This is a genomic window from Pseudonocardia sp. TRM90224 (genome assembly GCF_021245725.1).
Classification (GTDB): Bacteria; Actinomycetota; Actinomycetes; order Mycobacteriales; family Pseudonocardiaceae; genus Pseudonocardia.
Window position 1 is genome coordinate 1 of the sequence record NZ_JAJGSX010000018.1, and the last position, 57,184, is coordinate 57,184.

At 70.9% G+C, this 57,184-nt stretch carries 52 protein-coding genes (1 of these 52 cut by a window edge); 23 read left to right on the forward strand and 29 right to left on the reverse strand.

Going from position 1 to position 57,184, the window contains the following annotated elements:
- Positions 1 to 83: 83 nt before the first annotated feature.
- From LL648_RS23450 to LL648_RS23465, 4 genes are read right to left on the reverse strand one after another with little or no spacing between them, the layout of a single operon-like run.
- The gene (locus LL648_RS23450) at positions 84 to 965 is read right to left on the reverse strand and encodes an SAM-dependent methyltransferase (protein WP_232664845.1); all 882 of its coding nucleotides are present in this window, start codon (positions 963 to 965) and stop codon (positions 84 to 86) included.
- On the reverse strand, positions 938 to 2,014 hold the full coding sequence (locus tag LL648_RS23455; protein ID WP_374112094.1) for a glycosyltransferase family 4 protein: 1,077 nt from the start codon (positions 2,012 to 2,014) through the stop codon (positions 938 to 940). The genes LL648_RS23450 and LL648_RS23455 overlap by 28 nt, the downstream gene beginning before the upstream one ends.
- Positions 2,011 to 2,409 carry a 6-pyruvoyl trahydropterin synthase family protein gene (locus LL648_RS23460; protein ID WP_232664846.1) on the reverse strand — a complete coding sequence of 133 codons (399 nt, stop codon included), beginning with the start codon at positions 2,407 to 2,409 and terminating at the stop codon, positions 2,011 to 2,013. Before LL648_RS23460 ends, LL648_RS23455 begins: the two co-directional genes overlap by 4 nt.
- A gap of 29 nt (positions 2,410 to 2,438) precedes the next feature.
- A complete protein-coding gene (locus tag LL648_RS23465; protein WP_232664847.1) occupies positions 2,439 to 3,422 on the reverse strand; it encodes a zinc-dependent alcohol dehydrogenase in 984 nt (327 codons plus the stop codon).
- A gap of 68 nt (positions 3,423 to 3,490) precedes the next feature.
- Here LL648_RS23465 and LL648_RS23470 point away from each other — a divergent pair, with 68 nt between their 5' ends.
- Positions 3,491 to 4,219 carry a CDP-alcohol phosphatidyltransferase family protein gene (locus LL648_RS23470; RefSeq protein WP_232664848.1) on the forward strand — a complete coding sequence of 243 codons (729 nt, stop codon included), beginning with the start codon at positions 3,491 to 3,493 and terminating at the stop codon, positions 4,217 to 4,219.
- A 262-nt stretch (positions 4,220 to 4,481) separates the two neighbouring features.
- Positions 4,482 to 6,485 (forward strand): elongation factor G, encoded by a 2,004-nt coding sequence (locus LL648_RS23475; protein WP_232664849.1) that lies wholly within the window; start codon positions 4,482 to 4,484, stop codon positions 6,483 to 6,485.
- Between the two features lie 105 nt (positions 6,486 to 6,590).
- On the opposite strand, the gene LL648_RS23480 is transcribed toward LL648_RS23475, so the two are convergent.
- Positions 6,591 to 7,250 (reverse strand): GntR family transcriptional regulator, encoded by a 660-nt coding sequence (locus LL648_RS23480; protein ID WP_232664850.1) that lies wholly within the window; start codon positions 7,248 to 7,250, stop codon positions 6,591 to 6,593.
- Positions 7,251 to 7,352: 102 nt separating this feature from the next.
- Between LL648_RS23480 and LL648_RS23485 the strand changes: the two genes are divergently transcribed.
- The 3 genes from LL648_RS23485 (at position 7,353) to LL648_RS23495 (ending at position 11,019) form a co-directional block, all read left to right on the forward strand.
- A complete protein-coding gene (locus LL648_RS23485; protein WP_232664851.1) occupies positions 7,353 to 7,847 on the forward strand; it encodes a hypothetical protein in 495 nt (164 codons plus the stop codon).
- On the forward strand, positions 7,844 to 9,406 hold the full coding sequence (locus tag LL648_RS23490; protein ID WP_232664852.1) for a GMC family oxidoreductase: 1,563 nt from the start codon (positions 7,844 to 7,846) through the stop codon (positions 9,404 to 9,406). The genes LL648_RS23485 and LL648_RS23490 overlap by 4 nt, the downstream gene beginning before the upstream one ends.
- Before the next feature lie 251 nt (positions 9,407 to 9,657).
- Entirely contained in the window at positions 9,658 to 11,019 is a 1,362-nt protein-coding gene (locus LL648_RS23495; protein ID WP_232664853.1) for a right-handed parallel beta-helix repeat-containing protein, read from the forward strand.
- Positions 11,020 to 11,091: 72 nt separating this feature from the next.
- On the opposite strand, the gene LL648_RS23500 is transcribed toward LL648_RS23495, so the two are convergent.
- The 5 genes from LL648_RS23500 to LL648_RS23520 form a co-directional block, all read right to left on the reverse strand.
- Positions 11,092 to 12,501: a DHA2 family efflux MFS transporter permease subunit gene (locus LL648_RS23500; RefSeq protein WP_232664854.1), complete on the reverse strand. Its 1,410-nt coding sequence runs from the start codon at positions 12,499 to 12,501 to the stop codon at positions 11,092 to 11,094.
- A gap of 667 nt (positions 12,502 to 13,168) precedes the next feature.
- Positions 13,169 to 14,494 (reverse strand): sensor domain-containing diguanylate cyclase, encoded by a 1,326-nt coding sequence (locus LL648_RS23505; protein WP_232664855.1) that lies wholly within the window; start codon positions 14,492 to 14,494, stop codon positions 13,169 to 13,171.
- Between the two features lie 355 nt (positions 14,495 to 14,849).
- Positions 14,850 to 15,746, reverse strand: coding sequence for an SDR family oxidoreductase (locus tag LL648_RS23510; protein ID WP_232664856.1), 897 nt, complete (start codon positions 15,744 to 15,746; stop codon positions 14,850 to 14,852).
- A 4-nt stretch (positions 15,747 to 15,750) separates the two neighbouring features.
- A complete protein-coding gene (locus LL648_RS23515) occupies positions 15,751 to 16,365 on the reverse strand; it encodes a UdgX family uracil-DNA binding protein (protein ID WP_374112095.1) in 615 nt (204 codons plus the stop codon).
- A 56-nt stretch (positions 16,366 to 16,421) separates the two neighbouring features.
- Positions 16,422 to 17,417, reverse strand: a complete 996-nt coding sequence (locus LL648_RS23520; protein ID WP_232664857.1) for an Lrp/AsnC family transcriptional regulator — start codon at positions 17,415 to 17,417, stop codon at positions 16,422 to 16,424.
- 103 nt (positions 17,418 to 17,520) lie between these two features.
- Between LL648_RS23520 and LL648_RS23525 the strand changes: the two genes are divergently transcribed.
- Positions 17,521 to 18,933, forward strand: a complete 1,413-nt coding sequence (locus LL648_RS23525; RefSeq protein WP_232664858.1) for a serine hydrolase domain-containing protein — start codon at positions 17,521 to 17,523, stop codon at positions 18,931 to 18,933.
- A gap of 109 nt (positions 18,934 to 19,042) precedes the next feature.
- The gene (locus LL648_RS23530) at positions 19,043 to 19,600 is read left to right on the forward strand and encodes a TetR/AcrR family transcriptional regulator (RefSeq protein ID WP_232664859.1); all 558 of its coding nucleotides are present in this window, start codon (positions 19,043 to 19,045) and stop codon (positions 19,598 to 19,600) included.
- A 77-nt stretch (positions 19,601 to 19,677) separates the two neighbouring features.
- Here the strand turns inward: LL648_RS23530 and LL648_RS23535 are convergent, their stop codons facing one another.
- The 6 genes from LL648_RS23535 to LL648_RS23560 form a co-directional block, all read right to left on the reverse strand.
- Positions 19,678 to 20,634 carry an ABC transporter ATP-binding protein gene (locus LL648_RS23535; RefSeq protein WP_232664860.1) on the reverse strand — a complete coding sequence of 319 codons (957 nt, stop codon included), beginning with the start codon at positions 20,632 to 20,634 and terminating at the stop codon, positions 19,678 to 19,680.
- Complete coding sequence (locus tag LL648_RS23540; protein ID WP_232664861.1) at positions 20,631 to 21,428, reverse strand: ABC transporter ATP-binding protein; 798 nt, start codon at positions 21,426 to 21,428, stop codon at positions 20,631 to 20,633. Before LL648_RS23540 ends, LL648_RS23535 begins: the two co-directional genes overlap by 4 nt.
- 2 nt (positions 21,429 to 21,430) lie before the next feature.
- On the reverse strand, positions 21,431 to 22,330 hold the full coding sequence (locus tag LL648_RS23545; RefSeq protein WP_232664862.1) for an ABC transporter permease: 900 nt from the start codon (positions 22,328 to 22,330) through the stop codon (positions 21,431 to 21,433).
- Positions 22,327 to 23,469, reverse strand: coding sequence for an ABC transporter permease (locus LL648_RS23550; protein ID WP_232664863.1), 1,143 nt, complete (start codon positions 23,467 to 23,469; stop codon positions 22,327 to 22,329). The genes LL648_RS23545 and LL648_RS23550 overlap by 4 nt, the downstream gene beginning before the upstream one ends.
- Entirely contained in the window at positions 23,439 to 25,043 is a 1,605-nt protein-coding gene (locus LL648_RS23555) for an ABC transporter substrate-binding protein (RefSeq protein ID WP_232664864.1), read from the reverse strand. The genes LL648_RS23550 and LL648_RS23555 overlap by 31 nt, the downstream gene beginning before the upstream one ends.
- A 358-nt stretch (positions 25,044 to 25,401) precedes the next feature.
- Positions 25,402 to 26,292 carry a LysR family transcriptional regulator gene (locus tag LL648_RS23560; RefSeq protein WP_232664865.1) on the reverse strand — a complete coding sequence of 297 codons (891 nt, stop codon included), beginning with the start codon at positions 26,290 to 26,292 and terminating at the stop codon, positions 25,402 to 25,404.
- A gap of 72 nt (positions 26,293 to 26,364) precedes the next feature.
- Here LL648_RS23560 and LL648_RS23565 point away from each other — a divergent pair, with 72 nt between their 5' ends.
- The 13 genes from LL648_RS23565 to rnhA all read left to right on the forward strand — a co-directional run bounded on the left by LL648_RS23565 (position 26,365) and on the right by rnhA (position 40,635).
- On the forward strand, positions 26,365 to 27,342 hold the full coding sequence (locus LL648_RS23565) for a hydroxyacid dehydrogenase (RefSeq protein ID WP_232664866.1): 978 nt from the start codon (positions 26,365 to 26,367) through the stop codon (positions 27,340 to 27,342).
- A gap of 11 nt (positions 27,343 to 27,353) precedes the next feature.
- Positions 27,354 to 28,484, forward strand: a complete 1,131-nt coding sequence (locus LL648_RS23570) for a mandelate racemase/muconate lactonizing enzyme family protein (protein WP_232664867.1) — start codon at positions 27,354 to 27,356, stop codon at positions 28,482 to 28,484.
- Positions 28,485 to 28,512: 28 nt separating this feature from the next.
- Positions 28,513 to 29,817: an ABC transporter substrate-binding protein gene (locus LL648_RS23575; protein WP_232664868.1), complete on the forward strand. Its 1,305-nt coding sequence runs from the start codon at positions 28,513 to 28,515 to the stop codon at positions 29,815 to 29,817.
- A 30-nt stretch (positions 29,818 to 29,847) separates the two neighbouring features.
- Positions 29,848 to 30,792 (forward strand): carbohydrate ABC transporter permease, encoded by a 945-nt coding sequence (locus LL648_RS45340; protein WP_232664869.1) that lies wholly within the window; start codon positions 29,848 to 29,850, stop codon positions 30,790 to 30,792.
- A complete protein-coding gene (locus LL648_RS23585; protein WP_232664870.1) occupies positions 30,782 to 31,606 on the forward strand; it encodes a carbohydrate ABC transporter permease in 825 nt (274 codons plus the stop codon). The genes LL648_RS45340 and LL648_RS23585 overlap by 11 nt, the downstream gene beginning before the upstream one ends.
- A gap of 134 nt (positions 31,607 to 31,740) precedes the next feature.
- A complete protein-coding gene (locus LL648_RS23590; protein WP_232664871.1) occupies positions 31,741 to 32,715 on the forward strand; it encodes a LacI family DNA-binding transcriptional regulator in 975 nt (324 codons plus the stop codon).
- Positions 32,716 to 32,820: 105 nt separating this feature from the next.
- Entirely contained in the window at positions 32,821 to 34,089 is a 1,269-nt protein-coding gene (locus LL648_RS23595) for an ABC transporter substrate-binding protein (RefSeq protein ID WP_232664872.1), read from the forward strand.
- Positions 34,086 to 35,030, forward strand: coding sequence for a carbohydrate ABC transporter permease (locus tag LL648_RS23600; RefSeq protein ID WP_232664873.1), 945 nt, complete (start codon positions 34,086 to 34,088; stop codon positions 35,028 to 35,030). The genes LL648_RS23595 and LL648_RS23600 overlap by 4 nt, the downstream gene beginning before the upstream one ends.
- On the forward strand, positions 35,027 to 35,857 hold the full coding sequence (locus LL648_RS23605) for a carbohydrate ABC transporter permease (protein WP_232664874.1): 831 nt from the start codon (positions 35,027 to 35,029) through the stop codon (positions 35,855 to 35,857). The genes LL648_RS23600 and LL648_RS23605 overlap by 4 nt, the downstream gene beginning before the upstream one ends.
- 91 nt (positions 35,858 to 35,948) lie before the next feature.
- Complete coding sequence (locus tag LL648_RS23610) at positions 35,949 to 38,753, forward strand: glycoside hydrolase family 2 TIM barrel-domain containing protein (protein ID WP_232664875.1); 2,805 nt, start codon at positions 35,949 to 35,951, stop codon at positions 38,751 to 38,753.
- A 109-nt stretch (positions 38,754 to 38,862) separates the two neighbouring features.
- Entirely contained in the window at positions 38,863 to 39,624 is a 762-nt protein-coding gene (locus LL648_RS23615; protein WP_232664876.1) for a methyltransferase domain-containing protein, read from the forward strand.
- Positions 39,621 to 40,166, forward strand: a complete 546-nt coding sequence (locus LL648_RS23620; protein WP_232664877.1) for an NUDIX hydrolase — start codon at positions 39,621 to 39,623, stop codon at positions 40,164 to 40,166. Before LL648_RS23615 ends, LL648_RS23620 begins: the two co-directional genes overlap by 4 nt.
- Positions 40,167 to 40,176: 10 nt before the next feature.
- Entirely contained in the window at positions 40,177 to 40,635 is a 459-nt protein-coding gene (rnhA, locus tag LL648_RS23625; RefSeq protein ID WP_232664878.1) for a ribonuclease HI, read from the forward strand.
- Between the two features lie 71 nt (positions 40,636 to 40,706).
- Here rnhA and LL648_RS23630 read toward each other — a convergent pair whose 3' ends face one another.
- Genes LL648_RS23630 through LL648_RS23640 form a run of 3 tightly spaced genes read right to left on the reverse strand, consistent with a single transcriptional unit; the run spans position 40,707 to position 43,647 of the window.
- The gene (locus tag LL648_RS23630; RefSeq protein WP_232664879.1) at positions 40,707 to 41,552 is read right to left on the reverse strand and encodes a carbohydrate ABC transporter permease; all 846 of its coding nucleotides are present in this window, start codon (positions 41,550 to 41,552) and stop codon (positions 40,707 to 40,709) included.
- Entirely contained in the window at positions 41,549 to 42,439 is an 891-nt protein-coding gene (locus LL648_RS23635; protein ID WP_232664880.1) for a carbohydrate ABC transporter permease, read from the reverse strand. Before LL648_RS23635 ends, LL648_RS23630 begins: the two co-directional genes overlap by 4 nt.
- On the reverse strand, positions 42,421 to 43,647 hold the full coding sequence (locus LL648_RS23640) for an extracellular solute-binding protein (protein WP_308190389.1): 1,227 nt from the start codon (positions 43,645 to 43,647) through the stop codon (positions 42,421 to 42,423). The genes LL648_RS23635 and LL648_RS23640 overlap by 19 nt, the downstream gene beginning before the upstream one ends.
- On the opposite strand from LL648_RS23640, the gene LL648_RS45345 reads away from it, so the two are divergent.
- Positions 43,568 to 43,753, forward strand: coding sequence for a hypothetical protein (locus LL648_RS45345; protein WP_232664882.1), 186 nt, complete (start codon positions 43,568 to 43,570; stop codon positions 43,751 to 43,753). The genes LL648_RS23640 and LL648_RS45345 overlap by 80 nt on opposite strands.
- A gap of 97 nt (positions 43,754 to 43,850) precedes the next feature.
- On the opposite strand, the gene LL648_RS23650 is transcribed toward LL648_RS45345, so the two are convergent.
- From LL648_RS23650 to LL648_RS23665, 4 genes are all read right to left on the reverse strand, one after another.
- Complete coding sequence (locus tag LL648_RS23650) at positions 43,851 to 44,309, reverse strand: S26 family signal peptidase (RefSeq protein ID WP_232664883.1); 459 nt, start codon at positions 44,307 to 44,309, stop codon at positions 43,851 to 43,853.
- Between the two features lie 27 nt (positions 44,310 to 44,336).
- Positions 44,337 to 44,957, reverse strand: a complete 621-nt coding sequence (locus LL648_RS23655; protein ID WP_232664884.1) for a TetR/AcrR family transcriptional regulator — start codon at positions 44,955 to 44,957, stop codon at positions 44,337 to 44,339.
- A gap of 90 nt (positions 44,958 to 45,047) precedes the next feature.
- On the reverse strand, positions 45,048 to 45,689 hold the full coding sequence (locus LL648_RS23660) for a TetR/AcrR family transcriptional regulator (RefSeq protein ID WP_232664885.1): 642 nt from the start codon (positions 45,687 to 45,689) through the stop codon (positions 45,048 to 45,050).
- A 134-nt stretch (positions 45,690 to 45,823) separates the two neighbouring features.
- On the reverse strand, positions 45,824 to 47,197 hold the full coding sequence (locus LL648_RS23665) for an FAD-binding oxidoreductase (protein WP_232664886.1): 1,374 nt from the start codon (positions 47,195 to 47,197) through the stop codon (positions 45,824 to 45,826).
- A gap of 123 nt (positions 47,198 to 47,320) precedes the next feature.
- Here LL648_RS23665 and LL648_RS23670 point away from each other — a divergent pair, with 123 nt between their 5' ends.
- Positions 47,321 to 49,003, forward strand: a complete 1,683-nt coding sequence (locus LL648_RS23670; protein WP_305080794.1) for a beta-N-acetylhexosaminidase — start codon at positions 47,321 to 47,323, stop codon at positions 49,001 to 49,003.
- A gap of 64 nt (positions 49,004 to 49,067) precedes the next feature.
- Here the strand turns inward: LL648_RS23670 and LL648_RS23680 are convergent, their stop codons facing one another.
- Positions 49,068 to 49,916 (reverse strand): alpha/beta fold hydrolase, encoded by an 849-nt coding sequence (locus LL648_RS23680; RefSeq protein ID WP_232664887.1) that lies wholly within the window; start codon positions 49,914 to 49,916, stop codon positions 49,068 to 49,070.
- A 107-nt stretch (positions 49,917 to 50,023) separates the two neighbouring features.
- Between LL648_RS23680 and LL648_RS23685 the strand changes: the two genes are divergently transcribed.
- Positions 50,024 to 51,115, forward strand: a complete 1,092-nt coding sequence (locus LL648_RS23685) for a PIN domain-containing protein (protein WP_232664888.1) — start codon at positions 50,024 to 50,026, stop codon at positions 51,113 to 51,115.
- Between the two features lie 173 nt (positions 51,116 to 51,288).
- Here LL648_RS23685 and LL648_RS23690 read toward each other — a convergent pair whose 3' ends face one another.
- The 5 genes in view from LL648_RS23690 to LL648_RS23710 are tightly spaced (at most 47 nt apart) and all read right to left on the reverse strand, a layout consistent with a single transcriptional unit that may run on beyond the window.
- A complete protein-coding gene (locus LL648_RS23690; RefSeq protein WP_232664889.1) occupies positions 51,289 to 52,176 on the reverse strand; it encodes a hypothetical protein in 888 nt (295 codons plus the stop codon).
- A gap of 47 nt (positions 52,177 to 52,223) precedes the next feature.
- Positions 52,224 to 53,045 (reverse strand): formate dehydrogenase accessory sulfurtransferase FdhD, encoded by an 822-nt coding sequence (fdhD, locus tag LL648_RS23695; RefSeq protein WP_232664890.1) that lies wholly within the window; start codon positions 53,043 to 53,045, stop codon positions 52,224 to 52,226.
- Positions 53,045 to 53,266, reverse strand: a complete 222-nt coding sequence (locus tag LL648_RS23700) for a formate dehydrogenase subunit delta (RefSeq protein ID WP_232664891.1) — start codon at positions 53,264 to 53,266, stop codon at positions 53,045 to 53,047. Before LL648_RS23700 ends, fdhD begins: the two co-directional genes overlap by 1 nt.
- Positions 53,263 to 56,076: a formate dehydrogenase subunit alpha gene (gene fdhF, locus LL648_RS23705; RefSeq protein WP_232664892.1), complete on the reverse strand. Its 2,814-nt coding sequence runs from the start codon at positions 56,074 to 56,076 to the stop codon at positions 53,263 to 53,265. The genes LL648_RS23700 and fdhF overlap by 4 nt, the downstream gene beginning before the upstream one ends.
- Positions 56,073 to 57,184 carry the 3' portion of a formate dehydrogenase beta subunit gene (locus LL648_RS23710; protein ID WP_232664893.1) on the reverse strand. Its footprint extends 400 nt past the window's final position, so only the last 1,112 of its 1,512 coding nucleotides appear in the window; its start codon lies off the right edge, out of view; it ends in the stop codon at positions 56,073 to 56,075. Before LL648_RS23710 ends, fdhF begins: the two co-directional genes overlap by 4 nt.

Below are 57,184 nucleotides of genomic sequence, written 5' to 3' on the forward strand. Positions count from 1 at the left end.
AGCGCCCTTCATCGCAGCGCCCTTCATCGCAGCGCCCTTCATCGCAGCGCCCTTCATCGCAGCGCCCTTCATCGCAGCGCCCTTCATCGCAGGGCTCCCGGCAGTGCGAGCAGATCGGTGTGCCCGACGGTCGCCCGCAGCCCACCTTCCGCGTGGGTGGCGAGCTTGCGCTGCAGGTACGCGCCCGCATAGGGGGCGAGCACCGGCCGCTGCTCGCAGGCGGCGTCGATCCATCCACGCAGCCACTCCTCCAGCAGCGCCGGGTTGGCCCGCCCGAGCGTCCAGGGGCTCGACGCGGCGTGCAGCCGCATACCGCGCGAGCGGAACGCCGTCGCCGCGAACTCCGGCGCGTCCGGGCCGAGCAGGCGTCGCCCGTCGACGGTCCGGCGCTGGTGCTCGTCGAACGCCGAAGCGAACTCGGCGTCGAGCGCGTCACCCGGCGCGAACGCGACCCGGCCGGCGACCGACAGCGTCAGCAGCGCGGGCGTCCCGGTCTCGGCGCAGATCGACGCGAGCGCGTCGACCTCCTCGCCGGTGAGGATGTCCAGCAGCGCCGACGCCGTCACCAGCGACGTCCCGGCGAGGTCGGTCGTGGAGAGGCCGCCGAGGTCACCGGCGTGCGTGGTCGCGCCGACCGGCCGCCCGTCCGCCCCGACGGCCGGCATGTTCGCCGCAGCGAGCGCCAGCAGGTCGGTGTCGCGGTCGTGCAGCACCCACTCCTGCGGACCGTCGAGCTGCGGGGCGAGCCAGCGCCCCATCGAGCCGGTCCCGCAACCGAGGTCGCGGACGGTGAGCGGGCCACCGCCGAGGTGCTCGCGCAGGACGTCGACCAGCTGCGTCGCGCGCGCCGCGGCGTCGGCGGGCTCACGCAGCGCGAGCCACTCGGGCGCGCAGATCGGGGAGCCGGGGACGCTGTGGCGGGCCGCCCACTCCGGCGTCACGGGGTCAGGACTCTGGCCAGGCATCGGGAGGTCACCTCCCAGCCGGTGACGGTGGCGCGCCGCGCGCGGGCGGCGTTGCGCAGGGAGCGGCGCAGGTCGCGCTGGGTGAGCCAGCGGCGCAGGCCCTCGGCGAGCGCGGTGACGTCGGAGGGCCGCACGACGATTCCGGGCACCTGGCCGTCAGGGGTGTGGCCGAGCGCGTCCGGCACGCCGTCGACGTCGGCGGCGAGCACCGGGAGGCCGCGCGCGAGCGCCTCGATCACCACCATCCCGTACGACTCCGCGCGCGACGGGACGACCAGCAGGTCGGCAGCGGCGAACGTGCTCGCGAGCCGCTCGCCGACCAGCGGGCCCGCAAGCAGCACGCGCTCGCCCAGGCCGTGCGCGTCGATGAGCCGCTGCACGGTCTCGACGTGCGCCGGGTCGCGCCGCAGCGGCCCGACGAGCAGGCAGCTCCATTCGAGGTCGGCCACCGCCGCGAGCGCCTCGACGAGCAGGTCCTGGCCCTTCGTCGGGGTGACCGACCCGACGCACAGCAGCCGCGTCGAGCCCGCCGCGCTCGCGAGTGGCGCGGGATCGGCGCCGGGGGTCACGACGTGCACGCGGTCGGCGGGGATGTCGTGCACCTCGGCCAGGCGGCGGGCCGCCCACGGGCTGGTCGTCACGATCGCAGCGGCCGAGGTCAGCGTCGCCTTCTCGGCCGCCGCGAGCTCGGCGGCGAGCGCCGGCGCGAGCCCACGCTCGTCGGCGAGCGGCAGGTGCACCAGCACGACCAGCCGCAGCCGCTCGGCGTGCGGGGTGATGACGTCGGGGACCCCGCAGGCGACCAGCCCGTCGAGGAGCACGACCGCGCCGTCGGGGAGCGCCGCGAGCCGGTCGCCCAGCTCGGTGCGCGCCGCGGTGTCGGGCCGCGGCCACGCGCCGTCGACGGGGATCCGGCGCACCGGACGTCCCGCTGCGGGCAGCCCGAGGCAGATCCGGCGGTCGTAGACGTTGCCGCCGCTGGGCAGCTCCGGGTCGTCGATGTCACCGGGGACGACGACGTGCACCGGCGGCGTCGTCGGCAGGGTCACAGCTCACGCTCGTACGCGGCCCAGGCGACGTGCGACTCGTGCAGCGTCACGGTGATGCCGGCGAGCCCGTGGGCGCCTTCGCCGAGCGCGCCGGCGTGCACCCGGTCGGCCAGCTGGTCGGCGATCACCTTCGCGAGGAACTCCGTGGAGGTGTTGATGCCGGCGAACGCGGGCTCGTCGTCGAGGTTGCGGTAGTTGAGGTCCGCGAGAACCTCCCCGAGCTGCGTGGTCGCCAGCCCGATGTCGACGACGATGTTGTCGGCGTCGAGCTCGGCCCTGCGGAAGCTCGCGTCCACCACGAACGTCGCTCCGTGCAGCTTCTGCGCAGGTCCGAAGACCTCGCCGCGGAAGCTGTGCGCGACCATCACGTGGTCGCGGACGGTGATGGTGAACAAGTCGGGCCTCCGCTGGGATTGCCGGGCGATCACGGTCCTTCTTCGTACGTGACACGGACGCACAGCGCGGTCGGTTCACCCGTTGCGAGTGTGTGCAGGAGCACAGGGAGGTCGTCGAAGGCGCACTCGCCCGTGACCAGGGCGTCGAACCGGTCGTCGGCGAGCAGGCGCAGCGCGACCGCCATCCGATCGGAGTAGGAGCGACGGGCGCGGCGCGCGGGCGAGACCATCCCGACCTGGCTGCTGCGGATCACCAGCCGCCGGGAGTGGAAGGCCTCACCGAGCGGGATGCTGACCCGCCGGTCGCCGTACCAGCTCAGCTCGAGGATCTCGCCCTCGACGCCGACCAGTTCCAGCGACCGCGCGAGCCCCGCTTCAGTGGCGCTCGCGTGCACGACGAGGTCGCAGTCGCCGTCGGCCGCTTCCGGTGTCACGTGGGTGACGCCGAGCGCAGCGGCCACGGCCGCCCGGCTCGGGTCCGGGTCGACCAGCTGGACCCGCGCGCCTGGGATGCCCGCGGCCACGGCGGCGACGCTGCAGCCCACCATGCCGCCGCCGACCACGGCGATGCGGTCGCCGACCAGCGGCGCGGCGTCCCACAAAGCGTTCACGGCCGTCTCCACTGTGCCCGCAAGCACAGCGCGCGCGGGAGTGACGTCGGCCGGCAACGGCGTCACGGCGGACGCCGGGACCACATACTCGGTCTGGTGCGGGTAGAGGCAGAACACGGTGCGTCCGGCGAGCTCGCCGGGCCCCTGTTCGACGACGCCCACGTTCAGGTACCCGTACTTGACGGGCGCCGGGAACTCGCCCTCCTGGAACGGCGCCCGCATCGCGGAGCGCTGGCTCTCGGGAACGCCCCCGCGGAACACGAGCGTCTCCGTCCCCCGGCTCACCCCGGAGAACAGCGTCCTGACCAGCACGTCGTCCGGACCCGGCGGGGGCAGCGGAGCGGTCCGGATCTCACCTTCACCCGGTGCGCGGAGCCAGAACGAGCGCGCGGTGCGGTCCACGTCTCCTCCTCACGTGTGAACCCACGCGGCACGGGATACGTGCTGATGGACGTGGACACGGAGCTTCGATGATCACCATAGCCCGACCGGCACCCACCGCTGGGGTGGAACTGGCGACCGCCGCGCTCGCCCAGCTGGTCATGCTCGCAGGGCTCGCGGCAGGCGCCGGGACCGGCGCTGTCGGCCTGCTCGCAGGCGCCGCGTACGCCGCCGCGCTGCTGGCGCTGCTCGGCAAGGCGATGCGCGCGGCCCGCCGGCAGGCGCTCGGCCCGGCCGACGTCGTGACGCTCGCGAGGGCGCTCTTGGTGGGCGCGGTGACGGCGCTGGTCGTCGAGGGCATGGTCACCGGGACGACCCCGGTGCTCGTGCTCGTCGCGGTCGCGTCCGTGGCGCTCGCGCTCGACGCCGTCGACGGCAAGGTGGCCCGCCGCAGCGGCACGGTTTCGTCGCTGGGCGCCCGGTTCGACATGGAGGTCGACGCGTTCCTGGTGCTGGTGCTGAGCGTGCACGTCGCGCTGAGCCTCGGGCCGTGGGTGCTCGCGATCGGCCTGATGCGCTACCTGTTCGTCGCGGCGAGCTGGGTGTTCCCCTGGCTGCGCGGCTCGCTGCCGCCCAACTACGCGGCGAAGACGGTGGCCGCGCTGCAGGGGATCGTGCTGGTCGTCGCGGCGTCGCAGCTGCTCACGCCGCCCTGGACGGCCGTGCTGGTCGGGGCCGCGCTCGCGGCGCTGTGCTGGTCGTTCGGGCGCGACGTCCGGCGGCTGTGGCTGCGGACGGCGCTCCGGGCCGCCGGGTAGCGCGCTGGGGAGGGCAGGAAAGCCACTTTCCTGCCCTGTGAGGGCCGGAAAGTGGCTTTGCTGCCCTCGCGTGCGGAACGCACCCAACGCCTTCGCAGCGCGACTCCCGCCGGCCCGAACGTCACCCCGTAAATCCGTTTGCCGCCCGGTCGCCCGGCTGGTGCACTGCCGTCACCAGCCGACCGACGGGGGATCGTCATGCGAGCAACGTTCATGTCCAACCAGAAGGGACTGACCACCAACCCGAAGGACATGACGTTCCGTGACCACCCTCAACCTGGGCATCCTCGCGCATGTCGACGCCGGTAAGACCAGCCTGACCGAGCGGCTGCTGCACACCGCCGGGGTCATCGACGAGATCGGCAGCGTCGACGGCGGCAGCACGCAGACCGACTCGCTGGCGCTCGAGCGCCGGCGCGGGATCACGATCAAGTCGGCCGTCGTCTCGTTCGAGGTCGGCGGCGCCACCGTCAACCTGATCGACACCCCCGGTCACCCGGACTTCATCGCCGAGGTCGAGCGCGTGCTGAACGTGCTCGACGGCGCGGTGCTCGTCGTCTCGGCCGTCGAGGGTGTGCAGGCGCAGACGCGGGTGCTCATGCGCACGCTGCAGCGCCTCCGCATCCCGACGCTGATCTTCGTCAACAAGGTCGACCGCTCGCTGGCCGACCCGGCCGCCGTGTTCGGTTCGATCAAGGGGCGGCTCACCCCGTCTGTCGTCGCCATGGGCTCGGTGACCGGGGCCGGCACGCGCGACGCGGTCGCCGAGCCGGCGCACGACCTCGTCGACGCGCTGACGGACGTGCTCGCCCAGCACGACGACGAAGTGCTCGCGGCCTACGTCGACGGCCGCCCTCTCGGGCCTTTCGAGCTGCGGAAACGGCTTGTCGCGCAGGTGCGCGAGACGCGCGTGCACCCGGTCTTCTTCGGTTCGGCCATCACCGGGACGGGCGTCGACGCGCTGGTCGACGGCATCACGGAGCTCCTGCCGCGCGCCGATGCCGACCCGGACGGCCCGGTGTCGGGTGTCGTGTTCAAGGTCGAGCGCGGCCCGGCCGGCGACAAGATCGCGTACGTCCGAATGGCGTCCGGGACGGTTCAGGTGCGCGACCGCGTCCCGCTGCACCAGCCCGCCGTCGCGGAACCGGCGGCGGGCAAGGTCACCGCGATCAGCCTGTTCGACCGCGGCGCTGCCGTGCCGGCGTCCACCCTTCCGGCCGGGCGGATCGGCAAGCTGTGGGGCCTCACCGGCGTCCGGATCGGCGACACGATCGGCTCTCCGGCACCCGACGCGCCCGCGCACCACTTCGCGCCGCCGACGCTGGAGACCGTCGTGCTGCCGGTTCGCAACGGCGCGCTCGGCGCGCTGCACGCCGCGCTGAGCCAGCTGACGGAGCAGGACCCGCTCATCGACCTGCGGCAGGACGACGTGCGCGGCGAGGTGTCCGTCTCGCTCTACGGGGAAGTGCAGAAGGAGGTCGTCCAGGAGACGCTCGCGACCGAGTACGGCATCGACGTCACATTCCGCGAGACAACCACGATCTGCGTCGAGCGCCCCGCCGGCCCCGGCGCCGCCGTCGAGATCATCTCGAAGGCGCCCAACCCGTTCCTCGCCAGCGTCGGGCTGCGGGTCGAGCCGGGCCCGCTCGACTCGGGTGTGGAGTTCCGGCTGGGCGTCGAGCTGGGGTCGATGCCCATGGCGTTCTTCACCGCGGTGCGCGAGACCGTCGCCGAGACGCTGCAGCAGGGCCTGCACGGTTGGCGGGTGACCGACTGCGTGGTCACGATGACGCACTCGGGCTACTACGCCAGGCAGAGCCACTCGCACGGCACGTTCGACAAGAGCATGTCGAGCACGGCGGGCGACTTCCGCAACCTCACCCCGCTGGTGCTGATGGCCGCGCTCGCCGAGGCCGGCACGGTCGTGCACGAGCCGATGAACCGTTTCACGCTCGAGCTGCCCGCGGACCTGCTCGGACCGGTCACGCCCGTGCTGGCCCGCATGCGTGCGGTGCCGCGCGAGACCACGTGGCGCGGCTCGGCCTGCGTCGTCGAGGGCGAGGTGCCGGCGGCCATGGTGCACGTCCTGCAGCTGCAGCTCCCGTCCCTGACCCGCGGGGAAGGGGTGCTGGAGAGTGCGTTCGAGCGGTACGTCCCCGTCACCGGCCCGGTGCCGGACCGCCCCCGCACCGACCACAACCCTCTCGACCGCGAGGAGTACCTCCTCCAGGTCGTCCGCCGAACGGCAACGGGAGGACGCCCCTGACCCCGCAAACGGAACACCCGGGATATGCCTGGAAAGCCACTTTCCCAGCGCCACAGGCCGGGAAAGTGGCTTTCCAGGCAACACGTGCGGAACGCACGCATCGCCCTACCCCGCGACGTCCGCGACGGGCGGCCCCTCGCTCGACGGCACGAAGGCGAACTGGTGGGCGGAGAGCTCTCGCTCCGCCAGCACCGGGTCGCCGGAGGTCAGCGCGGCGTAGACGGGCAGGTGGCTCAGTGCCGCCTGCACGGCGTCGATCTCGGTGTGCGCGAGCGCCATCAACGTCATCACCTCGATGCCGAGCGACTCCCACGCCCTGCTCAGCGAGTCGTTCCCGGCCAGCGTGATGATCCGACGGTGGAAGGCCGTGCACGCGGTGGCGAGGGCGATCCGGTTGCCGCCCCGCGCGACGCTCTCCATCTGCTCCATCTGGTCGAGCAGCTCGTCGTCGGCGGTGAGCCCGCCCTCGGCGATGAGCCGTCCGGCGATGCCCTCCAGCGCCGCGCGCACCGGCACGGCGTCGGTGAGGTCCTTCTCGGTCAGGTCGCGGACGCGCGTGCCGACGTGGATGCGCGTCTCCAGCAACCCGACGGCGGCGAGCTTGCGGAACGCCTCCCGCACCGGGGTCTGGCTCGTGCCGAGCCGCTCGGCGATCTCCAGCTCACGCACCGGGGCACCAGGGGCCAGCCGCCCCTGGGCGATCTCCATCACGATGTGGTCGCGCACCTGATCGGCGAGCGTGATGCGAGGCAGTCGGCTGGACATGGTTCGCACATCGTACGTTATCGATAATGCTTGACACATGATCTCGGCCGTTCCTACGCTGCGACGGCAGCGCTGCGGTTGCACGTTCGAGCGGAGGATGCCGTGGGCAGCGAGACCGTCTTCTCCGAGCGGCAGAGCGCGCTCCTCGTCGTGGTGGCGAAAGGGCTCTATCCGCATCCCGGGCTCGCCGAGGCACCGTACCGCCGCGTCATCGAGAAGATCACCGAACAGGCGGCGGCAGCGCCTGACCTCGCCGAGACGCTGCGCACGGGCATCGACGATCTCTCCCCTTGGATCCTCGACAACTGCGGGATCGGGCAGCCCGCCTTCGAAGCACGCCTGCGCCGGATCGAGCGCACGGAGTTCTTCCGCACCCTGCTCCCGCTGGTCGCGTGGCACCTCTACGACGATCCCGAGACGCGCGCGCACATCGGCTATCCCGGCGCCTCGTACGCCGAGGGCGGCTACCTCCACCGCGGCTTCGACGACCTGCGCTGGCTCCCGGAACCCCGGATCGACGAGCCGGACGAACCGCTCGTCGAGATCGGCCCGCTCCCCTACCCGCTGGACGCGACCCATGACGTGACCGTCTCATGAGGACGTTCGATGACGACGACGACTCCGTTGTCGTAGTGGTGGGCTCCGGCCCCGGCGGCGCGACGCTCGCCCACGAGCTCGGCGGTCGCGGCGTCCGGGTGGTTGTGCTCGAAGCGGGGCCGTGGATCACCAACGACGAGTTCGTGAACGACGACCACGCCGCGTTCGAGCAGCTCAGCTGGCTCGACCCGCGCCTGGCCACCGGCAGCTGGACGCTGGCCGACGACTTCCCGACGCTCCCCGCCTGGAACGGCCGGTGCGTCGGCGGCACGGCCGTCCTGTGGACGGGTGTGTGCCCGCGCTTCAAGGCCCACGAGTTCGCCACGCGCACCACCTACGGCGACGTCCCCGGCACGACGCTCGCCGACTGGCCCGTCGGCCTCACCGAGCTCGACGTGTTCTACACCGAGGCGGAGCGGGCCATCGGCGTCACGCACCGCCACGGCAAGCCGCCGCTGCCGGCCAACAACAACTACAAGGTGCTCGCGGAAGGGGCGCGACGCGTCGGCTACCGGCACGTGGCGACGGGCCCGTACGCGGGCAACGCCGAGCCGTACGACGGGCGTCCCGCGACCGTGCAGGACGGCTTCAACTCCCAGGGCGACAAGCACGGCTCCAAGTGGAGCCCCCTGGTCCGCGAGATCCCCCGCGCAGTGGCCACGGGCAACGTCGAGGTGCGGGCGAACAGCCAGGCCGTGCAGATCATGCTCGGTGCGGACGGCCGCGCCGACGCCGTCGTCTACGCCGACGCGCAGGGGACGCTGCACCGCCAGCGTGCGCGGGCCGTCGTGGTTGCCGGCAACGCCATCGAGACGCCTCGGCTGTTGCTGCTGTCCGCCGAGGCGCGCCACCCCAATGGCCTGGCGAACTCGTCGGGACAGCTCGGCCGCAACTACATGCGCCACACCACCGGCGTCGTGCACGCGCAGTTCCCCGAGCCCGTGCACCACTACCGCGGCGAGAACATGGCCGGCGTGGTCAGCGACGAGTCGCGGCACGACCCGGCCCGCGGCTTCGCAGGCGGCTACTACCTGGAGATGATCTCGCAGGGCCTCCCGTCGTTCGTGACGTTCGTCCAGCCCGGCGGGTGGGGTCGGGCATACACGGAGTTCATCGAGCGGTACACGCACACGGCATCCGTCTGGATCTGCGGGGAGGACATGCCCCAGAGCCGCAACCGGGTCACGCTGAGCACGACGCTCACCGACCGGCTCGGGCTGCCCGCTCCCGAGGTCCACTACGACGACCACCCCAACGACATCGCCATGCGCGAGCACGCGTACACGCGTGCCGAGGCCGTCTTCCGCGCCGTGGGCGCGACGACCATGCGGAGGTCGCCCGCCATGCCGTCCGGGCACAACCTGGGCACCGCGCGGATGAGCGCCGAACCGGACGCCGGAGTCGTCAATGAGTTCGGCCGCGCGCACGACATCCCGAACCTGTTCATATCCGACGGCTCGGTGTTCCCCACGGGAGCCGCCGCCAATCCGACACTCACCATCGTTGCGCTCGCACTGCGCCAATCGGCGTATGTGACCGAGTGCCTATTCGCAAATTAACGGTAAATTCGCACGTTGCCGGCGACGTTGCCTGGTCCACTCATCAGGGTCGGTTCCGGTGGGCAACTTTCCCGTTACGCTGCGCGCACAACGAGTGCGTAACGTGAGGTCAGGCGATGGGCTACCGTCGATGAGGCCTACCACCTCCCGTACCGCAACTTCACTGCGGGACCGGTAAACCGCCATCGAGGCTTTCGATATTCTCGCGACCACATCGTCGCGAGAAGTTGCACCAGGAGGGTCCCGCACCCATGAACGCAAACCGGCCGAGCCTGCTGAACAACCGGCGAGCGGTCATCGCCCTGGGCGCGGGTGGCGCGCTGCTGGTCGTTCTCGTGATCGTGCTCGTGGTCGTTCTCCGGGCAGCACCCATTACCGGGACCCCCGGAGGAACGGCCGCGCCCGTTCCGGAGACGCAGCACGGTCAGCGACCGGTCACCGCGGTAGTGGAGACGTCCGGCCGGGTCATCAACGTCGCGACGAGCGGCGGCGACTACCCGACGATCCAGGAGGCGGTCGACGCGGCGGGCCCCGGCGACACCGTCGTGGTCGCCGCGGGCGAGTACGCGCCGTTCGACATGAACAACGACGGCGACGAGAACGCGTACATCACGGTGCAGGCCGCTCCCAACGCCAACGTGGTGGTGCAGGGCGAGCTCGAGACCAAAGGTGTGATCAACATCGAGGACCGGTCCTGGATCAGGATCATCGGCTTCGACGTCCGGGGCTCGGAGCGGCACGGGATCCACGTGGAGCGGTCGAGCAACATCGTGCTGCAGGACTGCGACGTCTCCGGCTCGCAGGACGGCGGGGTCGTGTTCGACCGGGGCAGCGACGTCTCCGCGCAGCACCTCACGATCACCGCCAACAACGCGCGCGGCGGGCTCGCCGGCGCGCACGAAGGCCTCACCTTCAACAACGTCAAGGGCTTCGACGCCGGCTTCAACGACGTCAGCAACAACGGCGAAGAGGGCATCGACGCGAAGTACGACGCGACCAACGGCAAGATCCACGACAACACGGTCAGCGGCAACCGCGGGCCCAACATCTACATCGACTCCGCCAACACCATCGAGGTCTTCAACAACACGGTGACCGGCGCGAACGGGCCCGCCAAGGCCGGCATCTCGATCTCGATCGAGGACATCTCGGAGGACCGCACCGCGTACGCCGTGTCCGTCTACAACAACGTCATCCAGTCGAACGCGGGCGGCGGGATCGGGTTCTGGATCGAGTCGGAGGGCACCTTCGCCGACATCCACATCATCAACAACACGATCCTCGACAACGCCGGCGGCGGGCTCGACATCGCCTCGCCGTCCTTCGACGGCACGAACGTGCTGCGCAACAACATCTTCGCCCGCAACGGCAAGGACGTCTCCGGCGACGCGAGCGCGTTCGCCGCCGACACCAACGTCTTCCAGACCGCCGGGATCGGCCAGAACGTGATCTCCGGCGACGTGTCCTTCGTCAGCCCCTCGACCGACGACCTGCGGCTCAGCGCCGGGTCGCCGGGCGCCGGTGCCGGCAACGCCGACAGCGCGCCGGCGTTCGACATCACCGGCGCCCCCCGTACCGGCGGCAAGATCGACATCGGCGCCTTCCAGTCGTAAGACTTCCCCACCGTTTTGCCAACCTGCACGCCTTCTCGGGTGTGCAGGTTGGCAAAACGGTGGGGAACTTCGTTAGTGGGCCGCCGCCGGGCCGCCGTGGCGGGGTACGAAGGCGGCAGCGATCGCGCCGCAGGCGACTAGTGCTGTGCAAAAGCCCAGCGCCGGTGCGAACCCCGCGACGAACGACCCCGGCGACGTGACGTCGCCCGCGCCGGAGAACACCGCGACCATCACCGCCAGCCCCAGCACGCCGCCGAGCTCGCGCAGCATGCTGTTGGATCCGGCGGCCTTGCCGACGTCCGCGTGCGCCACGGCACCGACGACGGCGTTCGCCGCGGCGGGCAGCGCCATCGACCCGCCGACACCGGCGACGAACAGCGGCACCACCAGCTCGCCGTACGACATGCCGGGCGCGGCGATGAGCGCGATCCACCCGAATCCGAGCGCTTTGAGGGTGACACCGGCGACGAGCAGCGGACGGTTGCCGATGCGGTCGGCCAGCATCCCGCAGAGCGGCCCGATCACGAAGAGCGGTGAGGTCCACGGCATCAGCCCGAGGCCGGCCTGCAACGCCGTGAACCCGAGCCCGACCTGCAGGAACTGCGCGAAGAAGAAGACCCCTCCGAAGATCCCGGCGAACAGCCCGATGGTGGCGATGTTGCCGGCGATGAAGCCGGATGCACGGAAGAGGCGGGCGGGCAGCAACGGCTCCCGCACCCGGCGCTGCACCCTGACGAAGCCGGCGGTGAGCAGCACGGCCGCGGCGAACCCGAGGACGACCTCCGCGCTGGACCACCCGATGTCGTTGCCCCGCGAGAGCGTCCACACCAGCGCGAGCGCGGCGGCGGCGATCAGGACGACACCACGCAGATCGAGCGCGGTGTCGTCACCCCGGCTCTCCCTGACCTTCACGAACACCAACGGGATCACGGCGAGCCCGATCGGGACGTTCAACCAGAAGATCCACTCCCAGCCGACCCCAGTCGTGACCGCCCCGCCGAGACCGGGCCCGGCCAGCACGGCGAGCCCGCTGATCCCTTGCAGGATCCCGATCGCCGTGCCGCGCCGCTCGGCCGGGTACGCCGCCCCGACGAGCGTGAGCCCCAGCGACGTCACGACGGCCGCCCCGGCACCCTGCACGGCCCGCGCCACCACCAGTACCTCGACGTGCGGCGCGATCGCGCACACGGCGGACGCGACGGAGAACAGCGCCAGGCCGATCCCGAACACCTTGCGCCGCCCGAACCGGTCGCCGATCGCCGCCGCCGGCATCATCAGCACCGCGAGCGCGAGGTTGAAGGCGTTGACCGTCCAGTTCAGCTCCTCGACGGTCGCCCCGAGGTCGCGCTGGATCGTGGTGAGCGCCGACGCGACTACAAGCGTGTCGAGCGCGCACATGAACGACGCCACCGAGGCCAGCACCAGCACCCAGGTCCGGCTCGACGTCCGGGACCGGTCCACATCGATCGTCTGAGCATCCATGGCAGTACGACAATCGGCGACCGCCCGGATCGACACGAGCGCGCGGAAACTTCTCGGGACCGACCCGGGGACGCGTGCGTTCCGCACACGAGGGCAGGAAAGTCCGTCATGGCCCTCCGGGTCGCCACGAGGGATGAGAATCCGTGCCCGGGTGCCCGGGTGCCCGGGTGCGCGACCGCAGACCGGGGTGGGTGCACGAACAGGGCGCGCAGGGCGCTCGTGCACAGGTTGGTGCCGCCGTGCACACGTTCGAACCTGTGCACTGGGAGGTGAACCTGTGCACGAGCGACCCGCGGCCAGGGGCGGGCTGTGGTGGCCGGCCAGGGTGTGTGCGTTGCGCACACGAGGGCAGGAAAGCCACTTTCCGGTCCTCACAGGGCAGGAAAGTGGCTTTCCTGCCCTCCCCGACCCCCGGGTGAGCTGCGCGAACGGCACTTTCGAACGATAGGTTGGCCTGAAAGTGCCGTTCGCGCACATCCCGGCTGTCGCCGAGTGGGCGTGGTCGTGAGTTGAGTGTGCTCAGGGCTGCCGCGACAGCCCTGAGCACACTCTCGGTCAGCCAGTGCCTGGATCCGGGGTGGCGGTCCACCGCGGTGGCTGCGGCGATTCACCTGACAGCCACTTTCCTGCCCTCCCCTGGCGAGCAGGTGAGGCTGAGGTACGTCTCCTACGCCTCCGGCGACGGCTTGAACGCCCGCATTGGCGGCAGCGGCATTCCGGACTGCGGTGGCTCGATGCCGGGCGCCGTCGTCCCGCGCGGCCCGATCGACCCCAGCCGGACGGTGTTGCGGCCGGCGTTCTTGGCGGCGTAGAGGGCGGTGTCGGCGAGCCGCAGGAGGTCGGCGAGCTCGGCGCAGTCTCCCGTCTGCAACGCGCCCCCGATCGAGGCCGTGAGCCCCGCGAACTGCTTCGTGCCCCCGTTCATCTGCAGTTCTAGCTCCATCGCGGCGATCCGGCGGCGGATCCGCTCAGCGATGCTGCCCAGCTCACGCACGCCGCCGGTCACGCCACCGAGCAGCACGACGAACTCCTCGCCGCCGAACCGCCCGACGACGTCCTGCTCCCGCGTCTCCGCCCGCAGCTGGTCGGCGACCGCGCTCAGCACGGCGTCGCCTGCCGGGTGGCCGAACGTGTCGTTGACCGCCTTGAAGTGGTCGAGGTCGATCACGAGCACTCCGGAGGTGTTTCCGTTGCGCCCGACGGCGGCCGCGGCTCGGGTATGCCACGCCGCGGCGTTGAGCAGCCCCGTCTTGGAGTCGAGGGTCGCTGCAACCCTCAACTGGCGCACGAGCGCACTGAGGTGCAGTACGAACATCGGCGGGATCAGCAGCCCGATCAGCCATGGGTTTATGACCAGCGCCGCGGCGGTCAGGGCACCCAGAGCGAGTGTCGCGATCTCCAGCAGGTTCTCGTCCCACGGCGCGAACACCGTCGCGAGATCGGGTTTCGATGTGGAGCTCATCGCGATGGCGCCGGCGATGAGGCAGCTGTTGACGGTCGTGTAGAGCAGCAGCGCGGCGAGGATCGCGGGCAGCGTGGATGAGCCCGTCGATGTGCCGAGCGGCCCGCCCGTCATGTGTTGCATGACCGTCGCGGCGGTGTACGAGGCGAGTGCCACCGTGGCGGTGGTGAAGATCTCGCGGAACACGGGCCGACGGTGACGCCACGTCCGCATCCACAGGTGGGTCCAGATGACGCCGGCGCCGATCGCGGCGTAGGCCGAGGGAAGCAGCAGGGAGCCTGCGAACGTCCAAACGGATGAGAGGTCGACGTGGTTGCCCTCGCTGATCCTGCGCCGGACCCGCTCGATGCGGAGCGCGGCTTCGGCATGGAGCAGTCCGGCCACCACGACGATGGCGCCTTTGACGAGCTGTGCGTGGGTCGGAACGCCGCCGAGTACGCCGACCACCACGAGCGTGAGCGCGGTCGCCTCCATCAGCAACATCGGTGCGATCAGCCGCGGCGGGAGCCTCCAGAGCGGCCATTCGCGCATGTGCCACAGGCGGACATGGCGATCGGCAACCTCGGAAGCTCCCCCCGCAGTCGCCATCACCACTCTCTGGTCGTCGCTCTCCGCACACGTAGCCTAACCGAAACGACCGATCAGGGTCACCGTCGTCCATCGACCGCACGCTCCGATGACGGAGGGTGGGGCACAGAGAAGCAAAGGCCATGCATTAGTGCGCATGTAACCAATCCAGGTGTCAAGACGAATGCTTCGGCAAGGGTCCGAAGGAAGGAGAGCTCGATGAAGAACCACGGCTGGTGAACCGCAGCGCAGGTGAACCGCAGCGCCCTCCGGACAGGACCGGAAGGCACTGCGGTTCATCTCACCGCATGTCCGATCGTCAGGTGATCGGGGACCCGCCCGTCACGCCCAGCACCTCGGACGTCATGTAGCTCGACTCCTGCGAGGCGAGGAAGACGAAGAACGGCGCCAGCTCCGCGGGCTGTGCCGCCCGCCCCATCGGCGCCTGTTCACCGAACGACTCGAGCTTGTCCTCGGCCATGGTCGCGGGGATGAGGGGCGTCCAGACCGGGCCCGGCGCGACGGAGTTGGCCCGGATGCCGCGCGGGAGCAGGTCGTGCCCCAGCGCCTTCGTGAAGTTGACGATCGCAGCCTTCGAGGTCGCGTAGTCCAGCAGGTGCGGCGAGGGCTGGAACGCTTGCACCGACGACGTCGTGATCACCGACGCGCCGGCCGGCATGTGCTCCACTGCGGCCTTGACCAGCCAGAACAGCGCGTACACGTTCGTCTTCATCACCCTGTCGAACTGCTCAGCGGTGATGTCGACGATCCCGCCGGGCTGCGACATCTGGTACGCGGCGTTGCTGACCAGCACGTCGATGTGTCCGAACTCCTCGACCGCACGGGCGACGACGTCACGGCACGTCTGCTCGTCGGTCAGGTCGGCCGGCACCGTCACGGCGGTGCGGCCGGCCTCGGTGACCCACTTCGCGGTCTCCGCGGCGTCCTGCGCCTCGGCATCGAGGTGGGTGATCAGCACATCGGCGCCCTCGCGCGCGAACGCGATGGCCACCGCCCGCCCGATGCCGGAGTCGCCGCCGGTGACCACCGTCTTGCGGCCCTCCAGCCGCCCGGATCCGCGGTAGGTCTGCTCACCGTGGTCGGGGACGACGTCCATGTCGGCCGTCCGGCCCGGATGCTCGACGGTGCGGCTGCCGCTGCCCGGCCGCTCGTGCTGCTTCGTCGGATCCTGCTGGGTGAACTGGTCCTCGCCCATCCGGTCACCTCTTCCTTCGTCCTGGATGTTCGCCTGCCATGACGGCGAGGTCGGCCACGAGCGCGTCGAACGCCTCGCCGCGCCGGTCCGACGGCATGCGCAGCACCGCCGACGGGTGCGCGGTCGCGACCAGCCGGTGCCCCTCCCAGTCCCGTGGGCGGCCGCGTTCGGCCGTGATCCGGAACGAGGAGCCGAGCAGCGCCTTCGCCGCCGTCGCGCCGAGCGTGCCGACAACGGCGGGCCGCACCGCCGCGAGCTCGCCGTCGAGCCACGGCCGGCAGGCCCGCACGTGACCCGCGGCTGGTGTCTTGTGCAACCTGCGGTTCCCACTGGTCTCGAAGCGGAAGTGCTTGACGGCGTTGGTCACGTAGACCTCGTCGCGGTGGATTCCGGCCTCGTCGAGCGCCTTGTCGAGCAGCCGCCCCGCAGGCCCGACGAAAGGGGCGCCCTCCCTGTCCTCACGGTCGCCGGGCTGCTCCCCGACGAGCATCAGCCAGGCGCCGGCCGGCCCCTCGCCGAAGACGGTCTGCGTGGCGTCCACGTGCAGCTCGCACGCGGTACACGCGCCGGCGTCGCGGCTCAGCCGTCGCAGTTCGTCGGTCGGGCTGGTTGTCGGCACGCCTGCGGGTACCCGAGGGCCGCCCGCCTACACCCCGCCCGTCTGCACAAGGGGCGCTACCGCTGCGGCACAGGTGTCGTCCTGAACCCGGAGACGTCGAGGCGGACGCCCGCCCGCTTGATCGCGCGCAACGACACGCACCGGTCCATCACCCGCACCCCCGGGATCGCCTCGAAGGCCGCCTCCAACCGCGCGACGTCGGTGAGCTGCGGCTGCCACACCGAGACCATGAGGTTGTGCGGGCCGGTCGTGCCCAGCACGGCTCGCGTCTCCGGCATCGCCACGATCTGCGCCGCGGTCCGTTCCAGGCCCGGCGCGGGCACTCGCAGGAAGTACCAGCAGCCGACCGGGTGCCCCGCGACGACCCGCCCCATGTCCGTGCGGAGCACCACCCAGCCGGTGGCGAGCAGGTTGGTGACGATGTCCCGGGCTCGCCGCACCGGGATGCCCGCCCGCTCGGCGATGTCCGTCGACTTCATCCGGCCGTCCTCGCGCAGCGCCTCGGCGACGGCGATCTCGACGGGCGCGAGCGGGGCGCGCTCGACGGGCCACCGCTTGGGTGGCGCCATCGTGGCGAGCCGCGCGGACTGCTGCTCGCCGAGCACGTTGAGCCGCCATTGGGCGGCCTCCTTGTAGACGGTCGAGATCAGGTGCGTGCGGATGCCGCGCAGCGACGGCAGCGCCGCGATCCGCACGAGGATGTAGTCGGTGAGCGCGGCATCGTCGGCCGCGTTGACGTGGACGAGCAGGTCGCGCGACCCGGAGACCACCTCGATGGTCAGGTACTCCTCGTCGCTCATCAGCTGCTCGACGTGCGCGAGCGAGCGCCCGTCCGACTCGATCTCGACCAGCGCGGCGGGCATCAGCTGGACTCCGGCTGGATACGCCGTCACCCACACCAACCCTGCCGAATGCAGCCGCTCCCACCTGCGCGCCACCGTGACGGGGTCGCTGCCGAGCACGCTCGCGATCTGCGTCCACGAGCCGCGCGGATGGATCTGGAGGGCGTTCACCACAGCGCGGTCCAACGCGTCAAGGACCGGATCCTGCATATCGAAACTGTATCCTGACCAGATCCGTCGTGACGCCTCGCCGATGCCCTCTGATGTCCTGTACTTCGTGCATACGCGGAACTGGGACCGAGGGGGGACCACCATGACCGCCGAAGCGGATGTCGCAGTGCCCGCGACAGGCAGTCTGACCGGCAGGCTCGACGAGCTGTGTGCGCTGCACGGAGTGCCTGGCGCGGCGCTCGGGCTGCTCGTCGACGGCGCTGTGACCACCACGACGAGCGGCGTGACGAAGCTGGGCGTCGACGGCGTCCCGGTCACGACCGACACCCTTTTCCTCGCCGGCCCGGTCGCGACGACCTGGACGGCGACGATGGTCATGCAGCTCGTCGACATGGGCCGTCTCGAACTCGACGTGCCCGTCAACGCGTACCTGATGCCCGAGCTGCGCCTTGCCGACGAGGCCGTCGCCGACTCCGTGACCGCACGCCAGCTGCTGTCCCACACGGGCGGCTTCTACGGCGACGCCGAACCGCCGCCGTTCAGCGGCCGGGACGCGTTGGAGCGCACGGTTGCGGGGTTCGACGAGCTGCAGCAGATGCACCGACCGGGCAGCATGCATTCCTACTGCCCCGCCGGGTACGTCGTGCTGGGCAGGCTCATCGAGTGCCTGACCGGCACGACGTGGGCGCAGGCGCTGGGCGATCGGCTGATCGAGCCGCTCGGGCTGCGCCGCACGTTCACGCAGCCGGAGCAGGCGATGGTGCACAGGCTCGCCGTCGGGCACCTGCGACGTCCCGGCCGGACCGATCTCGTGCCGGTGGACGAGTGGCTGCTCCCGCAGTCGGCCGGGCCGGCCGGAGGCACCATGGCGACCAGCGTCGCCGACCTGCTGGCGTTCGCCCAGCTGCACCTGCGCGACGGGCGCGGGCCCGACGGCCGCTACCTGCTCAGCCCCGCGTCGGCACGCGTGATGCGCGAGCCGCAGACCGCCGTCGCCGATCCCGACTCCGGTGCGACGTGGGGGCTCGGCTGGGAGATCATCCGCTCGGCCGGCCCGCTCGTCATGCGCAGCCGCGGCGCGGTGAACGGGCAGGAGAGCCAGTTGGTGCTCGTCCCGGACCTGCAGATCGCGCTGTGCGTGCTGACCGTCGGCGACCCCGGCTACGACGTGGCCACAACGATGATCTCCGAGGTGATCGAGCAGCTGACCGGCGTCGCGGACACGCTGGCACCCCGCATCGGAGCCGCGCAGTTCGGCGCCGGGACGATCGAGCCCGCCGACGCCGTCGGCACGTTCGGCGGGGCCGACATGGAGATCACGGTCGAACTGACATCGGACGGGCGCCTGCACGGCACGTACCGCCCGGGCTTCTCCAAGCGGGCGAGCTCGCCGCCGTTCCAGGCGCCGCTCACCCCCGCCGGAGGCACGACGTTCCGGTTCGCGTCGCCACGGGAACCGCACGGATCCCCGTGGCTGACGTTCCTGCGCGAGGGCGGCGGAGAGGGCCCCGCAACACACGTCGTGCGAGGCGGACGCGCCGTTCCGAGGCGCTGAGGGGACACCTCTGAGCGGCGAACCGTAGACTCGCGCGGCAATGGACGGGAGCGAGCGACCTTACAGCGGGCGGAGCCCACAGCAGCGACGTGCCGACCGCCGTGAGCGCATGCTCACCGCCGCGCTCGACCTGTTCGGCACCGACGGATACCGGGCCACCTCCATCGAGAAGCTGTGCGCCTCGGCGGGGATCTCGACGCGCAACTTCTACGAGGAGTTCCGCGGCCGGGAGGACATCCTCATCGCGGTGTACGACGAGGTGATGACGGGGGCGGCAAAGGCCACGGCCGGCGCGCTGGCCGGCGCGATGGAGCTGCCGACACCCGAGCGGGTGGACCGGTCGATCCGAGCCTTCCTCGACCACGTCTTCGGCGACCCCAAGCGGGCGCGGATCGCGTTCGTCGAGATGCTCGGCGTCAGCCCGGCCGTGGAGGAGCACCGACTGGGGTGGCGCCGCAGGCGGGCCGCGACGATCGAGGCCACCGTGCGCGCGGCCGTCGATGCCGGCGAGGCCCCCGACCGCGACTACTCGCTCGCGGCGATCGCGTTCATCGGCGCGTTCAACGAGCTGGTCTACGACTGGGCGCTCAACGGCACGAACGTCCCCGTCGACGCGCTCATCGAGGAGATCACCCGCATGGTCAACGCCCTGATCTTCGAGGGCTGACGGCACCCGTCACCCTCTGTGGCCCCCACCCGTGCGGGGTGGGTTCAGGAAAGCGACGGCGCGCGGCCCCGACCCCGTCAGCGGCCTGGTACCGCGGGTTCGTCCTCCAGCAGGATGCACGCCGCCGCGTGGTCGGGGGTGAGGTCGAGCAGGCGCGGGTCGCGGGTCGAGCAGTCGTCGATCGCCAGCGGGCAGCGCGGGTGGAAGTGGCAGCCCGAGGGCGGCGCGGCGGGATCGGGCACGTCGCCCGGCAGGTCCTGAGGGAGCGTGCCGGCCCCGTCGGCGCGCGGCACCGCGGCGGTCAGTGCCGCCGTGTAAGGGTGTCGCGGCCGGTCCCACACCTGCGCGGTCGGGCCGATCTCGACGACCCGCCCGAGGTACATAACCGCGATCCGGTCGGCGATCTCCCGCACGATCGCGAGGTCGTGCGAGATGAACAGCACGCCGATGCCCAGTTTGCGGGCGAGCGTCACGAACAGGTCGGCCACCTGCGCCTGCGCCGACGCGTCGAGCGCCGAGATCGGCTCGTCGGCCACCAGCTGCACCGGCTCGGCGGCCAGCGCCCTCGCGACTGCGATCCGCTGCCGCTGCCCACCGGAGAGCTCGTGCGGGTACCGCTGCGCCATCGCGGGGTCGAGCCCCACCAGTTCGAGCAGCTCCGCCACCCGCGCCGATCCGGCGGTCGTGCCGGTCGCGAGCCGAACGGCGTCGGAGAGCTGGCGCCCGACCCGCCGCCGCGGGTTCAGCGACGAGTAGGGGTCCTGGAACACCAGCTGCAGCCTGCGTTGCGCGGCCGGGCGGGCGCGGCGCCGCAGCGGCGCCACCGCGTGCCCGTCCAGCAGCACCTCGCCGGCGCTCGGCGCGAGCAGCCCGACCGCGGCCCTGGCCAGGCTCGACTTACCGCAGCCGCTCTCGCCGACCAGCCCGACGACCTCGCCGGGCGCGACCGAGAGGTCGACGCCGTCCACCGCACGCACGGCACGGCCGTCCCGCCGGTAGGTCACCTCGACCCCGCGCAGCTCCAGCTCGCTCACGACGCGCTCCCCCGGTGCGCAGGTGGCAACGCCTCCAGCAGCGACCGCGTGTACTCGTGCGTCGGCGAGGTCAGGACCTCGGACGTGCGCCCGTCCTCGACGACCACACCGCCACGCATCACGACCACCCGGTCGGCGAGCGCCGAGATCACCCCGAGGTCGTGCGTGATCACGATGACGGCGAGCCCGGTCTCACGACGCAAGCGGTCCAGCAGCCGGAGGATCCCGGCCTGCACGGTGACGTCCAGCGCCGTCGTCGGCTCGTCGGCGAGCAGCAGCTTCGGCCCGCAGGCCAGCGCGGCCGCGATCGCGACCCGCTGCCGCATGCCACCCGAGAGCTCGTGGGGGTAGGCGTGCAGCGTCCGGGCAGGATCCGGGATCCGCACCTGCTCCAGCAACTCCAGCGCGCGCTTCCCGGCGTCCTGCTTGCTGATGCCGAGGTGGTGGCGGGCGTGTTCGGTGAGCAGGGTACGCACCGGCAGCATCGGGTGGAGAGCGGTCGCGGGGTCCTGGAAGACCATCGCGATCTCCTTGCCGCGCACGTCGCGCAGCTGCTGCTCGCCCATGCCGACCAGCTCGCGGCCGGCGAAGCGCGCGGACCCCTCCGTGCGCGCGCCGTGCGGCAGCAGCCCGAGCAGCGCCAGCGCGGACATCGTCTTGCCGCTGCCCGACTCGCCTGCGACACCGAGCACCTCACCGGCGTCGACGGCGAGGTCGATCCCGTCGACGACGCTGGTCCAGCCGCCGCGGCGCGGCAGCCGCACCCGCAGGCCCGTCACCTCCAGCAGGGCCATCGTCAGCTCCTGATCGCGCGCGCGGTGCGCGGGTCGAGTGCGTCGCGGATCGTGTCGCCGAGGAAGTTGAAGCCCAGCACGACCGTGAGGATCGCGAGCCCGGGGAAGAGGCCGACCCACCAGCTGTCGAAGACGGCCGTCCCCGCCGAGACCATCGCGCCCCACTCCGCCGCCGGCGGCTGCGCGCCCAACCCGAGGAACGACAGCCCCGAGAGCAGCAGGATCGCGTTGCCGACATCGAGCGCGACGAGCACGAGCACCGGCCCGGCCACCGACGGGCCGAGCTCGACGGTGAGCGTGCGCAGCGCCGACGAGCCGAGCAGCCGGCTGGCCTGCACGTACTCCTGCTGCCCCGCCGAGAGCACGAGCCCCCGGATCACCCGCGCGTAGCCGGGCCACAGCACGATCGTCAGCGCGAGCACGGCGTTGCTCAGCCCGGGGCCGAGCGCAGCCGAGACCGCCATCGCCAGGATGATCGCCGGGAAGGCGAACACCAGGTCGGTGACCCGCATGATCGCGGCGTCGACCCAGCCGCCGAAGTAGCCGGCGATCCCGCCCATGATCGCGCCGACCACCGCGGAGAGCACGACGAGCAGCATCGCCAGCGGGATCGAGATCCGGGCGCCGTGCAGGACCCTGCTGAGGACGTCGCGGTTGAGGTTGTCGGTGCCGAACGGGTGCTCCGCCGAGGGCGGGCTGAGCTTCCCGAACGTCTGCGCGAGCGGATCGGCCGGCGCGATCATCGGGGCGAGGACCGCGACGAGCAGCCATCCGACGATCACCACGATGCCGATCACTGCAAGCGGCTGGCGCCACGGCGAGCGGGTCAGCACACCGATCGCGCGCGCGTCGGTGGCTGTGTCGACAGTTGGGTCGGCGGTGGGCTCGGCCGGTGTGCTCACGACTGCCTGATCCGCGGGTCGACGAGCCCGTACGTGACGTCCACGACCAGGTTGACCAGCACGTACACCACCGCGACCACCAGGCTCACGCCCATGATCGCCGGCAGGTCGAGCGCGAGCGCGCTGGTGAACGCGTACTCGCCGACCCCGCGCCAGCTGAAGATCTTCTCGACGAGGACCGTGCCGGAGAGCAGGTTCGCGAACGCCACCCCGGCCACGGTGATCACCGAGACCAGCGCCGGCCGCAGCACGTGCCGGCGCACCACCGTCGATTCCGGCAGGCCCTTCGCCCGCGCGGCGCGCACGTAGTCGTTGCCCAGCACCTCCAGCACCGCGGCGCGGGTGAACCGCAGCATCACGCCCACCGTGAACGCCGCCAGCACGAGCGCCGGCAGCAGCAGCCTGCTGAACGCCGCTCCGAACGCCGTCCAGTTCCCGGTGAGCAGCGCGTCGAGCGTGTACATCCCGGTGATGGCTGTGGGCGGCCGGGTGCCGGGCGGCAGCCGCCCGCCCGCCGGGAGCAGGTCGAGCTGGAACGAGATGAAGTAGTAGCCGACGAGCGCGAGCCAGAACGTCGGCATCGACACCCCGAACAGGCTGACCACCCGCAGCACCTGGTCGGGCCACCGGTCGCGGGCGAGCGCCGCGACGACCCCGAGGCCCACCCCGACCACCAGCGTGATCACGATCGCGGTGAGCGCGAGCTCAAGCGTCGCCGGCACCTTGTCGCCCAGGTCGGTCGCGACCGGCCGGTGCGTCTGCTGCGACTCGCCGAAGTCGCCGGTCAGCAGGTTGCCCAGGTAGATCACGTACTGCTGGGGCAGCGGCTTGTCGAGCCCGTGCGCCTCACGGAAGGCCGCCACGGCAGCCGGGTCCTCGACGGCGCGCTGGCCGAGGTTCGCCGTCACCGGGTCGCCCGGCACCGCGTTCGTCAGGAGGAACGACACGAGCGTCACGCCGACGCACAGGAGCACGCCGGCGAGCAACCGCCGCAGGACGAACCGGAGCAGCACGCGGTGCCGGCGGCCGCCCCCGGCCGCCGCCGGCCCCGGTGTGACCGGAGGCGTCGGGGGCGCCGGGGTCGGGGGCGTCGTGTTCGGGGGCCCGCTCAGCGGAGGTCCGCCAGGTCGATCGTCCACGCCGAGTGGTAGGCCACGCCGCTCACCGAGCTCGAGTACGCGAACACCTGCGAGGGGTTGAACAGCGGAAGGAACGGCCCGCGCTCGTTCAGCTGCTGCTGCAGCTGCTGGTAGAGCGCGGCGCGCTTGTCCTTGTCCATCTCGCTCGCGGCCTGCGCGCCCAGCTCGGTGAGGCCGGCGTCGGCGCCCTCGTTCCAGCCGGCGCGCTTGCCGAGGTTGCCGCCGGGCAGGTAGACGAGGTAGTCGCTGGGGTCCGGGTAGTCCGGGTACCAGAACCAGAGCGCGCCCTGCTCCTTGCCGCTGCGGAACGCGTCGAGCGAGGTCGCCGCCGGTGACGGCGCCAGCTCGACGGTGATGCCGACCTCCTTGAGGTTCTCCTGCACGCGCGTGGCGAGGTCGCCGATCGCGATGCCGGCAACCGGGAGGTCGCTCGCGTAGCTGATCTTGATGGACGGGTTGGCGACGCCGGAGCGGGCCAGCGCCGCCTTCGCGCGGGCGACGTCCCGCTTGACCGCCTTGTCCTTGGCCAGCGCCCCGAGGAAGCCGTCGGGGACAACACCGGCGGACTGCTGGGAACCGGTGCCGCCGAGCTGGACGAGCCCGTCGTAGTCGATCCCGTAGCGCACCGCCTCGAGGAAGTCCTTGTTCGACGTGGTCGCCGAGACCTCCGGGTTGGCGTTGACCGCCAGGTAGAACAGCGTCTTCGAGGCCGTCGCGTCGACCTTGACCGAATCGGAGGCGAGGCCCTGCGACTGGTCGGCCGAGAGGTCGAGCACCAGCTGCGCGTCGCCCTTCTGCACGTTCACCTTCTGCACCGACGCGTCGGTGTTGCGGATGACGATCCGCTGGTAGGTCGGCTTGTTCGGGCCCCAGTACGTCGGGTTGGCCGCGAGCACGACCTCGCTCTGCACGTCGTAGCTCTCGAGCTTGTACGGCCCGGTTCCCATCGACTCCTTGTTCAGCGCCGCCTCGGCCTTGTCCGCCTGATCGGCGCCGGGCTGGTCGTTGCCTCCCGCAGCCGCAACCTTGGCGGAGTTGACGATCCCGAGCGCGGGGTTCGGGATGATGTAGGGCAGCCCCGGGTTGGGCTTCTCCGAGGTCAGCACGACCGTCTTGGCGTCCGGCGCGGTGGTGGTGACGCCTTCGAGCAGGAAGCTCGGGTTGCCCTTGACGTTCTTGACCCGGTTGTACGAGTAGACGACGTCCTTCGACGTGAGCTTGGTGCCGTCACCGAACGTCACGTCGTCACGCAGCGTGAAGGTGAAGGTCTTGCCGTCGGCGCTGGCCTCGAACTTCTCGGCGACCAGCGGCTTCGGGTTCGTCGCGTCGCTGCCGTCGAACGTCAGCAGCGTGTCGTACATGACGTGGTCGATGATGCTGCCGGTCGTCTCGAACGACCTGGCCGGGTCGGCGCTCTTGAGCAGGAACGCGGTGTCGACCACCAACGTGTCCTTCGCGCCGCCGCCCGTGGCATCCCCGCCACCGCCACCGCCGCCGCCCCCGCACGCCGCGAGCGCGACGAGGCCCGCGGCGGCCAGCGCCGCCCACTGCACCCTGCGTAGCCGACCAGCCATGCGACACCTCCGGAGAGTTACTGGCCGGGACCTTATCCCGGCCCGCACGCCCCCTGAACGGCGGAGTCATGCAGATCGCAGCGCACGCCGCCGACGAGACCACGCCGCGAGGCCGGCGTGTGCCAGGAAAGCCACTTTCCTGTCCTGTGATGCCAGGAAAGCCACTTTCCTGGCACTCCCGGCCGCCACGAGGGATGGGAATCCGTACCGGGTGCGGTTCGGGTGCGCCGCCGTGGACGAGGTGGGTGCACGAACAGGGCGCGCAGCGTTGCGAACGCGAGGGCAGGAAAGCCACTTTCCTGCCCTGTGAGGGCCGGAAAGTGGCTTTCCTGCCCTCCCCAGAACCCGGTGAGCTGCGCTACGGCGCGCCCACCGCCACGCGGTCGAGCGACTCCACGACCCTGTGCAGGGCGGGGTTCGGGTTGTCCGGGCTCCAGCACGCGTGCAGCGTCACGGAGTGCGCGTCGGCCGCCGCCAGCTCGAGGTAGCGCACGCCGTCCACCCGCATCCCCATGATCGAGCGCGGCACGAGCGCGCTGCCCAGCCCGGCCCTGACCAGCGCCAGCATCGTCGGCACCTGGGAGGCCAGCTGGCTCACGGCGTACCGGTTCATGCCGATCATGGCGGCGCAGATGTCGTGCAGGTAGCGCGAGCCCTCCGGGCTGTACCCGATGTAGTCGTCGGTGACGTCGGTCAGCGCGACGGGCCCGGGTGAGCCCGCCAGTGGGTGCTCGGCCGGCACCGCGACGACGAGGTCCTCCGAGTGCACCAGCACCGACTCGAAGCGGTCGGGGATCGGCGGGCGCACCAGCCCGAGGTCGATCTCCATGTCGGCGAGCCCGGCGAACTGCGCGGGGCTGACCAGCTCCGTCAGCGCGACGCTCACGGCGGGCACCCGCGCGTTCACCATCGCGAGGAAGTCGGCGAGCACCGCGTACGCGCCGATCGCGGTGAACGCGAGCCGCAACGTCCCGGTGCGGCCTTCCGCTGCCCGCCGGGTCGCCACGGGCGCGGCCTCCAGCAGCGCGAGGACCCGGCGGCAGTGCGCGAGGAACACCTCGCCCGCCGAGGTCAGCCGCACGCCGCGGCCGGTGCGGTCGAACAGGCTCACGCCGAGCGCCGACTCGACGGCCTGCACCTGGCGGCTCAGCGGCGGTTGCGTGAGGTTGAGCCGCGCGGCGGCCCGGCCGAAGTGCTGCTCCTCCGCGACCGCGACGAACCCGCGGAGCTGCGCCAGCGAGAGTTCCATGCTCCGAAAGGTATCGGTTCATGCGGAATTGGGCTTGGACGCGCATAACAGCACGCACCTACCGTCCTTCGCATGCCGAAGCTCGCCGTCGCCATGACCCCCGAGCGTGCTGCCGACGTATGCAGCGCGCAGACGAAGGAGCTCCTCGAAGACCGGTTCACCGTCACCTGGGCAGCACCGGGCCAGGACCTGGCCGGCATGGCCGCGGGCGCCGACGTCGTCCTGACCAGCTGGGGCACCCCGCCGCTCGCCGCCTCGATCTGGGCGGACGGCGATGGTCCGAAGGTCGTTGCGCACGCCGCCGGCTCGGTGAAGCGACTGGTCGATCCGGCCGTCTTCGAGCACGGCGTCGCCGTCTTCTCGGCCGGTGGGCGGATCGCATGGTCAGTCGGCGAGTACTGCCTCGCCGCGATGCTGACGCTGGCGCGCCGGCTCCCCCAGCTCGACGACGGCGTCCGCAGCGGCGCCTGGAAGCAGCCGCATCTGCGTGGGCACGAGCTCGCGGGCGCGACGGTCGGGCTGCTCGGCGCCAGCTCCACCGCTCGGGCGTTGATCACGCTGCTGGCGCCGTTCGGTTGCGACGTCGTGGTCTACGACCCCTACCTCGACGCCGACCGGGCTGCCGCGCTCGGCGTGCGGACCGGTTCGCTCGAGGAGGCGCTCGGCTGCGCGTTCGTATCGCTGCACGTCCCGGACGTGCCGGCGACGCGCGGGCTGGTCAGCCGCAAGCACGTCGAGCTGATCCCCGACGGCTCGGTGATCGTGAACTCCGCGCGCGGCCCCGCCGTCGACCAGGCCGCGTTGCTCGAACACCTGCTGGCCGGGCGCCTGCTCGCCGCGCTCGACGTCTACGACCCCGAACCGCCGAGCCTGCCGGCCGACGTGCTCGCCTCGCCGAACCTGCTGCTCACCCCGCACATCGCGGGCGACACCGCCGAGGGGCACCTCGCGCTGGCCGGCTACGTCATGGCCGACGTCCTGCGCTACCTCGAGAGCGGGCAGCGCGGGCCCAGCTTCGTCGACCCGGCCTCGTGGTCGATCGCGGCCTGAGGGACGGGCACATGTCGCGCATCAGATCGGTTGATGTCTTCGCCGTCGCCGTCCCGTTCGCCAAGGGTTTCGTGCTGGGCAGCGGCGCGGTCGGCACACCGGAGCGAGCCGGCTCGGTGATCTTCGTGAAGATCACGACGGAGGACGGGGTCGTCGGCTGGGGCGAGCAGCGCGCGCTGCCGAGCTGGAGCTACGAGACCGCGGAGACGATCGCCGTGGTGATCAAGCGCCACCTCGAACCGATCCTGCTGGAGCTCACCCCGTTCGACGTCGAGCTGTTCCACACCCGCGCGGCCCGGCGGCTGTCCCCCGCCGTGTCGAACGGGTTCCCGTTCGCCCGCGCCGCCGTCGACATCGCGATGCACGATGCTGCCGGCAAGATCGCCGGGCTTCCTGTGCACGCCCTGCTCGGCGGCCGGCTCCGCGACGAGATCCCGCTCTGCTCCGCGATCGGCGTCGACGGGCCGCAGGAGGTGCGCGAGCGGGTGCAGCAGTCGTCGGACTACGCCGCCTACAAGGTGAAGATCGGTGGTGAGCTCGACGCCGACATCGCCGCCGTCACCGCCGCCGGCGAGGCGGCAGGCGGGAAGCCGCTCTGGCTCGACGCGAACCAGTCCTACCGCCCGAGCTCGCTGCGCAGGCTGCTCGACGCCGTCTCGGAGGTGCCGGCGATCCACTGCGTCGAGCAGCCCGTCGACGGCACCGACGTGCTCGCGATGCGCAGGGTCCGTTCGATGATCGATCTTCCGGTCGCGATCGACGAGGGCAGCTTCACCGCGCGCGACCTCGCGCGGACCGTGGCGCTCGACGCCGCCGACCTGGTCGTCGTCAAGATCTGCAAGGCGGGCGGGATCCGGCAGGCGCTCAAGACCGCGCAGGTCGCGACGGCGAGCGGCCTGGAGCTGCTGGCGAGCGGCCTCACCGACTGCGGTGTCGGCTTCGCCGCCGCGCTGCACCTGTTCGCCCAGCTTGAGCTCGCCCTGCCGGCCGAGTTGAACGGGCCGGAGCTGCTGGCCGACCTCTACGTCGACGGGTTGGCGATCACCAAGGCCGTCGCGACCGTGCCGACCGCTCCGGGTCTCGGCGTCGAGGTCGACGAGGAACGCATCCGCTCCGAAGCGCAGGAACTCGTGTTCGTCTGATCCCCTCCGGACAACCCAGGAGACAACGATGTCCCCCTCGCTCTCACGCCGCGACCTGTTGCGGTGGGCCGGTGTGGGCGGCGCCGCCGCGCTGCTCGCCGGGTGCGCGTCCCGCCCGGCCGGCGCCGCCACATGGTCGATGTGGTCCAGCAGCCCCGCCGAGGGGAAGGTGTGGGCCGACTTCAGCACCTTCGTCGAGCAGCAGATGGGGGTGCCGTCGATCCCGACGCTCACCTCGTCCAACGGGTACGTCACGAAGCTCGACCTGCAGCTGGTCAGCGGCACGGCGAGCCTCGTGACCGCGCTGAACGGCTGGATGCTGCCCACCTATGCGGCGCGCGGCGCGCACCGCCCGCTCGACGACCTCATCGCGAACGACCCCGAGTTCGACATCGAGGACTTCTACCCCGACATCCGCAAGATCTCCTCGTTCGACGGCCGCACCTACGCGATCGGGTTCGACGTCGCCCCGACCGTCCTCTACTGCAACAAGACGATCTTCGACAAGCACGGCATCCCGATGCCGTCGGCGACCGAGCCGATGAGCTGGGCGCAGTTCCGCGAGCTGGCCATCGAGTTCAGCCGACCCGCCGACCAGTACGGCTTCTCCTGCGCCCCCGCGATCGACGACCTGGTCTCGTGGCTCTACTGCGGCGGCGGCAACGTCATGAACGAGGGCGCGACGGCGAGCGCGCTGGGCAGCCCGGAGAGCCTCGCGGCGCTGGAGTTCGTGGCCGACCTGTTCGTCCGCGACCAGGCCACCCCACCCATCAGCAACCTCGTCACCGTCAACGCGCTCGCCAACTTCCTCGAGGGCAACGTCGCGATGATGCAGAACGGGCCGTGGCAGGTCGTCAACGCGCGCAAGGCCGAGTTCGAGTGGGACATCGTGCCGTTCCCCGCGGGGCCGGCCGGCAGCACACCCCGGGTGTCCGGCTCCGGTTTTGCGATCCCGGCCGGGACGTCCGAGCGCGATCTCCCGCTCGCCTGGACCCTGCTCAAGGCGCTGACCAGCACCGCAGCGCTCGACATCTACGCCAAGGCGGGCCGCAACAACCCGGCGCGGTTCTCCGCGGGCTCCGCGTTCCTGCCACCACCGGCCAACCTCGGGATCGTCCAGCGCATCCTCGCCGGCGAGGTCGCCGGCGGGCACCACTACGAGGTGACGACCAACTGGAACCAGGTGCGCCAGCTGCTCGGGCAGGACCTGCCCCGCAGCTTCCTGGGGCAGGTGTCGGTGCGCGAGGCGGTCGACGGCATCACCCCGCGGCTCGACGCGCTGATGGCGCAGCACCAGGACAAGGTGCGGCAGGCGACAGAGCGCAGCCGCTGACCCCGCTCGACGCGCACCCAGGAGGTCGTCGTGGCCCTTCAGACCGCTCCGGTCCCGCCGGAGACCCGCAGCGCACCGCCGCCGAGGCGGTCCCGATGGCGCGAGCGCGACAAGCAGACGCTCACCGCGTGGCTCTTCCTCGCCCCGAGCTTCATCGGGTTCGTGATCTTCACGGCCGGGCCGGTCGTGGCGGCCGGCGTGATCTCGCTGCTCGACTGGAACCTGTTCAGCCCGCCTGAGTTCACGGGGCTGGAGAACTTCGCGCGGCTCGGCGGCGACCCCACGTTCTGGTCGGCGCTGGTGAACACCGCGTACTTCACCCTCGTGAGCGTCCCGCTGACGATCGTCGTGAGCCTCGCGCTCGCGCTGCTGCTCAACCAGGGGCTGCGCCGGGTCGCAGCGTTCCGCTCGCTGCTCCTGCTCCCCTACGCGACGATCACCGTCGCCGTCGCGTTCGTCTGGATCTGGCTGTACATCCCGCACGGCGGGATGGTCAACACGGCGCTCGGCTGGATCGGCATCGACGGGCCGGCGTGGCTGGTCTCCGACACCTGGGCGATGCCGGCGCTGATCGTGATGAGCGTCTGGAAGAGCTTCGGGTTCGGCATGGTCGTGTTCCTCGCCGGGCTGCAGGCGATCCCGCAGCAGCTCTACGAGGCCGCGCGGATCGACGGCAGCAGCGCGTGGCAGTCGTTCCGCAACGTCACGCTGCCGATGCTCTCGCCCGCGATGTTCTTCGTGGTCGTGACGTCGATCATCGGCTCGTTCCAGGTGTTCGACCAGGCACTGATCATGACCGACGGCGGTCCTGGCACCCGCACGACCACGCTCGTCATGTACATCTACCGGACCGGGTTCGAGAACTACGACCAGGGCTACGCCGCCGCGCAGTCGCTCGTCCTGTTCGCGTTCATCGTGGTGATCACCGCGGCCCAGTTCCGCCTGCAGCGGAGGCTCGTCCACTATGACAACTGACGCGAAGCGAAGGTTGGTCGTCTTCACCTGCTTCCTGGTCACGGCCGTCACGATGATCCCGATCGTGATGATGGTGCTGGTCGCCTTCCAGTCCGACGCGGAGTCGATGGCGGCGCAGCCGTCATTCTGGCCCGGCAGCTGGCACCCCGAGAACCTGACGAGAGCTTTCGACCTGGTCCCGCTCGGCCGCTTCCTGCTCAACACGGTGATCTTCGCGGGCGGCACGACGCTCCTGGAGACGGCCACCGCGGCACTCGCCGCGTACGCGTTCGCCAGGCTGGAGTTCCCCGGCCGCACTTGGCTGTTCGGGATCTACCTCGCCACCCTGATGATCCCGACACAGGTGACGTTGGTGCCGCAGTTCGTGCTGGTCGCGAAGCTGGGCGGGATCGACACCTGGCCCGGCATGATCCTCCCGCACGCCTTCACCGCGATCGGGGTGTTCCTGCTGCGGCAGTTCTTCCTGGGCATCCCGCGCGACTACGAGGAAGCCGCCAGGCTCGACGGCGCCAACCGCTGGCAGGCGTTCACCAAGGTGATCCTCCCGCTCGCGGTGCCGGCGATCGCGACGCTCGCGGTCTTCAAGTTCATCGGGCAGTGGAACAACCTGCTCTGGCCGCTGATCATCTCCAACAGCGACGCCACCCGCACCGTCGCCGTCGGCCTGCAGTTCTTCCAGGACACCAACGGCACGCAGTGGAACCTGCTCCTGATGGCCGCGACGATCACCACGGTGCCGCTGATCGTGATCTTCTTCCTCACCCAGCGCTGGTTCGTCCAGGGCATCTCGATGAGCGGGCTGGGCGGCCGCTGAGGCGTCGACAACGACGTTTTGGCTATTGTTAGCGCTCACAAACAGCCAGAACGTCGTTGTCGACGGTCACCTCGGGCGTCGGACCGGATGAAGAACGACCGCTGCTAGCTTCGTCCTTCGCAGGAGGAGGCTCGATGGCCGGCAAGCGCGTGACCATCCGGGACGTGGCCAGGGCGGCGGGCGTCTCGTACCAGACCGTGTCGCGGGCGTTCAACGACAAGGGCGAGATCAACGGCGACACCAAGCGGCGCGTCATGGAGTCAGCGCGGGAGCTGGGGTACCGGCCGAGCCGGTTCGCCCGCGGGCTGGTCCGCCAGGACACGACGTCGATCGGGCTGGTGATCCCCGACCTGCTCAACCCGTTCTTCACCGAGGTCGCCGCCGCCGCGCTCGACGCCGCCAGGCAGCGCGGCTGGCACGTGCTCCTCTACGACACGGCCGACGACAGGGAGCTGGAGCTCGACGCACTGGGTGTGATCGGCTCGCAGGTCGACGCGGTGGTCGGCTACTTCTACGAGCCGGTCGAGATCATCGAGAAGGTCGTGCACGGAATGCCGACCGTCTACATCGGCCGGGATCGGGCGGGGGCCACGTTCACCTCGATCCACATCGACGGCGGGCCGGGCATCCGCGCGGCGGTCGCGCACCTGGTCGCGGACGGGCGGCACCGGATCGGGATGCTCGACCACGGCGGCAACCGCCCACCGAGCTCGCGGCGACGGTGGTTCCTCGACGCGATGCGCGAGCACGGCCTGACCGGCGTGGCGGTCGGCGCCGACCAGTCGATCGACGGCGGCGCGCGCGCCATGGCCTCGATGCTCGAGGCCCATCCGGACCTCGACGGGCTGCTCACCTACAACGACGTGATCGCGATCGGCGCGATCCGGCGGGCGGTGCAGCTGGGCCGGCGGGTGCCGCAGGACTGCGCCGTGATCGGCTTCGACGGGCTGAGCCTCGGCGAGATCGTCGAGCCGCAGCTGACCAGCATCCGGATCGACACCCGGCAGCTCGGCGCGCTGGCGATCGAGCAGGTCGCCAAGCTGCTCGCCGGCGAACCGGCGGGCCTGGCGACGGTGACGCCGGCTCTGCACGTCCGCGGCTCCGCCTGACGACAAGAAGCACCTGACCCCCAGCCTTGACTTTCTGTGCGCCCGCTCACAGACTCTCGCGCGAGCGGTCACGTGACCGTTCACGACAATGCTGTCGGGGGCGCGATGACGACCATCAACAGGCGCAGGTTCCTAGCCGGGACAGCCGCAGCGCTCGGGCTCGCGGCGGCCGGGTGCGCGAGCCCGGTCACCGCGACACCAGGCCGGCTCACCCTCTGGTACTGGACCGGCGGGCTCGCCACGACGGTCCTCACCGATGCCGCCGCCCGGTTCGCCGCCGCCGGGCTCGAACCCGTGAACGTCGGCTTCGACAACCTCCGCGGCCGGCTGCTCGCAACGCTCTCCGGCGGCGCGTACATCCCCGACATGACCATGCTGAGCGACGACATCGCCCGGTACTTCGGCGACGCCGACCAGTTCGTCGACCTCAACACCCTCGGCGCCGCCCGCTTCGAGGGCGAGTACCTGCCGTGGAAGTGGAAGGCCGGTACCACCCCGGACGGGCGGCTCATGGGGTTCCCCATCGACACCGGTCCCGCGGCCCTCTACTACCGCGCCGACCTCTTCGCGAAGGCCGGGCTGCCTAGCGAGCCCGACGACGTGGCCGCCGCCGTCCACACGTGGGAGGACTTCTTCGCGTTCGGGAAGGAGTTGCAGAAGACCCAGCCGGGCGCCGTCATCGCCACCGACTCCAACGAGATCTTCCAATACGCGCTGGCCCAAGGCCCCAAGAAGTACCTCGACGTCGACGGGCGCTACATCGGCGACCAGGACCACGTGCGGCGGGCCTGGGACCTCGGGGTCCGCGTCGCACGGCTCGGGTTGAGCGGCGCCTTCGTCAACTCGACCGACCGGCAGGCCGCGTGGAACAGCGGCGTCCAGCCCGCGTTCATCAGCCCGACCTACACCAGCAACGACGTCAAGAAGGCGGCACCGTCGACGGCCGGCAACTGGCGGGTGTGCCGCAGCCCCGGCGGCCCCAGCAACGCCGGAGGCTCGTTCATCGCGATCACGCGGTACTGCCCCGACCCGCAGTCCGCCTTCGACGCCGTCAGCTGGATCCTCTCGCCGGCCAACCAGGCCCGGCACTACCTCGACGCGGGACTGTTCCCCTCCGCGCTCGACGCGCTCACCGACCCGGCCGTCCGCGTGCCCGACTCGTTCTTCGGCGGCCAGACCGTCGTCGACGTCTTCGCCGAATCAGCGCGCGGGGTGCCGCAGACGGCGTTCAGCTACATGGACATCGGGATCAGGACGTACTTCCAGACCGAGATCAAGAACGTCGAGCAGGCCGGAAAGGACCCCGACCAGGCGTGGAACGACGCACAGACGCTGATCTACCGCCTGCTCAAGCAGTCAGGAGTGGAGCGATGACAGACGTGCTGCCACGTGTGGATGCGCCCGCCGAGTCGCCCGCGACCAAGACCTCCCGGCCGTGGTTCTCGTTCCTCCCGCAGTACCTCGCGATCTCGCCCTTCTACATCCTGTTCGCGGTGTTCGGCATTTACCCGATCTTCTTCGCCGCCTACCTCGCCCTGCAGCGCTGGGACGGGATCGGTCCGATGGAATGGGCGGGCCTGGAGAACTTCACGTTCCTCCTCACCGACGGCGAGTTCTGGGACGCGATCATCAACACGCTCGTCATCTGGGTCATGTCGACGGTGCCGATGATCGTGCTCGCACTGCTCGTCGCGCTCGGCCTGAACTCCGCGATCCGGTTCAAGGGCGTCTACCGGCTCGCCTACTTCACCCCGAACGTGACGTCGATCGTCGCCATGGCGATCGTCTTCGGCTCGGTGTTCTCCGAGGAGTTCGGCATCGTCAACGCCCTGCTCACGGCGATCGGACTGGACCCGGTCGGGTGGCTCTCCGACCCGTGGGGCATCAAGGTCACGATCTCCGCGATGATCATCTGGCGCTGGGTCGGGTACAACGCGATCATCTTCCTGGCCGGCCTGCAGGCGATATCACCCGAGGTGATCGAGGCCGCCAAGATCGACGGCGCGAACGCGTGGCAGACCTTCACCAAGGTCACGCTCCCGCTGTTGCGGCCCGTGCTGCTGTTCTCCGTCCTGATGTCGGCGATCGGCGGGATGCAGGTGTTCGTCGAGCCGCAGATCCTGGTGGGTGTCAGCGGAGGCGTGGAGAACGCCGGCAGGACGATGGTGCTGTACTTCTACGAGCGAGCCTTCCAGCAGAACGACTTCGGCTACGGCGCCGCCATCGCGTGGGGGATCGTGATCGTGGTCCTGCTCTTCGCGCTGATCAACTGGCGGCTGGTGCAGCGCCCGCAGCGGGACGGGGCGGCGCGATGAGCCCCAGCCTGCGGGTGAAGGTGTTCGGCGGGGTGTTGATGGCCCTCGGCGCGATCCTCACGATCTTCCCCTTCTACTGGCTCGTCGTGATGGCGACCAACACGACGGCCGACATCTACAAGACGCCGCCGAAGCTGACGTTCGGGCCCGAGCTCGTCGCGAACATCACGACGATGCTGGAGCGGATCGACTTCTTCGGCGCGCTGCTCAACACGGTCATCGTCGCCGTCGTGACAACGCTGCTCGTGCTGTTCTTCGACTCGCTCGCGGCGTTCACGTTCGCCAAATACCAGTTCCCCGGGCGCAACGTGCTGTTCGGGATCCTGCTCGCGACGTTCGTCATCCCGATGCAGATGGCGGCGATCCCGCAGTTCCTGATCATGGCCAAGCTCGGGTGGGTCGGCGACCTGAAGGCGTTGATCATCCCGGCTGCCGCCAACGCGTTCGGGATCTTCTGGATGCGCCAGTACCTCAGCGGCGGCGCGCTGCCGGACGAGCTCCTCGAAGCGGCGAGGATGGACGGGTGCGGCTTCCTGCGCACCTACTGGCACGTGGGGCTGCCCGCGCTGCGGCCGGCGCTCGCGTTCCTCGGCATCTTCACGTTCATCGGCGTGTGGAACGACTACGTGTGGCCGCTGATCATCCTGGTCGACCCGAGGCACACGACGCTGCAGGTGGCGCTCTCCTTGCTGAAGGGCCTCTACTCGTCGGACTACGCCGTGATCATGGCCGGGACACTGGTCGCGGTCGTCCCGCTGCTGGTGATCTTCCTGCTCGGGGCCCGGCACTTCATCAAGAACGTCGCCGCGGGGGCTGTGAAGGGCTGAAGGCGAGACATGGGTGTTGACTCCCGCAGCGGCCTCTCGCACACTTCCGTGAACGGTCACGGCACCTCGTCCGAGAGGCTCACCAGCACACATGTCGTACATCACCGACGTCACCCCCGGTAGCGGCGCCCGACCAGCCCGTGCCGCGTTCCGGTCGGACGCCCCCGTCATCGACCTCGGCGGGGAGTGGCGGTTCCACCTCTCACCGAGCGCGGCGGCGGCGCCTGAAGGCATCGAAGCCCCCGACTTCGACGACTCCGGGTGGTCGACGCTGCCGGTGCCCTCGAACTGGCAGATGCACGGACACGGCAAGCCCGCCTACACCAACGTCGTCTACCCGTTCCCGATCGACCCACCGAACGTGCCGTCCGAGAACCCGACCGGCGACCACCGGCTCGCGTTCGAGGTGCCCGACACCTGGGCCGGGCTGCCGGCCGTGCTGCGGTTCGACGGGATCGACTCCTGCGGGCGGGTCTGGCTGAACGGCACCGAGCTCGGTGTGACCCGCGCCAGCAGGCTGCCGACCGAATTCGACGTCAGCGACGTGCTGCGCACCGGTCGCAACGTGCTTGCGGTGCGGGTGCACCAGTGGTCGTCGGGCAGCTACCTCGAAGACCAGGACATGTGGTGGCTGTCGGGCATCTTCCGCGACGTCACGCTGCTCGCCAGGCCCGAAGGCGGCATCGACGACTTCTGGCTGCGCGCCGACTACGACCACGTCACCGGCACCGGGCTGCTCAGGGTGGAGACCACCGCGGCAGCCCGGCTCAGCGTCCCGGAGCTGGGCATCGTCGACAGCCCCGTGAGCCGTCCGATCGACGCGGGCCCCGTCGAGCCGTGGAGCGCGGAATCGCCGCGGCTCTACGACGGCACGCTCGCCACCGACACCGAGCGGGTGCCCGTTCGCATCGGGTTCCGCACCGTCGCGATCGTCGACAAACAGATCACCGTGAACGGCAGCCCGATCATGTTCAAGGGCGTCAACCGCCACGAGTTCCACCCCGACCTCGGCCGCGCCGTCCCGCACGGGACGGCGCGCGAGGACGTGCTGCTGATGAAGCGGCACAACATCAACGCCGTGCGGACCAGCCACTACCCGCCGCACCCCGCCTTCCTGGAGCTGTGCGACGAGCTCGGGCTCTGGGTGATCGACGAGTGCGACCTCGAGACGCACGGCTTCCACCTCGTCGACTGGGACCGCAACCCCTCCGCTGTGCCGGAGTGGCGCGAGGCGTACCTCGACCGGATCACCCGCACCGTCGAACGCGACAAGAACCGGCCCAGCGTGATCATGTGGTCGCTCGGCAACGAGTCGCACACCGGCAAGAACCTCGCGGACATGGCGCACTGGGTGCGCGGTCGCGACGCCACCCGCCCAGTGCACTACGAGGGCGATTACGACTGCGTGTACGTCGACGTGCACAGCACGATGTACGCCTCCCACAAGGACGTCGAGGCGATCGGTCGGGCCAACCGGATGCCGTACATCCAGTGCGAGTACGCGCACGCGATGGGCAACGGGCCAGGCGGCCTGCTGGAGTACCGGGAGCTGTACGAGAAGTACCCGAACCTGCAGGGCGGGTTCATCTGGGAGTGGATCGACCACGGCATCCGCCAGCACGACGAGCAGGGCCGTGAGTTCTTCGCCTACGGCGGCGACTTCGGCGAGCCGATCCACGACGGCAACTTCATCACCGACGGGCTGATCTTCCCCGACCGGACGCCGTCTCCGGGGCTCGTCGAGTTCGCCAAGATCATCGAGCCGGTCCGGATCGATGCCGGGCTCACGATCACCAACCACTACGACTTCAGCGGTCTCGACCACCTGACGTTCACCTGGGTGCTCGAAGAGGAGGGCGTCGAGGTCGAGACCGGGACGCTCGACGTGCCGGCCGTGCGGCCCGGCGAATCCGTGCAGGTGGCGATGCCGAAGCTGCCGGAGACAACCGGCGAATCGTGGCTGACGGTTCGAGCGGCCCTCACCGAAGCGACCCCGTGGGCGCCGGCCGGCCACACCGTCGCCTGGGGCCAGGTGCCGATCGCCCCCGCCCCGGCCCCAGCCCCAGCCCCGGCCGGGGAGGGCAGGAAAGCCACTTTCCTGCCCTCTGAGGACCGGAAAGTGGCTTTCCTGCCCTCCTCAGACGGTGGCGCGGCCGAGATCTTCGGCGTCCCCGTCGCCACACCGCGGCTCGACCTCTGGCGGGCGCCGACCGACAACGACCACCCCGAGATCGAGAAGCATTGGCGGGGCATCGGCCTGCACCGCCTGCAGCACAGCGTCATCGACGTGCGGCGGGGCGACGACGAGCTCGTCGTCCGCGCCAGGGTGGCGCCGCCGGCACTCGCCATCGGGATGTTCGCGACCTACCGCTGGAGCGCGTCGCCCGACGCGCTGCGGCTGCGGCTCGACGTCGAGCCCGACGGCCGGTGGCCGGGCGTGCTGCCGCGCCTCGGCCTGCGGATGGCCCTGCCCGGCACGCTCGACCAGGTCGAGTGGTTCGGGCGCGGGCCAGGGGAGGCGTACGCCGACTCCCGACAGGCCGCGCGGGTGGGCCGGTTCAGCGCATCCGTCGACGCGCTGCAGACGCCGTACGTGCACCCCCAGGAGAACGGGAACCGCACGGATGTGCGGTGGGCGACGCTGACCGGCGCGGACGGGCGAGGGCTGCGGATCGAGGGTTCCCCGACGTTCGAGCTGACCGCGCGGCGGTGGACCACCGAGGACCTCGACGCCGCCAAGCACACGGTCGACCTCGTGCCCGGCGAGCTGATCCACCTCAACCTGGACGTCGCGCAGACCGGCCTCGGCTCGAACTCCTGCGGCCCCGGCGTGCTGCCCAAGTACGAGCTGCACGCCAAGCCGACGACGTTCGAGCTGACCTTCCGCCCCGCCTGACCGTCGACAACGACGTTCTGGCTGTTTGTGAGCGCTAACAACCGCCAGAACGTCGTTGTCAACGCGCACGCTTGACTTCAGGTTCACCTGAAGTGGCACCTTCGGCGGCATGGTCACCTCCACCGCCGAGTTCGTCGAGCGCCTGCGTTCTCTCGACCGCGACCCGTTCTTCGTGCAGCTGCGCAAACGCTCGTACCACCTGCTGGCCGCCGCGCCGCGCTGCCGGGTGGTCGACGTCGGCTGCGGAGGTGGGACGGCTGTCGGGGAGCTGACCGCCCGCGGTGTCGACGCCGTCGGGGTCGACATCGATCCCGACGTCGTCGCGGCGGCCCGGGCCCTCGAACCGGCCGGCACGTTCGTCGAAGCACCGGCCGAGCGGCTGCCTTTCCCCGACGGGTCGGTCGACGGCTACCGGGCGGAGAAGCTGCTCCACTCGCTCGCCGACCCCGCCGACGCGCTGGCGGAGGCGCGGCGCGTGCTGCGGCCCGGGGGCCGGATCGTGCTGGTCGGGCAGGACTGGGACTTCACTGCGGTCGATGCCGACGATCCGGCGCTGACCCGGCGGATCATCGCGGCCAACGCCGACACCCTGCCGAACCCGCGCGCGGGGCGCGCCTACCGGAACCGGCTGCTGGACGCCGACTTCCGGGAGGTCACCTGCGAGATCCACGCCACCGTCCTCACCACCCCCGAGCACGCGCTGCCGGCGCTGGCCGCCGTGGCCGGATCCGCCGCCCGGGCGGGTGCGGTCACGCCACAGGAGGTCGAGCGGTGGCTCGCCGACCAGTACGACCGAGCAGGCCGCGACCGGCTGTTCGTCGCGATGCCGATGATCGTCGCGGCCGGTACGAGGGCCAGAATGCAACGGTGACCATCAGCTCGCTCCTCGACTCCTACACCACGCGCGGCGAGGTGGAGGCCGCCGACGTCGAGCGGGTCAGGACGCTCCTCACCAGCACCTCCGACCCGTGGACTCGCGAGATCCCGCTGCACGTCACGGCGTCGGCGCTGATCGTGCACCCGCCGAGCGAACGGGTGCTGCTGCGCTGGCACGCCCGCCAGAACGCCTGGCTGCAGGTGGGCGGGCACGGCGATCCCGGCGAGACCGCCCCGATCGCCGTCGCGCTGCGCGAGGGCTGGGAGGAGACCGGGCTGGCCGACCTCGAGCCGTGGCCGGACGCCGAGCTGCGGCACGTCGTGATCGTCCCCGTCCCGGCGAAGGGCAACGAGGCCGCGCACGAGCACGCCGACCTGCGTTTCGTCCTCGCGACCGGGATGCCCGACTCGGCTTCCCCGGAACGATCCGACGCGCCGCTGCGCTGGCTGGGGTTCGCCGAGGCGATCGAGCTGACGGCGGAGGAGAACCTGCGCGAGACACTGGCACGCACGAGGGACCTGCTCGCCGGTCGATAGGCTGCCCCGCGTGTCGCAGGAAGAGCGGGTCGTCGAGATCTACACCGACGGGGCCTGCAGCGGCAACCCCGGCCCTGGCGGCTGGGGCGCGGTGCTGCGCTACGGCACCGTCGAGAAGGAGATCTGCGGCGGCGAGGCCACCTCGACGACGAACAACCGCATGGAGCTGACCGCGCCGATCATGGCGCTCGAGAGCCTGAAGCGGCCGGTCACCGTGCGGCTCTACACCGACAGCACCTACGTCCGCAACGGCATCCTCAGCTGGCTGCCGCGGTGGAAGGCCAACGGCTGGACGACCTCGGCGAAGACCCCCGTCAAGAACGCCGACCTGTGGCAACGCCTCGACACCGCCGCCGCGCGCCATTCCGTCGAGTGGCTGTGGGTCAAGGGCCACGCCGGGCACCCGGAGAACGAGCGCGCCGACCGCCTCGCCGTGAAGGGCCTCGAAGAGGCCCGCGCCGCCACCTGACGAACCTCCCCACCGTTTTGCCAACCTACAGACCCTGCGGGGTGTGCAAGTTGGCAAAACGGTGGGGAACTTCAGCCTTTGGTCGCGCCGCCGGTGAGGCCTTTGACGAAGTCCTTCTGCAGGAGCAGGTAGAAGATCAGCACGGGCAGCGTCGCCATGAACATCAGCGCGAAGACCTGGCCGAAGTCGGCCTGGTACTGCCCGATCGCACGGTAGATCCCCGTGGTGATCGTGGTGCCCTTGCCCGGCCCGAGGATGATCAGCGGGTTCAGGAAGTCGTTCCAGATCCAGACGCCGAGGAAGATCATCACACTGGCCGACGCGGGCCGCAGGAGCGGGAACACGATCTTCCAGAAGATCTGCATCCGGCTGGCGCCGTCGATCGCAGCGGCCTCCTCCAGCTCGCGAGGCACCTGCCGGAGGAACCCCGTGAACACGAACACCCCGAACGGCACGTAGTACCCGACGTTGAACAGGATCAGCCCCTGCATCGTCGCCATCAGGTCGAACAGCCGCAGCACCCGCGTGATCGGCAGCAGGATCACCTGTGGCGGGATCATCAGCCCCGAGAGCAGCACGAGCGTCAGCCAGCGCACCCATCCCGAACGGCTGCGGGCGACGTAGTGGCCGAGCATCGCCGAGAACACGATCAGCACGACCACCGACAGCGCGGTCACCAGGACGCTGTTGACCAGGCTCGCCCAGAACAACCGGTCGGAGCGGGTGAGCAGCGCAACGATGTTGTCCAGCGTCGGCGGGAGCGGGAAGGCCGCCGGGTTCGACGCGATCTCCGGGCCCGGCTTGAAAACGTTGACCAGCACGAAGTACAGCGGCACGAAGAACACCGCGCTGACGACGAGCGCGACGAGCGGCCGCAGCACGGTGCCGTCCCTGCCGTGCACAGCCCAGCCCCTCACAGCTGCACCTCCCGGCGTTGCAGCACTTTCAGGACCAGCGCCGACGCCACGGCGATGATCACCAGCATCACGATCGCCATCGCCGAGGCGTAGCCCTGCCGGTTCGCCACGAACCCGGTCTGCAGGACGGTGAACGCCACCGTCGCCGTCGTCCCGGTGCCCGGCCCGCCGTTCGTGATCACCTGCACGTGGTCGAAGATCTTGAAGGCGGAGATCAGCAGCACCACGGTGTTGATCGTCAGCGCCGGGGCGAGCAGCGGCCACGTCACCTCGCGGAAGCGCAGCAGCGGCCCGGCCCCGTCGATGGCCGCCGCCTCCTGCAGCTCCTGCGGCACCCCTTGGAGGCCGGCCAGGTAGACGACGACGCAGAACCCGAGCATCTGCCAGCAGATGACGCTCGACAGCGAGTACAGCGCGAGGTTCGGGTCGGAGAGCCAGCCCGGCGGTTCGGTCACCCCGAACCAACCGAGCACCTGGTTGACCAGCCCATCGCTCGCGAGCAACCGTGTCCAGATCACGCTGACGACCACCGAGCTGAGCACCATCGGCGTGAAGAAGACGCTGCGCAGCGCGTTGTACAGCGCGCCGCGCCGGTCCAGCATCACCGCCACCGCGAGCCCCACGACGTTCGGGACGATCACCACGATCAGCGTCATGATCGTGGTGACGCGCAGCGACGCCAGGAACTGCTGGTCCGTCACGAGCGCCGCGTAGTTCTCGAACCCGACGAACCGCGTCGACGGCCGCAGCGGGTTGTAGTTGGTGAGGCTGTACCCGACGCTCAGCACGATCGGCGCGAGCACGAAGCAGCCGTACGCAAGCAGCCCCGGTCCTGCGAACGTCGCGAAGTGCCAGATCCGACGCCCGGTCAGGATTCCTTCTTCCACTCGTCGTCGAGGAACGCCGCCACCTCGGCCGGAGTCTTGCCGCCGCTCACGAGGTCCTGCGCCGAGGAGTCCCAGTCGGGCACGACACCCGGTGGCATCCCCGCGTCACCGACCGCGAAGCCGAACGACTCGACGACAGCGTCCTTCGCGACGGCCTCCTGCCACAGCTCGTAGCCCTCCTGGAACGCCGGCCCGGCGTCGGCGGGCGGTGCGTAGCCCTTGATCGCGGGGATCAGGCCGTCGTTCTTGACCGACGCGTCGAGGTTGGCCTTGTCGAGCTGGAACGAGAGCGCGAACTTCTTGGCCGCCTCGATGTTCGGCGAGTTCGCGTTGACCAGCAGCCCGCCGCCGGTGAACCCGGGTGCGACGAGCGTGCCGTCGTCGGAGGGCCAGAAGAACTGCCCGATGCCGAACGCCGGCTTGGTCGACGGGCTGTCGGCCGCCGACGCGAACCAGTTGCCCATCGCGTACATCGCGCCCTTGCCCGCGAGGAACGCCTGCTGGGCGGCCGTGTAGTCGAGCGAGAGCTGCGACTTGTCGATGTAGCCCTTGGCGGCCAGATCGGCCAGTTTGGTCGCGCTGCTGATGAACCCGGGATCGGTGAAGGCGACCTTGCCGCTGCGCCGATCGGCCATCCACGTGCGGTTCTTCGCGAAGAGGTCGGTGGCGAGCAGCGCGCTCCACGTCGGGCCGAGCGCGTCGTGCCCGCCCCCGACGACGAACGGCGTGATGCCTGCCGCCTTGAGCTTCTCCGCGGCGGCGAGCAGCTCGGGGTACGTCTTCGGCGCGGCCGTGATCCCGGCCTTCGCGAAGAGGTCCTTGTTGTAGTAGACGAGCGGGATCGCCTGCGTGTTCGCCGGCAGCTGGTACACCTTGCCGCCGATCGCACCGCACTGCGGGCAGACGAAGTCGGCGAGCTCGTCGGGCTGCCAGGCGTACAGGTGACCGCCTTCGGCGAAGCCGCCCGGCGCGACGGCGATCATCACGTCGGGGAACTGCCCCGACGTCAGCAGCTGCTGCGCGTACGTCGTGCGGTCCTGCGTAGGCGCGACCAGCTTCTCCACCTGGATCCCAGGGTTCGCATCAAGCGCCCGCTTGATCGAAGCGTCCCAGACATCGGGTGTCAGGTTGGGCGTTTCGAACGTCAAAAAGCTGATTTTGACCGTTTCGCCCACGCCCGGCGGCGCCTGCGAGACTGGTTCTCCCACCGTGCACGCGGTCATGACCAGCGATCCAGCCATGATCGACGCCGTCAACGCCCACATCCGCTTCATCGCACCCCCTGCGACAACCCCCATCGGCGCGGCACAGTAGATCGGATGTTTCGGCGAGCGGTCAAGGATCTGACCGAACAGTGGTTTTCTTACGACGCGATTGTCGAACGTCGTCGATCAGGCCGGTTCCGACCGGTTCAGGCCCGGCTCATCTTCCGGACCACCCCGCCGAGGAGATCCGCCTCCGGGAAGTAGCCGTTGACCCGCGAGTCGAAGCTGGCGTTGGAGTTGTCGCCCAGCAGCACGAGCTTCCCGGGCGGCACCACCTCGTCGGGAACGGGGATCCCGGCCGGCACCGGTTCGCCGCTCATGGCGCCGACGCGCTTGATCATCCAGCTGCCGGCGACGGTGCGGCTGCCCGGCCGCTCCCGTCCAGGAGGGCCGTTGACCTGGCGGGTGACCACGACGTCGCCGGTGGAGACCTTGAACCGGGGTGTGCGGCGCACCGCGACCCGGTCGCCCGCGTAGAACGTCGGCTCCATGCTCGGGCCCTCTACGGTGATCACCACCCAGTTGCGCCGAAGCCACCAGATCACGGCACCGGAAACGGCCCCGACAGCGAGCAGCGCCACGACGAGTGGCTTGGGAGTGCGCACGCCCCCACCTTATTCAGCGCAGAACGATCAGGCGACGAGAGCACCCAGCAAGCGGCGCAACTCGGCGACGACGGTGTCGATCGGCATGTCCGAGCCGCGCAGCGCCCACTCGTAGACGAGCTCGTTGAACGCTCCGACGAACGCGATCGCGGTGAGGCCGTAATCGCGGTCGATGGCGTCGCCGCGCTCGACGAACCGGCGGACCATCGCGAGGAAGGCGGCGCAGCGCTTGTCGCGCCAAGCCAACCGGTGCTCCTCGACCGCCGGCCCGACGCCCAGCACCTCGACGAACGCGATCCGCGCCCAGCGCGGGTCAGCGAAGGCGGTCGAGATGTATGCGGTGAGCGCCGACTCCGCGGCCTCGCTCGACGGGCGATCCTGCTCGGCCTCGAACGCGGCGGCCGATGCGTCGCTGATCGCGGTCATCACCTTGTCGTGCACGGCGATCAGCAGCGCGTCGCGGCCGGAGAACTCCTCGTAGAAGTTCCGGGTCGAGACACCCGCTGCCGCGCACAGCTTCTCGATCGACGTGGCGCGGTATCCCTCGGTGCCGAACAGTTCGAGGCCCGCGCCGAGGATCCGGTCACGCCGTTCGGCCCGCCGTTCACTGGGGGTTCGGCCGCCGTACGACCGCTCAGCACCGTCCATCGCGCGATCGAGTGTACCGGCGTGAACAGCATCGGGTCCGCTCGACCGATCACGACGCGCCCGAAACATTTGACTCCAACCAGTTGCTGCTCAGCGGCTTACCGCGGCCGACCCGCCGATGGCGGCGAGTGTGAAGCGGACGAGCTCGTCGACGAGTGCCCGCAGCGGCACCTCGCTCGGCCGTTGGGACGCGGCGTGCGCCAGTTCGTGGATCGCCCCGACCGCCATCAGCGCCGGCATCGTGCTGTCGCCATCCTCGGCACGGCCGCGTTCGACCTCTTCTGCCCGGTAGCGCCGGAAGACGCCGGCGAGGTTCGCCCGCCAGGCCAGCCAGTACTCCTGCACCTCGGAACCGCCGCCGAGCACCTCCGTGTAGGCGACGCGCACCGCACGCGGATCGGCGAAGATCGTCCCGAGACCCACGGTGAAGTTGATGCGCAGCCGCTCCTCGAGGGTTACCTCGCCCGCGCTGGCGCACGCCGCGTTCGCGGCCTGCGTCGAGGCCTCCATGATCCGCTTGTGCACCTCGACCAGCAGCGCGTCGCGGCTGGTGAACTCCTCGTAGAAGTTGCGGATCGACACCGACGCGACCTGGCACACCCGCTCGATCGATGTGCCGTTGCGCCCCTCGGTGCCGAACAGCTCGAGCCCGGCGGCGAGCATGCGATCACGCCGGTCGGCCCGGCGCTCTTCCACGGTCCGCCCGCCGTAGGACCGTCTCGACGTCCCCATGATCGGCCCAGTCTATGACGTGCGCTCGGAAGCGCCGATGGACACGGCGGCACCTCGGAAAACTTCCCCACCGTTTTGGGCGGATGCGCGCTCTGCGGGCGCGCATGTGCCCAAAACGGTGGGGAGGTCCGGGGTCAGGCGGGCGGGATATGTGCGCAGTGGCGGAACGTGTCGCCGGGGTCCCATGTGCGTTTCACTTCCTGTAGGCGCCGGTAGCGCTGCTCGCCGAGCGCCCACCGCATGCGGTCGGCGCCGGCCTGATCGACGTTCAAGTAGGTGCCGGTCTCACCGCTCGCGCGGATCGCGGCGCCGAGCCCCGCGACCCACGCCTCGCCCGCGGCGTCGCCGGCCGGGTCCGACCACGCCCCCACCGGATGCACGAGCCAACGACCCGACCGCGACGGGAACGCCGTCGCGTCGTCGGGGATCCTGCGCACCGCCTCCGGCAACTTCACCAGCAAGATCTGGGAGAAGGCGCTCGGCATCGCGCACGCAGCGTCCTCCATCGCCTCGACGAGCCCGGGCATGACGGACGGGACGAACCCGCTCGTCCACCGGTTGCGCAGCCCGCGTGGGCTGCCGGGGTCGAGCATCGACTGCAGCATCGTGTACGGCATCGGCGAGACCGCGTCGATCAGCGGGACGACGCGGTCCCGCAAGGGCGCGATGAACCGCTCGCCGTCCTCGACGTCGCCGAACCAGGCCGGGATCACGACGAGCATCGGCCGCCCGACGAGATGCCCCGGCACGAACGGCGCCGGTGGGGCGGTCTTGTAGCCGACCGCTCCCGCGAAGTCGTCGGAACCGCGGGCGAAGAGCTGCTCCACCAGCTCGAACACCCGCGACGCCGCCGCGAGCGGGAAGGCGAGCATCCCGCCGAGCACCCGCGGCCCGATCGGGTGCACGCGGAACGTGAACGACGTCGCCACGCCGAAGTTGCCCCCGCCGCCACGCAGCGCCCAGAACAGCTCGGGGTTGCGCTCGGCGCTCGCGACCACCACCCGCCCGTCGGCCGTCACGAGGTCGACGGAGATCAGGTTGTCGGACGTGAGCCCGTGCCGGCACGAGAGCCAGCCCTCCCCGCCACCGAGCGTCAGGCCGCCGACGCCGGTGTGGCTGATCCGCCCTCCCGGCACGGCCAGGCCGTGCACCTGGGTCGCGATGTCGACGTCGCCCCAGAGCGCGCCGCCCTGCACGACGGCGGTGCGCGCGTCGGCGTCCACCTGCACGCGGCGCATCCCGGAGAGGTCGATCACCACGTCGCCCTTGGTCGCGTGCCCGACAACACCGTGCCCGCCGCCGCGGACGCTCGGCACCAGCCCGGAGGAGCGGGCGAACAGGAGCGTGTTCTGGACGTCGGTGACGTCGCACGGCCGCACGACGACCGCGGGGTCGCCTTGCGCCGCCCCGTTGTGCAGCGCGCACGCCGTCTCGTAGCCGACATCGCCGCGGGCGTGGACGCCGCCGCGCACGAGGCTGCGCAGCGACCGCTCCAGTGAGGTGCTCATCGTGGCCACACCCAGGAGTGTGGTGCAGGCAACTCACACCGGCGCTTCACCGACCTTTCACGAAGACGGCAGCGGGCGATACTCGACCCGGGCCGCAAGACACCTACGTGGGGGGTTCACGGAATGACTGCACACCCGGCCGTCGGGCTCGTCCCGCAGCCGCGCGAGGTGGAGCCGCGCCACGGCCACGTCGTGCTCGGCGCCGACGCGACGGTCTGGAGCGACCCCGAGCTGACCGCGGCCGCCCGGTGGTGGCGGCGGACCTGCGAGGACGCGTTCGGTGTCACGTGGGACCTCCGCGTCGGGGCCGGCATTGGCACTGGCACAGGCACGGGCACGGGCACGGGCACGGTCTTCGTCCTGGACGGGCAGCTGCCGGCCGGCGGTTACACGGTCGATGCCGAGGGCAGCACCATCACCGTCACCGCGGCTGACGCCGCGGGCGCGCATGCCGCGGCGCAGACGTTGCGGCAGCTGCTGGGGCCGGCCGCGTACCGCAGGGCGGGCGCCGGTGCAGTGGCTGTCCCCGCCGTGCGGATCGATGACGAACCACGCTGCTCGTGGCGCGGCCTGCTGCTCGACGTGAGCCGCCACTTCATGCCGAAGGACGGCGTGCTGCGCATGATCGACCTCGCGGCGGCGCACAAGCTGAACGTCCTGCAGCTGCACCTGACCGACGACCAGGGCTGGCGCATCGAGATCCGCTCGAAGCCGCTGCTCACGCAGGTCGGCGCGTGGCGGACCGGCTCCGGGGTGGGGACGTGGCGCGCCGAGCGGGTGGACGAGACCCCGCACGGCGGCTTCTACACGCAGGACGACCTGCGCGAGATCGTCCGCTACGCGGCGGCCCGCGGGGTCACCGTCGTGCCCGAGATCGACGTGCCGGGCCACTGCCAGGCCGCGATCGCGGCGTACCCGGAGCTGGGCATGCCCGGCGCGGCACGCGAGGTCCGGCAGAGCTGGGGCATCAGCGACGGTGTCGTGCGACCGACCCCGGCCACGGTCGCGTTCTTCGCCGAGGTGCTCGACGAGGTGCTGGAGATCTTCGACTCGCCGGTGATCTGCCTCGGCGGCGACGAGGTGCCGACCACGCCGTGGCACGGCAGCGCCGAGCTGGAAGCGCAGGCCGCGGAGCTGGGCCTCGGCGGCGTCGACGAGCTGCACGTCTGGTTCGTCGCTCAGCTGGCGCGCCACCTCGCCGAGCGCGGGCGGCGCGCGAGCGTGTGGGACGAGGCGTCGGGCCCGCTGCTGCCGGCCGACGCGGTCGTCTGCTCGTGGCGCGGGGTCGCGCAGGGCGCCGACGCGATGCGGGCGGGCCGGGACGTCGTGCTGGCGCCGGAGCAGTTCGTCTACCTGGATCACCGGGCCGGCGACGGGCCCGACGAGCCCGTGCCGGTCGGGTTCGTCCGCACGGTCGACGACGTCTACGGGTTCGACATCGAGCCGCCGCCGGTGCAGGAGGCGCTGGCCGACGGCGCCCCGGGCCGCGTGCTCGGCGCGCAGGCCCAGCTGTGGACGGAACACCTCGACTCGGGCCGACGCGTCGACTTCGCCGCGTTCCCCCGGCTCGCAGCGTTCGCCGAGGCGGTGTGGACGACCCCGGAGCGCCGCGACCTCGCGGACTTCCGCCGCAGGCTCGTCGAGCACCACCTGCCGCGGCTCGATGCGGTCGGTGTCGAGTACCGCCCGCTCGACGGCCCGCTGCCCTGGCAGCGCCGCCCGGGCGTGCAGGGCTGGCCCCGCGACCTGGAGGCCGAGTTCGCCGCGGCCGGCTGGGCCGGCGCGGGCGGCTGGCACCCGGAGTGACCGTCGACAACGACGTTATGGCTGTTTGTGAGCGCTAACAACAGCCATTTCGTCGTTGTCGACGCTACGTCGCGAGGGTGCGGTTGATCGCTTCCGCCGTTCTCGGGTCGGTCATCACGCCGAAGTGGTTGCGGTCCAGCTCCACCAGCTCGACGGTGGGGGCCACGCGGAGCAGCTCGTCGCGGTCGCGCTCGGGCACGACGAGGCCGCCGGCGAGCGGCACCGTCGCGCGCACCAGCACAGCCGGCATCGTGATCTTCGGCCAGTACGACGGCACAGCGAGGCGGTCGGGGTGGTCGAGGTCCTCCACGCACGCGTCCCGGTCGGTGACCGGGCTGAACCGCTCCCCCACCGGCCGCAGCTCGTAGCGGTAGACGCGGTCCCAGTACTCGTTCCACGGCGTGACGGAGCCGGCGCCGCGGACGGCAGCGAGGTAGAGCTCCGGGCGGTCGACGACCGCGTCGAGCCTGCCCAGACCGGCCCGGACGGCCTGGTAGGCCGGCTCCTCCTCCCGGTTGGCGTGATCCACGACCGACAGCGAGCGCACGCGGTGCGGCGCCAGGCCCGCGGCCGTGACGCCGATGAGCCCGCCCAGCGACCAGCCGACGTAGTCGAACCGCTCAGCGCCCAGCGCGGTCGCGATCTCCAGCACGTCCTCGGCGTGCGCGGCGAGGCCGTACGTCCCGGGCGGGGTGATCTCGCTCGATCCGCGCCCGCGCAGGTCGACCGAAACGATCTGCCGGTCGGCTCGGGCGATCCGTTCCGCGATGAAGTCGAGCGCGTGCATGTTCGCGGAGAGGCCGTGCACGCACAGCGTCAGCGGCGCGTCGGGCGGGCCGTAGCGCTGCGCGTGGACGATTCCGCTGCGCAGCGGAAGGTCGATCTCCACCGGCGGCTTGTCGTAGAGGACCATGACACCTCGATCTCGAACGGCGACGGCACAACTGTCCGGCGGCTCGATTGCACGCCCGTTCCACGGGCGTTGCAAGGCGGGCAAGGCCGGGTGACAGGAGAGCACGCATGACCAATGACGACGAGCGCATCGCCCTGTTCCTCGACTACGAGAACCTGGCGATCGGCGCGCGCGACGGGCTGGGCGTGACCCCGTTCGACTTCGGACCCGTCGCCGACGCGCTCGCCGAACGCGGCCGGGTGGTGGCACGGCGGGCGTACGCCGACTGGTCGGCCTTCGGCGACGACCGCAGGCTGCTCGCCCGCGCACAGGTCGAGCTGATCGAGATCCCGCAGCGCATCGGCGGCTCGCGGAAGAACGCCGCCGACATCAAGATGGCCGTCGACGCGATCGAGATGGCCTACGAACGCGGCTTCATCACGACGTTCGCGATCGGCACCGGCGACTCCGACTTCACACCGCTCGTGCACAAGCTGCGCGAGCTGGACAAGCGGGTGATCGGCATCGGCGTGCAGTCGTCGACGTCGGCGCTGCTGCCGCCCGCCTGCGACGAGTTCCTGTTCTACGACCGGCTGCCCGGTGTCGAGCCCAAACGGCCCGAGAAGCCGAAGAGCCGCACGCGGCAGCCCGCGGCCGCGCCCGCGGAGGTGGTGGTCGACGTCCCGGCCGCGGCCGAGCCGGAACCCGTCGCCACCAAGGCCGATGGCGACGGCGACGTCGGGCCGATGGTCACGCGCACGTTGGCGGGGCTGCTCCGGCACGCCGACGGGCCGGTGCTCGCCTCGCGGCTGAAGCGCGCGATCCTGCGCAAGGACCCGACGTTCGACGAGGCCGACCTCGGCTTCCGCGGCTTCGGCGAGCTGCTGCGCAACCTGGAGAGCCAGCGGGTGGTGCAGCTGGGCGAGGGCTCGGCGCAGGGCGACCCGGAGGTGTCGTTCCCGCAGGACGAGTCGGCCGAGGACGACGCCTTCCGATTGCTCGTCGACGTCGTCTCGCAGCTGCGGGCCACCGGCGGCGCGCGTCCGCAGCTCAGCGGGCTGAAGAACCAGCTGCGCAAGCGGCAGCCCAGCTTCAGCGAGAAGCGCTACGGCTTCAACACGTTCCTGTCGTTCGCCAAGGCCGCCCGCGCCCGCGACCTCATCGGCATGGAGTGGGACGAGGACACGGGCGACTACCTCCTCGACGTCCCGCAGCAGTAACCCGAACTTCCCCACCGTTTTGCCAACCTGCACGCCGTTTTGCGTGTGCAAGTAGGCAAAACGGTGGGGAAGTTTCGGGCGCTCGCTCCACCCGACGTCGAACGTCCCCATCGTTTTGGGTGGATGCGCGCTCCAGAAGCGCGCATGTGCCCAAAACGGTGGGGAAGTTTGCGTCAGCCCCAGGCCACCTTCTTGGCGCCGCTGCGGCGCACGAGCACGACGATCGTCGTCACCACCGCGGCGACGAAGGTCACGCCGGGCAGCAGGACGAGCACCAGGATCGGGGTGGCGAGGGCGCCGGCCGGCAGGTCCTTGCCGACGCCGAGCAGCGCGCCCGGAGCGTCGCACGTGAGCTCGTACTGGCCCTTGCGCGGCACGTCGATGAGGAACACCAGGCCCCATTCGCGGCCGCCGGACGTGAGGCTCGTCGTACCCGGCGCCTGGACCAGCTTGAGACCCTGGCTCGCCGAGTCGCCGACGATCTCGCAGTCGATGCTGACCGGGCCGTCGGAGGAGATGTAGACCGCCGGCTTGTCGACGGGGTCGAGGCTGAGCTGCGCGGTCTCGCCGCTCTTGAACGTCGTCGTCGGCGCCGCCCCGCCGACGGCGCTGCTCAGCCCGTTGCCGAAGACGACGATCCCGATCACGAGCGCCACGACGAAGACGCCCCAGAGCACGGGGATCCAGAGCAGTCGCGGGCGGATCGGCCCCTGCGGCCCCTGGCCGACCCCCGGCCCGGGGTGGCCGAGCCCCGCCGGCGGCTGCCCGTACCCCGGCCGGGGTTGCTGCTGGCCGTACCCCGGCTGGGATTGCGGCGGCGGCCCGTACCCCGGCTGCGGCTGCGGCTGGCCGTACCCCGGCTGGGGTGGCGGCTGCCCGTAGCCGGGCGGCGGCTGCTGCCCGTATCCCGGCGCCGGTTGCTGCGGCTGCGGCTGCGGCAATTGCTGCGGCTGCCCGGGCCACTGTCCCTGTTGGACCGGCTGCTGGCCCGGTTGCTGCCCGGGGTACGGCCCTCGTTGCGGGTTGTAGGGGTTGCCACCGGGGGGCGGAGGTGCCGTCACGCGTGCAGTGTCCCGATTCGGCCCGAGACGTCCAACTCTGGGTGTCTTCACCCGATCCGGTGAGGGTGGGTGTAGACGTTCATCGAGCCGCCCCGGACGAACCCGGCGAGCGTCAGCCCGGACTCGTCGGCCAGCTCGGCCGCGAGCGACGACGGGGCGGAGACGGCCGCGAGCACCGGCGCACCCGCCATCACGGCCTTCTGCACCAGCTCGAACGACGCCCGTCCGGACACGACCAGCACGGTCTCCTTGGCCGGCACCCGCCCGTTCAGCAGCGCCCAGCCGAACACCTTGTCGACCGCGTTGTGCCGCCCGACGTCCTCCCGGACCACCAGCGGCTCACCGTCGGCGGTGAAGAGCCCCGCCGCGTGCAGCCCGCCGGTCCGGTCGAACACCTTCTGCTCGGCGCGCAGCCGATCGGGCAGCTCGGCGAGCAAGCTGGACGCAACCTTGAGCGGGTCGGCGGCCGGCGGGTGCTGCGTGCGCAACCGCACTGCGTCGAGCGACGCCTTGCCGCACACCCCGCAGGACGAGGTCGTGTAGAAGTTGCGCTCCACCCCGACCTGCGGTGGCGCGACACCGGGTGCGAGCTGCACGTCGAGCACGTTGTAGGTGTTGCGCCCGCTGTCGTCGACGGAGTCGCAGTAGCGGGCGCTCTGCACGTCGGCGATCCCGGAGACGACACCCTCGGTGAGCAGGAACCCGTGCGCCAGCTCGACGTCGTGGCCGGGCGTGCGCATGGTCACCGCGAGCGCGGTGCCGTCGACCCGCAGTTCGAGGGGCTCCTCGACGGCGAGCGTGTCGGGGCGGCTGGACGAGCCCGTAGGCCCGATCCGCAGCACCGGACGCCGTGCCGTCAGCCGCCCCATCACGCACCTCGCAGGATCTCGACGGCTCGGACGGCGGCGGGCTCCAGCCCCTCGTCACCACGCTCCACGAAGGCGTACAGGTCGCGGCGCATCCGCGGGTCCCAGAACGCCCGCACGTGCCCGGCGATCTCCGACGCGGCCTCCTCGACCGGTCGGTGCGCGAACTGCACCGCGATGTCGTTCGCCAGCCGGACGAACGACGGAAGCGTCGTACTGCTCATTGACCTGCCACCAACTCCCCACGCTCACTACGAGCGTCCGCCTTTGCCGTCGCGATCGCCACCTGTACGGCCGTGACCTTGTACTCCGGGCAGTTGGTCGCCCAGTCGGACTGGTCGGTCGTGACGACGTTCGCGCCGGTCACCGGGTGGTGGAAGGTGGTGTAGCAGACCCCCACGGGCATCCGGTCGGCGATCTGCGCCCGCAGCATGGTCTGCCCGACCCGGCTGGCGAGCGAGACCATGTCGCCGTCGTGGATGCCGCGCACTTCGGCGTCGTGCGGGTGCAGTTCGAGCACGTCCTCGGGGTGCCAGGCGACGTTCGCCGTGCGCCGGGTCTGGGCGCCGACGTTGTACTGCGACAGGATCCGGCCGGTGGTGAGGATCAGCGGGAACTTGCGGTTGCTGCGCTCGGCCGTCGGGACGTAGGTGGTCTCGACGAACCGGCCCTTGCCGCGCACGAACCCGTCCGCGTGCATGATCGGCGTGCCCTCGGGCGCCGCGGCGTTGCACGGCCACTGCACACTGCCCACCTCGTCCAAGTACCCGAACGAGACACCGGCGAACGTCGGCGTGGTCAGGGCGATCTCGTCCATGATCTGCGCGGCCGAGTCGTAGTGCATCGGGTAGCCCATCGCCTGGGCGATCTCGGCGACGATCTGCCACTCCTGCTTGCCGGTCTTGGGCGCCATCACCGGCCGCACGCGGTTGATCCGCCGCTCGGCGTTGGTGAACGTGCCGTCCTTCTCCAGGAACGACGTGCCGGGCAGCAGCACGTGCGCGAACTTCGCCGTCTCGTTGACGAAGAGGTCCTGCACGACCAGCAGGTCGAGGGCGGCGAGCGCCGCGTGCACGTGGCTGGTGTTGGGGTCGGACTGCGCGATGTCCTCACCCTGCACGAACAGCGCCCGGAAGGAGCCGTCGATCGCCGAATCGAACATGTTCGGGATGCGCAAGCCGGGTTCGTCGTCGAGCGACACGCCCCACAGCTCGTTGTAGATGTCGCGGACAGACTCGTCGGAGACGTGCCGGTAGCCGGGCAGCTCGTGCGGGAACGACCCCATGTCGCAGGAGCCCTGCACGTTGTTCTGGCCGCGCAGCGGGTTGACGCCGACGCCGTCGCGCCCGATGTTGCCGGTGAGCATCGACAGGTTCGCCATGCCCATGACCATCGTCGAGCCCTGGCTGTGCTCGGTGACGCCGAGGCCGTAGTAGATCGCCCCGTTCGGCGCCGTCGCGTACAGCCGCGCCGCGGCGCGCAGGTCGGCCGCCGGCACGCCGGTGATCGACTCGACCGCCTCCGGGCTGTGCTCGGGGCGGGAGATGAACGCCTCCCACTCCTCGAAGCCCTCGCAGCGCTCCTCGACGAACGCCCGGTCCGCCAGCCCTTCCGTGACGATCACGTGCGACATCGCGTTGACGACGGCAACGTTCGTGCTCGGCGCGAGCTGCAGGTGGAAATCGGCCTCGATGTGCGGGGAGCGGACGAGGTCGATGCGCCGCGGGTCGACGACGATCAGCTTGGCGCCCTGGCGCAGCCGCCGCTTCATCCGCGACGCGAACACCGGGTGGCCGTCGGTCGGGTTGGCGCCGATCACCATGATCACGTCGGCCTTCGCGACCGACTTGAAGTCCTGCGTGCCGGCCGACGTGCCGAACGTCTGCTTGAGCCCATAACCGGTCGGCGAGTGGCAGACCCGCGCGCAGGTGTCGACGTTGTTGTTGCCGAACGCCGCGCGCACCATCTTCTGGACGACGTAGACCTCTTCGTTCGTGCACCGCGACGAGGTGATCGCGCCGATCGAGCCGGTGCCGTGCTCGGCCTGGATCTCCAGCAGCCGCCGCGCGGTGAACCCGATCGCCTCCTCCCACGAGACCTGGCGCCACTCGTCGGCGATCGAGTCGCGGACCATCGGGCTCATCACGCGGTCGGGGTGCGAGGCGTAGCCGAACGCGAACCGGCCCTTGACGCACGAGTGGCCCTCGTTCGCGCCGCCGTCCTTGTACGGGACCATCCGGACCAGCTCGTCGCCGCGCATCTCGGCCTTGAACGAGCAGCCGACACCGCAGTACGCGCAGGTGGTGATCACCGAGCGGGTCGGCATGCCGAGCTCGACGACCGACTTCTCCTGCAGCGTCGCGGTCGGGCAGGCCTGCACGCACGCGCCGCAGGAGACGCACTCCGAGGAGAGGAAGTCCGTACCGCCGGGCGAGACCTTTGAATCGAAGCCACGGCCCTCGATCGTCAGCGCGAGCGTGCCCTGCACCTCGTCACACGCCCGCACGCAGCGCGAACACGCGATGCACTTGGAGGGCTCGAAGTCGAAGTAGGGGTTGGACGTGTCCTTCAGCAGGTCCATGTGGTTCGCGCCGGCGTCGACGCCCGAGCCGTAGCGCACCTCGCGCAGCCCGGTCACGCCCGCCATGTCCTGCAGCTCGCAGTCGCCGTTGGCGGAGCAGGTGAGGCAGTCGAGCGGGTGGTCGGAGATGTAGAGCTCCATCACACCGCGGCGCAGCTTCGCGACCTTCTCGGTCTGCGTGCGCACCACCATCCCCGGCGCGACGGGGGTCGTGCAGGATGCCGGCGTGCCGCGCGCCCCGTCGATCTCGACGACGCACAGCCGGCACGACCCGAAGGCCTCCAGGCTGTCGGTGGCGCACAGCTTCGGGATGTCGACGCCGGCGTGCTTGGCGGCGCGCATCACGGACGTGCCGGGCGGGACGGCGACGGCCATCCCGTCGATCGTCACCTCGACGGTCGCTGCGCCTTCGCGCTGCGGCGTCCCGTAGTCGGGTTCCTTGAGCAGGCTCATTCCCCGAAGTCCTCTCCAAAATGCTTCACCGCACTGCGGACCGGCATCGGTGTCAGCCCGCCCATCGCGCACAGCGATCCGTCGGTCATCAGGTCGCACAGGTCGTCGAGCAGCACGAGGTTGAGCTTGCGGTCCTGCCCCGCCCTGATCCGGTCGATCGTCTCCACGCCGCGGACCGCCCCCACGCGGCACGGCGTGCACTTCCCGCACGACTCCTCGGCGCAGAACTCCATCGCGAACCGGGCCATCGCGCTCATGTCGACGGTGTCGTCGAAGACGACGATCCCGCCGTGCCCGAGCATCGCGCCCGCCGCGGCGAACGCCTCGTAGTCCATCGGCAGCTCGAACTGCGATGCCGGGAGGTAGGCCCCGAGCGGGCCGCCGACCTGCACCGCACGCACCGGCCGACCCGACGCGGCGCCACCCCCGAAGTCGTCCACCAGCTCGCCGAGCGTGATCCCGAAGGCCGTCTCCAGGATGCCGCCGCGAGCGATGTTGCCGCCCAGCTGGAACACGCTCGTGCCGCGCGAGCGGCCGACGCCGAGCGCGGCGTACTCGGCCGCGCCCCTCGCCATGATCCACGGCACCGAGCCGAGCGAGAGCACGTTGTTGACCACGGTCGGCTTGCCGAACAGGCCCTCGAACGCGGGGATCGGCGGCTTGGCGCGGACCGTGCCGCGCTTGCCTTCGAGGCTCTCCAGCATGGAGGTCTCCTCGCCGCAGATGTACGCGCCTGCGCCGACCCGGACCGTGATGTCGAAGGAGTAGCCGGACCCCAGGATGTTCTCGCCCAGCCACGCGTTGCCCCAGGCGAGCTCGAGCGCGGCCTCCAGCGTCGCGACGGCGTCGGGGTACTCCGAGCGCACGTAGATGTAGCCCTCGGTGGCCCCGACCGCGTACCCCGCGATGACCATGCCCTCGATCAGGGTGAACGGGTCGCCCTCCATGAGCATGCGGTCGGCGAAGGTGCCGCTGTCGCCCTCGTCGGCGTTGCAGCAGATGAACTTCTCGTCGGCGACCGCGCCCAGCACCGTCTTCCACTTGATGCCGGTGGGGAAGCCCGCGCCGCCGCGGCCGCGCAGGCCCGACGCGGTGACCTCCTCGACGA

What these genes read in the sequence shown, in the direction of transcription:
- LL648_RS23450 (WP_232664845.1), bottom strand. Translation starts at nt 965, where the DNA reads ATGCCTGGCCAGAGTCCTGACCCCGTGACGCCGGAGTGGGCGGCCCGC.
- LL648_RS23470 (WP_232664848.1), top strand. Translation starts at nt 3,491, where the DNA reads ATGATCACCATAGCCCGACCGGCACCCACCGCTGGGGTGGAACTGGCG.
- LL648_RS23480 (WP_232664850.1), bottom strand. Translation starts at nt 7,250, where the DNA reads ATGTCCAGCCGACTGCCTCGCATCACGCTCGCCGATCAGGTGCGCGAC.
- LL648_RS23490 (WP_232664852.1), top strand. Translation starts at nt 7,844, where the DNA reads ATGAGGACGTTCGATGACGACGACGACTCCGTTGTCGTAGTGGTGGGC.
- LL648_RS23495 (WP_232664853.1), top strand. Translation starts at nt 9,658, where the DNA reads ATGAACGCAAACCGGCCGAGCCTGCTGAACAACCGGCGAGCGGTCATC.
- LL648_RS23500 (WP_232664854.1), bottom strand. Translation starts at nt 12,501, where the DNA reads ATGGATGCTCAGACGATCGATGTGGACCGGTCCCGGACGTCGAGCCGG.
- LL648_RS23505 (WP_232664855.1), bottom strand. Translation starts at nt 14,494, where the DNA reads ATGCGCGAATGGCCGCTCTGGAGGCTCCCGCCGCGGCTGATCGCACCG.
- LL648_RS23510 (WP_232664856.1), bottom strand. Translation starts at nt 15,746, where the DNA reads ATGGGCGAGGACCAGTTCACCCAGCAGGATCCGACGAAGCAGCACGAG.
- LL648_RS23520 (WP_232664857.1), bottom strand. Translation starts at nt 17,417, where the DNA reads ATGCAGGATCCGGTCCTTGACGCGTTGGACCGCGCTGTGGTGAACGCC.
- LL648_RS23525 (WP_232664858.1), top strand. Translation starts at nt 17,521, where the DNA reads ATGACCGCCGAAGCGGATGTCGCAGTGCCCGCGACAGGCAGTCTGACC.
- LL648_RS23530 (WP_232664859.1), top strand. Translation starts at nt 19,043, where the DNA reads ATGCTCACCGCCGCGCTCGACCTGTTCGGCACCGACGGATACCGGGCC.
- LL648_RS23540 (WP_232664861.1), bottom strand. Translation starts at nt 21,428, where the DNA reads ATGGCCCTGCTGGAGGTGACGGGCCTGCGGGTGCGGCTGCCGCGCCGC.
- LL648_RS23555 (WP_232664864.1), bottom strand. Translation starts at nt 25,043, where the DNA reads ATGGCTGGTCGGCTACGCAGGGTGCAGTGGGCGGCGCTGGCCGCCGCG.
- LL648_RS23560 (WP_232664865.1), bottom strand. Translation starts at nt 26,292, where the DNA reads ATGGAACTCTCGCTGGCGCAGCTCCGCGGGTTCGTCGCGGTCGCGGAG.
- LL648_RS23565 (WP_232664866.1), top strand. Translation starts at nt 26,365, where the DNA reads ATGCCGAAGCTCGCCGTCGCCATGACCCCCGAGCGTGCTGCCGACGTA.
- LL648_RS23570 (WP_232664867.1), top strand. Translation starts at nt 27,354, where the DNA reads ATGTCGCGCATCAGATCGGTTGATGTCTTCGCCGTCGCCGTCCCGTTC.
- LL648_RS23575 (WP_232664868.1), top strand. Translation starts at nt 28,513, where the DNA reads ATGTCCCCCTCGCTCTCACGCCGCGACCTGTTGCGGTGGGCCGGTGTG.
- LL648_RS23585 (WP_232664870.1), top strand. Translation starts at nt 30,782, where the DNA reads ATGACAACTGACGCGAAGCGAAGGTTGGTCGTCTTCACCTGCTTCCTG.
- LL648_RS23590 (WP_232664871.1), top strand. Translation starts at nt 31,741, where the DNA reads ATGGCCGGCAAGCGCGTGACCATCCGGGACGTGGCCAGGGCGGCGGGC.
- LL648_RS23595 (WP_232664872.1), top strand. Translation starts at nt 32,821, where the DNA reads ATGACGACCATCAACAGGCGCAGGTTCCTAGCCGGGACAGCCGCAGCG.
- LL648_RS23600 (WP_232664873.1), top strand. Translation starts at nt 34,086, where the DNA reads ATGACAGACGTGCTGCCACGTGTGGATGCGCCCGCCGAGTCGCCCGCG.
- LL648_RS23605 (WP_232664874.1), top strand. Translation starts at nt 35,027, where the DNA reads ATGAGCCCCAGCCTGCGGGTGAAGGTGTTCGGCGGGGTGTTGATGGCC.
- LL648_RS23610 (WP_232664875.1), top strand. Translation starts at nt 35,949, where the DNA reads ATGTCGTACATCACCGACGTCACCCCCGGTAGCGGCGCCCGACCAGCC.
- LL648_RS23615 (WP_232664876.1), top strand. Translation starts at nt 38,863, where the DNA reads ATGGTCACCTCCACCGCCGAGTTCGTCGAGCGCCTGCGTTCTCTCGAC.
- LL648_RS23655 (WP_232664884.1), bottom strand. Translation starts at nt 44,957, where the DNA reads ATGGACGGTGCTGAGCGGTCGTACGGCGGCCGAACCCCCAGTGAACGG.
- LL648_RS23660 (WP_232664885.1), bottom strand. Translation starts at nt 45,689, where the DNA reads ATGGGGACGTCGAGACGGTCCTACGGCGGGCGGACCGTGGAAGAGCGC.
- LL648_RS23665 (WP_232664886.1), bottom strand. Translation starts at nt 47,197, where the DNA reads ATGAGCACCTCACTGGAGCGGTCGCTGCGCAGCCTCGTGCGCGGCGGC.
- LL648_RS23670 (WP_305080794.1), top strand. Translation starts at nt 47,321, where the DNA reads ATGACTGCACACCCGGCCGTCGGGCTCGTCCCGCAGCCGCGCGAGGTG.
- LL648_RS23680 (WP_232664887.1), bottom strand. Translation starts at nt 49,916, where the DNA reads ATGGTCCTCTACGACAAGCCGCCGGTGGAGATCGACCTTCCGCTGCGC.
- LL648_RS23685 (WP_232664888.1), top strand. Translation starts at nt 50,024, where the DNA reads ATGACCAATGACGACGAGCGCATCGCCCTGTTCCTCGACTACGAGAAC.
- fdhD (WP_232664890.1), bottom strand. Translation starts at nt 53,045, where the DNA reads ATGGGGCGGCTGACGGCACGGCGTCCGGTGCTGCGGATCGGGCCTACG.
- LL648_RS23700 (WP_232664891.1), bottom strand. Translation starts at nt 53,266, where the DNA reads ATGAGCAGTACGACGCTTCCGTCGTTCGTCCGGCTGGCGAACGACATC.
- fdhF (WP_232664892.1), bottom strand. Translation starts at nt 56,076, where the DNA reads ATGAGCCTGCTCAAGGAACCCGACTACGGGACGCCGCAGCGCGAAGGC.